At 72.4% G+C, this 55,597-nt stretch carries 56 protein-coding genes and 1 pseudogene (2 of these 57 cut by a window edge); 26 read left to right on the top strand and 31 right to left on the bottom strand.

Going from position 1 to position 55,597, the window contains the following annotated elements; all coding sequences use genetic code 11:
* Together KME66_RS00995 and KME66_RS00990 are read right to left on the bottom strand one after the other, a co-directional pair.
* A protein-coding gene (locus KME66_RS00995) for an IS110 family transposase (RefSeq protein ID WP_216317897.1) crosses the window boundary here: on the bottom strand, positions 1–262 show its 5' portion. 941 nt of this gene lie to the left of the window's left edge; 262 of the gene's 1,203 nt are visible here — the first part of the coding sequence; it begins with the start codon at positions 260–262; its stop codon lies off the left edge, out of view.
* Positions 263–508: 246 nt separating this feature from the next.
* Positions 509–1,420: a hypothetical protein gene (locus KME66_RS00990; protein WP_253208194.1), complete on the bottom strand. Its 912-nt coding sequence runs from the start codon at positions 1,418–1,420 to the stop codon at positions 509–511.
* A gap of 286 nt (positions 1,421–1,706) precedes the next feature.
* Between KME66_RS00990 and KME66_RS00985 the strand changes: the two genes are divergently transcribed.
* Positions 1,707–2,609 (top strand): oxygenase MpaB family protein, encoded by a 903-nt coding sequence (locus KME66_RS00985; protein WP_253208193.1) that lies wholly within the window; start codon positions 1,707–1,709, stop codon positions 2,607–2,609.
* A gap of 108 nt (positions 2,610–2,717) precedes the next feature.
* Here the strand turns inward: KME66_RS00985 and KME66_RS00980 are convergent, their stop codons facing one another.
* From KME66_RS00980 to KME66_RS00955, 6 genes are all read right to left on the bottom strand, one after another.
* Positions 2,718–3,323: a class I SAM-dependent methyltransferase gene (locus KME66_RS00980; RefSeq protein ID WP_216317891.1), complete on the bottom strand. Its 606-nt coding sequence runs from the start codon at positions 3,321–3,323 to the stop codon at positions 2,718–2,720.
* A gap of 58 nt (positions 3,324–3,381) precedes the next feature.
* Positions 3,382–3,957 carry a TerD family protein gene (locus tag KME66_RS00975; RefSeq protein ID WP_073224259.1) on the bottom strand — a complete coding sequence of 192 codons (576 nt, stop codon included), beginning with the start codon at positions 3,955–3,957 and terminating at the stop codon, positions 3,382–3,384.
* 166 nt (positions 3,958–4,123) lie between these two features.
* Entirely contained in the window at positions 4,124–4,288 is a 165-nt protein-coding gene (tatA, locus tag KME66_RS00970) for a Sec-independent protein translocase subunit TatA (RefSeq protein ID WP_073224258.1), read from the bottom strand.
* 73 nt (positions 4,289–4,361) lie between these two features.
* Complete coding sequence (locus tag KME66_RS00965; protein WP_253208556.1) at positions 4,362–7,193, bottom strand: HAD-IC family P-type ATPase; 2,832 nt, start codon at positions 7,191–7,193, stop codon at positions 4,362–4,364.
* Positions 7,186–7,551: a metalloregulator ArsR/SmtB family transcription factor gene (locus KME66_RS00960; RefSeq protein ID WP_178379072.1), complete on the bottom strand. Its 366-nt coding sequence runs from the start codon at positions 7,549–7,551 to the stop codon at positions 7,186–7,188. Before KME66_RS00960 ends, KME66_RS00965 begins: the two co-directional genes overlap by 8 nt.
* Before the next feature lie 485 nt (positions 7,552–8,036).
* On the bottom strand, positions 8,037–8,636 hold the full coding sequence (locus KME66_RS00955; protein ID WP_216317887.1) for a TetR/AcrR family transcriptional regulator: 600 nt from the start codon (positions 8,634–8,636) through the stop codon (positions 8,037–8,039).
* A gap of 70 nt (positions 8,637–8,706) precedes the next feature.
* On the opposite strand from KME66_RS00955, the gene KME66_RS00950 reads away from it, so the two are divergent.
* From KME66_RS00950 to KME66_RS00935, 4 genes are all read left to right on the top strand, one after another.
* The gene (locus tag KME66_RS00950) at positions 8,707–10,143 is read left to right on the top strand and encodes an FAD-dependent monooxygenase (RefSeq protein WP_253208191.1); all 1,437 of its coding nucleotides are present in this window, start codon (positions 8,707–8,709) and stop codon (positions 10,141–10,143) included.
* Complete coding sequence (locus KME66_RS00945; protein WP_216317885.1) at positions 10,140–10,604, top strand: hypothetical protein; 465 nt, start codon at positions 10,140–10,142, stop codon at positions 10,602–10,604. Before KME66_RS00950 ends, KME66_RS00945 begins: the two co-directional genes overlap by 4 nt.
* Positions 10,605–10,772: 168 nt before the next feature.
* Positions 10,773–11,738: a MerR family transcriptional regulator gene (locus KME66_RS00940; RefSeq protein WP_216317883.1), complete on the top strand. Its 966-nt coding sequence runs from the start codon at positions 10,773–10,775 to the stop codon at positions 11,736–11,738.
* Positions 11,739–12,025: 287 nt separating this feature from the next.
* Positions 12,026–12,718, top strand: a complete 693-nt coding sequence (locus KME66_RS00935; RefSeq protein ID WP_216317881.1) for an ATP/GTP-binding protein — start codon at positions 12,026–12,028, stop codon at positions 12,716–12,718.
* An 18-nt stretch (positions 12,719–12,736) separates the two neighbouring features.
* Here the strand turns inward: KME66_RS00935 and KME66_RS00930 are convergent, their stop codons facing one another.
* On the bottom strand, positions 12,737–13,165 hold the full coding sequence (locus KME66_RS00930; RefSeq protein WP_216317879.1) for a PPOX class F420-dependent oxidoreductase: 429 nt from the start codon (positions 13,163–13,165) through the stop codon (positions 12,737–12,739).
* Between the two features lie 141 nt (positions 13,166–13,306).
* Here KME66_RS00930 and KME66_RS00925 point away from each other — a divergent pair, with 141 nt between their 5' ends.
* The 3 genes from KME66_RS00925 (at position 13,307) to KME66_RS00915 (ending at position 15,401) form a co-directional block, all read left to right on the top strand.
* Positions 13,307–13,720: a roadblock/LC7 domain-containing protein gene (locus KME66_RS00925; protein WP_216317877.1), complete on the top strand. Its 414-nt coding sequence runs from the start codon at positions 13,307–13,309 to the stop codon at positions 13,718–13,720.
* 109 nt (positions 13,721–13,829) lie between these two features.
* A complete protein-coding gene (locus KME66_RS00920; RefSeq protein WP_216317875.1) occupies positions 13,830–14,873 on the top strand; it encodes a DUF6397 family protein in 1,044 nt (347 codons plus the stop codon).
* A 39-nt stretch (positions 14,874–14,912) separates the two neighbouring features.
* On the top strand, positions 14,913–15,401 hold the full coding sequence (locus KME66_RS00915; protein WP_073224249.1) for a GNAT family N-acetyltransferase: 489 nt from the start codon (positions 14,913–14,915) through the stop codon (positions 15,399–15,401).
* 93 nt (positions 15,402–15,494) lie between these two features.
* Here KME66_RS00915 and KME66_RS00910 read toward each other — a convergent pair whose 3' ends face one another.
* The gene (locus KME66_RS00910; RefSeq protein ID WP_216329005.1) at positions 15,495–16,196 is read right to left on the bottom strand and encodes a histidine phosphatase family protein; all 702 of its coding nucleotides are present in this window, start codon (positions 16,194–16,196) and stop codon (positions 15,495–15,497) included.
* 248 nt (positions 16,197–16,444) lie between these two features.
* Here KME66_RS00910 and KME66_RS00905 point away from each other — a divergent pair, with 248 nt between their 5' ends.
* Positions 16,445–17,065 (top strand): LAETG motif-containing sortase-dependent surface protein, encoded by a 621-nt coding sequence (locus tag KME66_RS00905; RefSeq protein ID WP_216317873.1) that lies wholly within the window; start codon positions 16,445–16,447, stop codon positions 17,063–17,065.
* Positions 17,066–17,189: 124 nt separating this feature from the next.
* Here KME66_RS00905 and KME66_RS00900 read toward each other — a convergent pair whose 3' ends face one another.
* The gene (locus KME66_RS00900; RefSeq protein ID WP_216317872.1) at positions 17,190–19,319 is read right to left on the bottom strand and encodes a SpoIIE family protein phosphatase; all 2,130 of its coding nucleotides are present in this window, start codon (positions 19,317–19,319) and stop codon (positions 17,190–17,192) included.
* Positions 19,320–19,502: 183 nt separating this feature from the next.
* On the opposite strand from KME66_RS00900, the gene KME66_RS00895 reads away from it, so the two are divergent.
* The gene (locus tag KME66_RS00895) at positions 19,503–20,615 is read left to right on the top strand and encodes an enoyl-CoA hydratase/isomerase family protein (RefSeq protein ID WP_216317870.1); all 1,113 of its coding nucleotides are present in this window, start codon (positions 19,503–19,505) and stop codon (positions 20,613–20,615) included.
* Positions 20,616–20,805: 190 nt separating this feature from the next.
* On the opposite strand, the gene KME66_RS00890 is transcribed toward KME66_RS00895, so the two are convergent.
* The 4 genes from KME66_RS00890 to KME66_RS00875 form a co-directional block, all read right to left on the bottom strand.
* The gene (locus KME66_RS00890; RefSeq protein WP_073224243.1) at positions 20,806–21,033 is read right to left on the bottom strand and encodes a hypothetical protein; all 228 of its coding nucleotides are present in this window, start codon (positions 21,031–21,033) and stop codon (positions 20,806–20,808) included.
* Between the two features lie 65 nt (positions 21,034–21,098).
* Positions 21,099–21,593: a hypothetical protein gene (locus KME66_RS00885; RefSeq protein ID WP_073224242.1), complete on the bottom strand. Its 495-nt coding sequence runs from the start codon at positions 21,591–21,593 to the stop codon at positions 21,099–21,101.
* A gap of 73 nt (positions 21,594–21,666) precedes the next feature.
* Positions 21,667–22,185, bottom strand: coding sequence for an SRPBCC family protein (locus KME66_RS00880; RefSeq protein ID WP_216317868.1), 519 nt, complete (start codon positions 22,183–22,185; stop codon positions 21,667–21,669).
* A 234-nt stretch (positions 22,186–22,419) separates the two neighbouring features.
* Positions 22,420–23,076, bottom strand: a complete 657-nt coding sequence (locus KME66_RS00875; RefSeq protein ID WP_216317866.1) for an NADPH-dependent F420 reductase — start codon at positions 23,074–23,076, stop codon at positions 22,420–22,422.
* Between the two features lie 349 nt (positions 23,077–23,425).
* Here KME66_RS00875 and ctaD point away from each other — a divergent pair, with 349 nt between their 5' ends.
* Together ctaD and KME66_RS00865 are read left to right on the top strand one after the other, a co-directional pair.
* Entirely contained in the window at positions 23,426–25,102 is a 1,677-nt protein-coding gene (ctaD, locus tag KME66_RS00870; protein ID WP_073224525.1) for a cytochrome c oxidase subunit I, read from the top strand.
* A 40-nt stretch (positions 25,103–25,142) separates the two neighbouring features.
* Positions 25,143–25,484 carry a hypothetical protein gene (locus KME66_RS00865; protein WP_073224239.1) on the top strand — a complete coding sequence of 114 codons (342 nt, stop codon included), beginning with the start codon at positions 25,143–25,145 and terminating at the stop codon, positions 25,482–25,484.
* An 88-nt stretch (positions 25,485–25,572) separates the two neighbouring features.
* Here the strand turns inward: KME66_RS00865 and KME66_RS00860 are convergent, their stop codons facing one another.
* The 6 genes from KME66_RS00860 to KME66_RS00835 form a co-directional block, all read right to left on the bottom strand.
* Positions 25,573–25,950, bottom strand: coding sequence for a VOC family protein (locus KME66_RS00860; RefSeq protein ID WP_216317864.1), 378 nt, complete (start codon positions 25,948–25,950; stop codon positions 25,573–25,575).
* A gap of 39 nt (positions 25,951–25,989) precedes the next feature.
* Positions 25,990–27,594: a sigma-70 family RNA polymerase sigma factor gene (locus tag KME66_RS00855; protein ID WP_216317862.1), complete on the bottom strand. Its 1,605-nt coding sequence runs from the start codon at positions 27,592–27,594 to the stop codon at positions 25,990–25,992.
* Positions 27,595–27,869: 275 nt separating this feature from the next.
* Entirely contained in the window at positions 27,870–28,064 is a 195-nt protein-coding gene (locus tag KME66_RS00850) for an antitoxin (RefSeq protein ID WP_073224236.1), read from the bottom strand.
* Positions 28,065–28,439: 375 nt separating this feature from the next.
* Positions 28,440–29,465: an MASE1 domain-containing protein gene (locus KME66_RS00845; RefSeq protein ID WP_178379071.1), complete on the bottom strand. Its 1,026-nt coding sequence runs from the start codon at positions 29,463–29,465 to the stop codon at positions 28,440–28,442.
* A gap of 63 nt (positions 29,466–29,528) precedes the next feature.
* Positions 29,529–30,362, bottom strand: a complete 834-nt coding sequence (locus KME66_RS00840; RefSeq protein WP_216317860.1) for a PP2C family protein-serine/threonine phosphatase — start codon at positions 30,360–30,362, stop codon at positions 29,529–29,531.
* Positions 30,363–30,474: 112 nt separating this feature from the next.
* Positions 30,475–31,095 carry a DinB family protein gene (locus KME66_RS00835; RefSeq protein WP_216317858.1) on the bottom strand — a complete coding sequence of 207 codons (621 nt, stop codon included), beginning with the start codon at positions 31,093–31,095 and terminating at the stop codon, positions 30,475–30,477.
* 144 nt (positions 31,096–31,239) lie between these two features.
* Between KME66_RS00835 and KME66_RS00830 the strand changes: the two genes are divergently transcribed.
* The 4 genes from KME66_RS00830 to KME66_RS00815 all read left to right on the top strand — a co-directional run bounded on the left by KME66_RS00830 (position 31,240) and on the right by KME66_RS00815 (position 35,832).
* Positions 31,240–31,509: a hypothetical protein gene (locus tag KME66_RS00830; protein ID WP_216317856.1), complete on the top strand. Its 270-nt coding sequence runs from the start codon at positions 31,240–31,242 to the stop codon at positions 31,507–31,509.
* A gap of 294 nt (positions 31,510–31,803) precedes the next feature.
* On the top strand, positions 31,804–33,315 hold the full coding sequence (gene mptB, locus KME66_RS00825; RefSeq protein WP_216317854.1) for a polyprenol phosphomannose-dependent alpha 1,6 mannosyltransferase MptB: 1,512 nt from the start codon (positions 31,804–31,806) through the stop codon (positions 33,313–33,315).
* Positions 33,316–33,625: 310 nt separating this feature from the next.
* On the top strand, positions 33,626–35,302 hold the full coding sequence (locus KME66_RS00820) for an ABC-F family ATP-binding cassette domain-containing protein (protein WP_216317852.1): 1,677 nt from the start codon (positions 33,626–33,628) through the stop codon (positions 35,300–35,302).
* Entirely contained in the window at positions 35,299–35,832 is a 534-nt protein-coding gene (locus KME66_RS00815) for an AAA family ATPase (protein WP_216317850.1), read from the top strand. Before KME66_RS00820 ends, KME66_RS00815 begins: the two co-directional genes overlap by 4 nt.
* A 67-nt stretch (positions 35,833–35,899) precedes the next feature.
* Here the strand turns inward: KME66_RS00815 and KME66_RS00810 are convergent, their stop codons facing one another.
* From KME66_RS00810 to KME66_RS00790, 5 genes are all read right to left on the bottom strand, one after another.
* On the bottom strand, positions 35,900–36,124 hold the full coding sequence (locus KME66_RS00810; protein ID WP_065480053.1) for a hypothetical protein: 225 nt from the start codon (positions 36,122–36,124) through the stop codon (positions 35,900–35,902).
* A gap of 116 nt (positions 36,125–36,240) precedes the next feature.
* Positions 36,241–36,873, bottom strand: coding sequence for a hypothetical protein (locus KME66_RS00805; protein ID WP_216317849.1), 633 nt, complete (start codon positions 36,871–36,873; stop codon positions 36,241–36,243).
* A gap of 31 nt (positions 36,874–36,904) precedes the next feature.
* On the bottom strand, positions 36,905–37,525 hold the full coding sequence (locus tag KME66_RS00800; RefSeq protein WP_073224228.1) for an L-threonylcarbamoyladenylate synthase: 621 nt from the start codon (positions 37,523–37,525) through the stop codon (positions 36,905–36,907).
* Between the two features lie 125 nt (positions 37,526–37,650).
* The gene (locus tag KME66_RS00795) at positions 37,651–38,667 is read right to left on the bottom strand and encodes a hemolysin family protein (RefSeq protein ID WP_073224227.1); all 1,017 of its coding nucleotides are present in this window, start codon (positions 38,665–38,667) and stop codon (positions 37,651–37,653) included.
* Positions 38,664–40,001 (bottom strand): hemolysin family protein, encoded by a 1,338-nt coding sequence (locus tag KME66_RS00790; RefSeq protein WP_073224226.1) that lies wholly within the window; start codon positions 39,999–40,001, stop codon positions 38,664–38,666. The genes KME66_RS00795 and KME66_RS00790 overlap by 4 nt, the downstream gene beginning before the upstream one ends.
* Positions 40,002–40,385: 384 nt before the next feature.
* Between KME66_RS00790 and KME66_RS00785 the strand changes: the two genes are divergently transcribed.
* The 4 genes from KME66_RS00785 (at position 40,386) to KME66_RS00770 (ending at position 42,656) form a co-directional block, all read left to right on the top strand.
* Entirely contained in the window at positions 40,386–41,366 is a 981-nt protein-coding gene (locus KME66_RS00785) for a sporulation protein (protein ID WP_216317847.1), read from the top strand.
* Positions 41,367–41,558: 192 nt separating this feature from the next.
* Positions 41,559–41,993: a hypothetical protein gene (locus tag KME66_RS00780; RefSeq protein WP_073224224.1), complete on the top strand. Its 435-nt coding sequence runs from the start codon at positions 41,559–41,561 to the stop codon at positions 41,991–41,993.
* 122 nt (positions 41,994–42,115) lie between these two features.
* Complete coding sequence (locus tag KME66_RS00775) at positions 42,116–42,295, top strand: hypothetical protein (protein ID WP_029182475.1); 180 nt, start codon at positions 42,116–42,118, stop codon at positions 42,293–42,295.
* 193 nt (positions 42,296–42,488) lie between these two features.
* A complete protein-coding gene (locus KME66_RS00770; RefSeq protein ID WP_178379070.1) occupies positions 42,489–42,656 on the top strand; it encodes a DUF6381 family protein in 168 nt (55 codons plus the stop codon).
* A gap of 92 nt (positions 42,657–42,748) precedes the next feature.
* Here the strand turns inward: KME66_RS00770 and KME66_RS00765 are convergent, their stop codons facing one another.
* The 3 genes from KME66_RS00765 to KME66_RS00755 all read right to left on the bottom strand — a co-directional run bounded on the left by KME66_RS00765 (position 42,749) and on the right by KME66_RS00755 (position 46,730).
* The gene (locus KME66_RS00765) at positions 42,749–43,492 is read right to left on the bottom strand and encodes a transporter substrate-binding domain-containing protein (protein ID WP_073224223.1); all 744 of its coding nucleotides are present in this window, start codon (positions 43,490–43,492) and stop codon (positions 42,749–42,751) included.
* A 108-nt stretch (positions 43,493–43,600) separates the two neighbouring features.
* Positions 43,601–44,113, bottom strand: coding sequence for a DinB family protein (locus KME66_RS00760; RefSeq protein ID WP_073224222.1), 513 nt, complete (start codon positions 44,111–44,113; stop codon positions 43,601–43,603).
* A 202-nt stretch (positions 44,114–44,315) separates the two neighbouring features.
* A complete protein-coding gene (locus tag KME66_RS00755; protein WP_216317845.1) occupies positions 44,316–46,730 on the bottom strand; it encodes a polysaccharide lyase 8 family protein in 2,415 nt (804 codons plus the stop codon).
* A 382-nt stretch (positions 46,731–47,112) separates the two neighbouring features.
* Here KME66_RS00755 and KME66_RS00750 point away from each other — a divergent pair, with 382 nt between their 5' ends.
* From KME66_RS00750 to KME66_RS00725, 6 genes and pseudogenes are all read left to right on the top strand, one after another.
* Positions 47,113–48,234: a substrate-binding domain-containing protein gene (locus KME66_RS00750; protein ID WP_216317843.1), complete on the top strand. Its 1,122-nt coding sequence runs from the start codon at positions 47,113–47,115 to the stop codon at positions 48,232–48,234.
* Between the two features lie 226 nt (positions 48,235–48,460).
* Positions 48,461–49,765 (top strand): sugar ABC transporter substrate-binding protein, encoded by a 1,305-nt coding sequence (locus KME66_RS00745; RefSeq protein WP_073224218.1) that lies wholly within the window; start codon positions 48,461–48,463, stop codon positions 49,763–49,765.
* 77 nt (positions 49,766–49,842) lie between these two features.
* Positions 49,843–50,844, top strand: coding sequence for a carbohydrate ABC transporter permease (locus tag KME66_RS00740; RefSeq protein ID WP_216317840.1), 1,002 nt, complete (start codon positions 49,843–49,845; stop codon positions 50,842–50,844).
* Positions 50,841–51,779, top strand: coding sequence for a carbohydrate ABC transporter permease (locus KME66_RS00735; RefSeq protein WP_216317839.1), 939 nt, complete (start codon positions 50,841–50,843; stop codon positions 51,777–51,779). Before KME66_RS00740 ends, KME66_RS00735 begins: the two co-directional genes overlap by 4 nt.
* Positions 51,776–52,813 carry a hydroxyacid dehydrogenase gene (locus tag KME66_RS00730; protein ID WP_216317836.1) on the top strand — a complete coding sequence of 346 codons (1,038 nt, stop codon included), beginning with the start codon at positions 51,776–51,778 and terminating at the stop codon, positions 52,811–52,813. Before KME66_RS00735 ends, KME66_RS00730 begins: the two co-directional genes overlap by 4 nt.
* Positions 52,814–52,845: 32 nt before the next feature.
* A pseudogene (locus tag KME66_RS00725) lies at positions 52,846–53,697 on the top strand (alkaline phosphatase family protein); the annotation flags it as partial.
* A 120-nt stretch (positions 53,698–53,817) separates the two neighbouring features.
* Here KME66_RS00725 and KME66_RS00720 read toward each other — a convergent pair.
* Together KME66_RS00720 and KME66_RS00715 are read right to left on the bottom strand one after the other, a co-directional pair.
* Entirely contained in the window at positions 53,818–54,687 is an 870-nt protein-coding gene (locus KME66_RS00720; protein WP_216317834.1) for a class II fructose-bisphosphate aldolase, read from the bottom strand.
* Between the two features lie 76 nt (positions 54,688–54,763).
* Positions 54,764–55,597: the 3' portion of an SIS domain-containing protein gene (locus tag KME66_RS00715; protein WP_216317832.1), read on the bottom strand. It continues 54 nt past the right edge of the window; only the last 834 of its 888 coding nucleotides appear in the window; its start codon lies off the right edge, out of view — the gene reads right to left on this strand; it ends in the stop codon at positions 54,764–54,766.

Raw genomic sequence — 55,597 nt, 5'->3', positions numbered from 1 at the left:
CCGGCAGGTAGGCGACCGGGCAGCCCATGTCCCGGGCCACCGCCAGCGGCAGGGCGCCGATCGAGGCCGGCTGGTCGACCACCACCAGCACGGTCCCGTGCTTGGCCTGGAGTTTCGCGAACAACTCCCGGAGCGTGGGTTCGGTGTTGGGCAGTCGCTTGTCGAACGCCTTCTTCCCGGCCGGTGTGACGGCGGTGGCGTGGTGTTCACCCTTGCCGACGTCCAGGCCGAGATAGACGTCGATGTCACCGGTGTCGATCATGTGCGTCCTTTGGTCGTGCCCTGCCCGGCCTCACCCACGGCACCGATCCGCCACATCCACATTACGAAGAGCCTCCCGGCCTGCTGGACAGGCCGGTGGTCATGCCCCTGATCAGCGGTCAGTCAGTGCCTCCGGGCCCGGTGACACCACCCCCCCCGGATCATGGTTAACAAGGGGGGGAAGTCATGCCGGGCCCGGAGGCCGGGAGCCCCGTTGCGGGGCCACGAAAAAGGTAATGGGGGGACATCACATGTCGTGAAGGGCCAGCCCGTCCAGGGCCGTGAGCAGGCCGGGCAGTGAGGTTCCACGGCCTACGGGAATGACGGTGCCCGGCTCCTCGTCGAGGAGGAAGAGGGCGATGTCGTCGGTCCGGGCCACCATCGACCACCCCGGGCCGTCGACGCGCAGGGTCCGTGCGCCGGCCGAGGCGTAGGAGGAGCGGATCCGTCCGGGAGGCGGCGGATTCGTCGTATAGGCGGCCGCCTCCGACAGGGCCCTGCGGACGCCGGGGTGCCGGGGAGACCGGGAGGTACCGTTCTCGCGATTCTCCTCGGTGCTCCTCTCCGGATTCTCGCCGGTGTCCCTCGCCGCATCCGCCTGGGTGTCGCTTCCCCTCTCGGCGTCGGCGCCGTTCCGCGGCTCCCCGGCGGCGCCGGGCTGCGGGAACTGCGAGTCGTCGATCTGCTCGCGCCAGGCCGGCCACTGCGCGGCGATCTCGTCCGCGCCGAGCCGCCGCTGCGCCGGGCCCCAGGCATCCGCGTCGGGCGGGGTGAGTGGCGCCGGTCCCTCGCCGCCCGTGTCCGGATCGTGCGGATCCGGGACGCCGGGCACCGAGACGGCCAGATCCATCGGCCAGCCCGGCAGGGCGCAGACCATGGACCGCTCGTCGGGGGAGAGATCGTGCTCCATGCCGCAGTCCCAGGCGGCGATGGCGACGGCCACCCGGGAAGCGTCCTCGACGACGACCGTCCACCGCGCGCCCGCACCGTCCTGCCCGAGGACCAGGCCGTAGCCCTCCTCGTACGGTTCGAGCGCGAGCGCACCGCACGCGGCGACGTAGTCGTCCCCCAGGACACTGGGAAACCGCGAGGGCGTCAGCAGCATCGCGGTCAGCACCAGCAGCGCGTCGTCGGCGACCGCCTCATCCGCACCGGCCATGGTGCCCTCCCCATCGCTCATCGCCTGCCCGCCCATCGCCGTTTCCCGCGCTTCCCGCTCCGTCGTTCCCGGACCTGCCGAATCCGGATCGGTCCCTCTCCGGACCGTCGTTCTTCGCCCGTCGGCGCACCCTAACTACTCGGTAACCTTCTCGTCGAGGGTCTGACGGGCAAGGGTCTCAGGGGAGCAGATCCGTCCCGTCCGGCTACGGAGAGCAGAAGAGCGGGGGCGCGCGGGGGGCCTCCGCGTAAGGTTGGGCATCCGGCCGAACGGAGGGGACAGCAGGGTGACGCGCTACGACCGGCTGAAAGAGATTCAGCGACTGGACCCCCAGCGGGACTTCCTGGAGATCTACCGCCTGAGCGTCTGTTACGAGTTCCCCTGGGACGTCACCCGCGCCCTCGAACTGGCCCTGTACCGAACCTATGCCGTGCCCAGCATCGGCCGGCTCCTCGACGAGACGGCGGAGTTGACGGAGCGTTCACAGAAGCGCTACGACGACACCGCCCTGCTCCTCGACACGGTGGTGGAGCACGGCTTCGACACCGACGAAGGCCGCACGGCCGTCCGGCGGATCAACCAGATGCACCGCAGCTACGACATCAGCAACGACGACATGCGCTACGTTCTGTGCACATTCGTCGTCACTCCGAAGCGCTGGCTGGACGACTTCGGCTGGCGACGCCTCTGCTGCCATGAGCTGGCCGCCTTCGCCGCCTACTACCGCACGCTCGGCGCACGGATGGGCATCAAGGACATTCCGGAGTCCTACGAGGACTTCGAGCGGGCCCTCGACACCTATGAAGACCGGCATTTCGGCTGGGACGAAGGAGCCCGACGGGTCTCCGACGCGACCTTGGCCCTGATGGGTTCCTGGTATCCGGCGCCCCTCGCCCCGGTGGTACGCGGCGCCAGCCTCGCGCTCCTGGACGACGCGCTGCTCAAGGCGTTCCGCTACCGTCGTCCGGGGCCGGTGGCGCGCGGACTCACCCGGGGCGCACTGCGACTGCGGGCCCGCGCCGTCAGGCTCCTGCCACCGAGGCGAAAGCCCCACTATGCGCGCCAGAATCCCGAGATCAAGGGATATCCGGACGGGTACGCGATCGCGGGGCTCGGTACGTTCCCCACTCCGGGGGTCCGCGGCTGCCCGGTCCCCGGTCACCGCCCCGCCCGGACGTCCACCGACTGACGGCTACCGCACCGGCCGGACGTCCACCGACTGACACGACTGCCCCGGCCGGTACGTCATCGGTCCGGCGCCGGGCCGCCGGACCGGAAGGAAGCCGGACCCCGTACCTCAGCCCCGCTTGACGGCGAGCGCGAGGAAGCGGTCGTCCTCGTCCGTGTAGGACTCCAGCCGCCACCCCGCACCGGCCAGCAGCTCACGCAGCCCGGCCTCGGCCCGCGGATCGTCGTCGGTGATGGGTCGCCCCTGCCGTGCGGCGAGGGCGGCCCGGCCGATCGGGTGGAACAGCGCGAGGACCCCGCCCGGCCGGACCACGCGCGCCAGTTCCGCCATATCTGCCTCGGGCCGGGCCAGATGCGAGATCAGCCCGGCGCCGAACACCGCGTCGAGAACACCGTCGCGCAGGGGCAGCCGCCCGACATCGGCCCGCACGAGTGCCCCGCTGACTTCACGCCCCGCCCGCACAGCAGCCTCCAGCATGGCCGGGGTCAGGTCCGCCCCCAGCACCGTGCCCTCGGGCCCGACCGCTGCGCGCAGCGCGGGCAGCGCACGCCCCGTCCCGCAGCCCGCGTCGAGCACGGCGTCGCCGGGGCGCAGTCCGAGCATCCCGGCCGCCGCCGCATAGGCGGGTCCGTCGTCGGGAAACCGACTGTCCCAGCCGGCCGCACGCGGGGTGAAGAAGTCCAGGACATCGGTGTGGGTGTGGTCGTCGGTCATGGGCTCATGCTCGCGCAACCGGCGCGGGCGTGCGAGCGCCTCACCCCGCCCCGCCCGGTCAGACGTTGACCCCGTAGTCCGAGGCGATGCCGGCCAGGCCGGAGGCGTACCCCTGACCGACGGCTCGGAACTTCCACTCTGCACCGTGCCGGTACAGCTCGCCGAAGACCATCGCCGTCTCGGTGGAGGCGTCCTCGCTGAGGTCGTAACGGGCGAGCTCGGCACCGTTGGCCCGGTTCACCACGCGGATGAACGCGTTGCGCACCTGACCGAAGCTCTGGCCGCGGCTCTGGGCCTCATGGATCGAGACCGGGAACACGATCTTCGCGACCTCGGCGGGCACCGACGACAGATCGACCTCGACCGACTCGTCGTCGCCCTCGCCCTCACCCGTCAGGTTGTCACCGGTGTGGCGGACGGAACCGTCGGGGCTGTTGAGGTTGTTGTAGAAGACGAAGTGGCTGTCGGAGAGGACCTTGCCCGCCGCGGAACACAGCAGCGCACTGGCATCCAGGTCGTGATCGGCTCCGGTCGTCGTCCGTACGTCCCAGCCGAGTCCGACCGTCACGGCGGTGAGGCCGGGAGCTTCCTTCGACAGGGAGACATTGCCGCCCTTGGCCAGGGTCACACCCATGATTTCCTCCAGTCCTGGGTCGGTCCGCACCGGTGATCCGGAATCCGCGGCTTCACCGCCTCCGCACCCGGGTCCGGTGACCGGAACCGTTCTGCTGTCGCTTGTCACTTCTGCCGGCCGTCACCCGTAACGAACGCTCGGCGCGCCACCCGCGGTTCCCGGAGCGTCAGGACGTGCTTTCGTTCTTCATCGCCCTGGCCTCGCTCTTGAGGATCCGCAGGGACTTGCCCAGCGCGCGGGCCGTGTCCGGCAGCTTCTTCGAGCCGAAGACGGCGATCACGACGACCGCCAGGACCAGCAGGTGCCAGGGTTCCAGGCCATTGCGCAGCATTGCGGCCCCGCCTTTCTCTCCGTACAGATCTCTCCACGGGCAACGACAGTTGCCGCATTGCGCAACTGTACAACTAGTGTGCGTGGTCGGACCGTGCGGCCCTCGACGCTCCGGTGCGCTCTCCCGCGGCACCGGGCACGTCGCCCGGGTGACGGCGCTCGTAGCGGCGGCGGGCCGCCGTGAGCCCGACCGCGTACAGCCCCAGGACCGAGCCGAGCAACACGTAGTAGAGGGGCGGCAGGGCGCCCATGCCCAGCAGCGGCCCGAGCGGGGTCAGGGGAAGGGCCACCCCGACCGAGGCGAGACCTGCCGCGGCGGCCCGCAGAGGCCCGCCCGCCCTGCGTTCGGCGGTACTGCGGCCGGTCCGCAGCAGGACCATCACGAGGGCCTGGGTGAGCAGGTTCTCCGTGAACCATCCGGCGTGGAACGCCGCTTCCCCACCGTCCCCGGACGCGCTGCGAAGGGTGAGCGCGAGGACCCCGAAGGTGGCGAGGTCGGCGGCCGCGTTCAGCAGACCGAAACCCGTGATGAAGCGCAGGAAGTGACGTGGACGCAGCGCGGTGGGGCGGCGCAGGACCGACGCCGGCGGACGGTCGAACGCGAACGCCAGCTGCGCCGCGTCGAAGCAGAGGTTCTGCACCAGGACCTGCGCCGGGAGCATCGGGAGGAAGGGCAGCATCAGACCGGCCGTCAGCATCGCGATGACGTTGCCGAGGTTCGACGAGAGAGTGATCCGCAGGTGGGCGGCGATGTTCCCGCTGCTGCGTCGCCCCGCCAGCACCGCGCGGTCGATCGCGGTGAGCTCCTTCTCCGCCAGGACGACATCGGCCGCCTCCCGGGCCACCTCGACGGCGTTGCCGGGGCAGATGCCGACATCGGCGGCGTGCAGGGCGGGCAGGTCGTTGACGCCGTCGCCGAGGAAGCCGACCGTGCGACCGCCCGCGCGCAGGGCGGAGACGATCCGTGCCTTGTGCTCGGGGGTGCAGCGAGCGAAGACCACGGCCCGGTCCGCCACGTCGACCAGTTCCGCGTCGGACAGCGTATCGACCCGTTCGGCGGTCACCACGTCGCCGGGACCCGACCGGCTCTCCGGGCGCAGGCCGAGGTCCGCGCACACCCGGGCCGCCGTGCCCGGATGGTCGCCGGTGAGCACCTTGACGCGCACACCCCGCCGTGCCAGCACTCCGAGCGCGTCGGCGGCGCTCGGAGCCGGAACGTCCCGCAGAGCCACCAGGCCCAGGAAGGTCAGTCCCCGCTCGTCCGCAGCGGTGTACGCGCCCGCCCGGGACGCCCGGTCGGCCCGCGCCACGCCCAGCAGACGCAGCCCGGACGCGGCCTTCCGGTCCGCCAGGGCGAGCAGCCGGTCACGTTCCTGCCCCTCCATGGCACACCGTTCGAGCACGGCCTCGACGGCACCCTTGGTGACCAGGGTGTGCACGCCGAGGCGGCCGGGCTGCCTGACCACGGCGGTCGCGACACGGCGCACCGGATCGAAGGGCAGCACGGCGACGCCCTCGCACGCGTCCGGATCCGCGGCCCCGGCGGCGGACGGACCGCCCCTGCCGACGGCGCCCGGAGCGGCCGCGCCGGACCCGTCGGCCCTCCCCGGCACGCTCTTGTCGACCGCGTCGGCTGCCCCCGGTTCCGGCCCGTCGAGCGCGTCGGCGGCGTCCAGCACCGCTTCGTCGAGGGCATCGGCGGCAGGCAGCTCCGCCAGTTGGAGGGTCCACAGCGCGTTGACCGCAGCCCACCGCAGTACGTCGGGATCGGGCCGGTCCCTGGCGTCGGTCGCCGCCGCGACGACCGGCCGGTCCTCGGTCAGCGTGCCCGTCTTGTCCAGGCACAGCACATCGACCGCTCCCAGATCGTGCAGCGCCTCAAGCCGTTTGACGATCACTCCACCGCTCCGCGCCAGCCGCGCCGCGCCGCGTGCGAGGGCGGTCGTGACGATGACCGGCAGCATCTCCGGGGTGAGTCCCACCGCGACCGCCACGGCGAAGGGCAACGTCTCCAGACCCCGTCCGCGCAGCGCCGCATTGGCCATCAGCACCAGCGGCGGGGTCAGGAGCATGAAACGGATGAGGGTCCAGGAGATCCCGCGGACCGAACGGTCGAAGGCGCTCGCACCCCGCCGTCCGGCCCGCCCGTGATGGGCGGCGGCGAACCGGGTCTCCCCACCGGTGGCCACGATCACCGCCGTAGCGCTGCCCGAGGTGACACTGCTGCCCTGGAAGCACCACTGCGGCTGGGCGAACGGTCCTGCCCCGGACAGCGCCGGGTCGGCGAGGTCGTGCGCGCGCTTGGCCACCGGAGCCGACTCCCCGGTCAGGGCCGACTGATGCACGGTGAGGCCGTCGGCGCGCAGCAACCGCACATCGGCGGGCACGAGATCGCCCGGCCGCAGCCGGATCACGTCCCCCGGCACCAGATCGGCGACCGGCACCTCCCGTGCCCGGGGCGGGGAGTCGGCCGAGGTGCGGCGCACCACGGTCGCCGTGGTCGCCACCAGTTCGCGCAGCGCCGCGGTCGACCGGTCGGCGCGGTGCTCCTCGGCGGTACGCAGCAGACAGCTGACGGCAACGAGGGCCAGGATGACGCAGGCGGTGCCCCAAGCGGTGACCAGGGCCGACACCAGACCGAGGCAGAGGAGTACGGAGGTGAAGGGGTCCCGGAGGCTGCGCAGGAAGCGGCGGGACCGGGACACGGGCCGCCGGGCGGGCAGCACGTTCCCGCCCGTCCGGGCGAGCCGGTCCTCCGCCTCCGCCTCCGGCAGCCCGCGCGGTCCGCTGCCGAGGGCACGCAGCGTCTGGAGAGAGGTGGGCAGGGCGTGGAGGGACGGTCCGGCGGCTGTCGGAGCGCCGGTGGTGACGCGCCCGGGGTGCGCGGCTGGACCGCTGTCAGGCACCGAGTTCACGCAGGCGGACCGGGGTGTGGGAGCGGTGCCCGGCGCGTGCGGACAACTGGCCGACCATCAGCCGGACGACCGTCACCACGTCGGCATCGTCGACCAGGTAGACCTGCCGCCGGCCTTCACGGCGCGACCGGACGAGACCGGCCAGCTTCAGCTTCGTCAGATGCTGGCTGACCGAGGGCAGCGTCCCGCCCACCCGTTCGGCGAGCCCCGTCACATCGCTCTCGCCCTGGGCCAGAGCCCACACGATGTGGAGCCGCGCGGGTGTCGCCAGGAGCCCGAACGCCGCAGCCGCCTCCGCCAGCACCTCCGCGGGCGGATCCTGGAAACCGCCGTCGGACCCCATCGACACGCTCGCATCCCCTCGTCCCCGGGCCGCCGTCGGCATGGATCCGACACCGCTGCCCGTCCAGGACGGCCGAAAGGACCAGTGTAGGCCCGCGAGTGCCCCAGGAAGGGATCCGTCTGATCGGTCGCAGGCGGTCCGCACGTTACCCGGGCAGGGCGGTCCAGGCTCCGTCAGGGCGGCCCGGGCTTCGGCGCGACCTCGGTCGGCGGTCCAGTCCAGGAGATGCCCTGTCCGGTGAAGAGCTCCGAGACCGAACCGGGCGCCCTGCACGCCGGTGACACGGCTGTGACCCGGGCCCTGTTTTGCACCGCAGGCGGCGTCCGCCACGGCTGTCCGGTGCCGCGTGGTCCGCTGCCGGATCGCCGGGCTGCGGATTCTCCGCACGCATCCCATGGCGGCGCAGGTCCCACACCTCGCCCGGGACGAAACCGGCTTCGGCCCGAACGCGCGGAGCGGCAAGGCCCCTGCCGGGCCCCGCTGTCCCGCTCTCAGGCGACGAGCAGAGCGGTCAGTATCCGCCGGACGACCCTGGCCAGTTCGGCCGGGTCAGGTGCCGGACGGAGTGTCGCCGGGGCGCCTGCGAGGCGGTCGTACAGCAGGCCGTCGGTCCAGGCGACGAGCAGGTCGGCCGCCTGCGCCGGGTCAGGGGCGCCGAGCGACTCCAGGAGCGCGGCGGCCCTGGCGCGCGCGGCGCGGCCGGCGGCCTCGAGGTCGGCGCGGAGTTCAGGACGGCGGGTCGCCTCCAGGCTCAGTTCGAAGCGGGCCAGTTGGCGGTCGCGTCCCGTGGTCAGCCAGTGGTGCAGCAGTGCGGCGAGGGCCTCGGCGGCCGAGTCCGGGTCCGGGGGGCCGTGCTCCTTCTCCCAGCGGTCCACATCGGTGACCGTCAGTGCGGCCAGGCGGTGGTAGCAGGCGCTGATCAGGGCGGATCGCGTGCGGAAGTAGTACGACGTGCTGCCGGCGGGCAGCCCCGCCGCCGTGTCGACCGCTCGATGGGTCAGGCCCCGCAGGCCCGAGGCGGCCACGGTGGCGATGGCGGTGTCGGCGATCAGGTCCCGGCGGTCGGGGAGGGGAGCAGGCATGATCCGCACTCTATAGGTGTAGAGTGCGGACCCGTGATCCTCTACAGATGTAGAGGGCGTGCGAGGGGAGGCGTTCCTCATGGGTGTGCGTCATGCTGTCGTGGCCGGAGGCGGCATCGGGGGTCTGACGGCTGCGGTGGCGCTGAGCCGCCGCGGGTGGCGGGTGACCGTGTGCGAGAGGGCTCCCGCCCTCATGGGGATCGGTGCGGGCATCGTGCTCGCCCCCAACGCCCTGCGCGCCCTGGACTCGATCGGCCTGGGCCCCGCGGTGCCGGACGGTGATCCCCTGAGCCGTGCGCTGGGGCTCCGCACCCCCGACGGCGCGTGGCTGACCCGGACCGGCCCCCCGGCCTCCCGCTACGGGCTCCTGGCCCGCGCCGTTCACCGCGGCCTTCTGATCGACAGCCTCGCCGCCGCCCTGCCGCCCGGCGCCCTGCGCCTCGGCGTCCCGGTGAGCGGGGTGGACGACGCCGGCGACGCGGTGGTGGTGCGTACGCCGGCGGGGGAGCTGCGTGCGGATGCCGTCGTGGCGGCCGACGGACTGCGCAGCGTGCTCCGGGGACAGCTCTTCCCCGGGCACCCCGGTCCGCGCTACTCCGGTGAGACCGGCTGGCGGGCGGTGCTGTCCGGCGCCGGCCTCCCCACGCTGCCGGCGGCCGAGACGTGGGGGAGTGGCCAACGGTTCGGGATCGTCCCCCTCGTCGACGGCCGGGTCTATGTGTACGCGACCGCCGTCACCGGACCCGGTACGCGCCCGGCCGACCACCTCACGGAGCTGATCCGGCGTTTCGGCGCCTGGCACGATCCGATCCCGGCGCTGCTGGACCGGCTGGACGGACCCGACTCCGCGGGCATCCTCCACCACGACTTCCACGAGCTCGCCGCGCCCCTGCCCCGGTTCCACGCCGGCCGGGTGGCCCTGCTCGGTGACGCCGCCCATGCGATGACCCCCAACCTGGGCCAGGGCGGCTGCCAGGCCATCGAGGACGCGGTCGTCCTGGCGCACCTCCTCGCGGGCGACACCGACGTACCGGCCGCGCTCGCCGCGTACACGGCGGCCCGGCTCGGGCGCACCACCCGCATCAGCCGCCGCTCCCGGCGGATCGGGGACCTGGCCCGGCTCTCCCATCCCCTGGCCGTCGCCGTCCGGAACCTCGCCGTACGGGCCACCCCGTCGGCGGTCACCACGCGAGGGCTCGACCCGCTCCTGGACTGGCGGCCCCCGCCCGGCCCGGCCGCGGCCTCGGAACCGGCTCGGGAAACGGCCCACGAACGCGCCCCAGCCCCGGCCCCGGAACCGGCCCCGGTCCACGAACGCGCTCCGGCCCCGGAGTCCGGTCAGCCCGCGCCGGCCCCGTCCCCGGAGTCCGGTCCGGCCACGCCCGCGCCGGCCCCGTCCCCGGCACCTGTTACGACGGCGAGCCCGGCCTCGGAATCCGGCCCGGGTCCCGGGCCGGTCCCGGCCACGTCCCCGACACCTCAGCCGTCCGCCGACATCGAGGAGCACCGGTCATGACCACTGCGACATCCACCGCCCGTACCTCCCCCGGAGCCGACCCCGTACGGCCCTTCAAGGCCGGCGCCTACGGATTCGTCGTCCTCGGAGCAGGCCACCTCGCCCTTTCCACCGCCGCGGCCTCGGGCACGCCGACCCCCGAGCAGCGTGCGGCCGACACGGCGATGCGGGAGTCGGCCTTCACCCTGCTCGGCCTGGAACGCACCACCTTCGACGTCACCCACGGCATGAGTATCGCCATGGCCCTCTTCGCCATCGTCTGCGGTCTGCTCCTGCTCACCGCCGTCCGGCACGCCCCTGACCTCGTCCGGCGGCGCACCGCTTTCGGGCGGGTGCCCCTGGTGGCCTCCCTGGCCGCCCTCGGGACGGCGCTCCTGCTGCTGCCCGTCCCGCCGATCGTGGTCCTCACCGTCACCAGCTGCGCCTTCGCCCTGTCACTGCGGAGAGGAACCGCGGTCTGACGTACGGGCGGCCCCGGCTCCCCCGGCACCGGCCCGGTGGACTGCGCGGCGAGTCGGACACCCGCGCCTCGTGCGCGAGGCGCGACGGGCGCCAGGCGCTCAGCCGACCACCGGCTTGACCCGTCCCCCAAGGTCCGGGTTTAGCGTTCTGGACGACGAGGAGGCCACATGCGTGCAGGTGAGGCGGCCGCGGCTGCCGGCGTGACGATCAAGGCGCTGCGCTACTACGAGGACTGCGGGCTGCTCAGCCCCGGCCGGACGGCCAACGGCTACCGCGACTACACCGCGGAGGACGTCCGGCTGGCAGAGGAGATCCGCAGCCTGGGCGCCTTCGGGCTCACGCCCAAGGAGACCGGGCCCTTTCTTGCCTGCCTGCGCGCCGGACACGATTCGGGCGACCACTGCGCGGAGTCCCTGGCGGCCTACCAGCGGAAGATCCAGGCGATCGACCTGCTCGTCGCCCGGCTGACACACAGCCGGGACCAGCTCGTGCGCCGCCGGGACGCGGCGGCCCGGCGAGGTTTCCCCTCCGCCACCGAACCATCGAAGGAGCCTGACGACATGCTGCCCAAGGCCGACCCCCTGCCCACCGACCTGCCCGCCCCCGTCGACGACGGTGGCGCCGACCACCTGCCGGGCCGGACACTCCCTGCCCTGTCGTTCACCGGCACGGACGGCAGCGACATTCGTCTGGAGGCTGTCACCGAGGGCCGCTGGGTGCTCTTCCTCTACCCGCTCACCGGGGACCCGTCCGCCGACATCCCGGACGGCTGGAACGACATCCCCGGAGCTCGCGGCTGCAGCCAGGAAGCCTGCGGCTTCCGCGACAACCTCGACGCACTGCGGGCGGAAGGAGTCGACCGGGTGCTCGCTCTGTCCTCCGACCGAGCCGACTACCAACAGGCGCTCGTGGAGCGCCTGCATCTGCCCTATCCGATGCTCTCCGACCCCCGGCTCACGCTCGCGGACGAGCTGCGGCTCCCCACGTTCGAGGCCGACGGCCAGACGCTCTACCGGCGCCTCACGCTCGTGCTGCGCGGTGCCACGATCGAGCACGTCTTCTACCCCGCCTTCCCACCGGACACCCATGCCGACGAGGTGGTGCGGTGGTTCCGCGACCATCGTGACGCGTAGCTGAACCGAGGGGGGCGGTCGCCACCCGTGGCCCGCGCGAGGAGGGGCGGCTCTACGACGGGCTCCACCGGCGTGGAGGGCACCGCCGGGGAGGCGACGCGTTGCGAAAACGCGGAGCAATGAGGTCGGGATACGCCAAGGAACGACGGATGCGAGACCTCATCGGGCAAGAGCGGTCAACCCGCTCGAACGGAGCCGAACGGTTGCCATGCTGTCCGCCCTACTCGGTTCCCGAGGCCCGGAAGAGCCCCGCGGAGCCAGCCCCGAGCTGTGAAGAGAGGGGACGCATGCCCTCCGACCCCGTCAACAGCGACGAGAACGCCCGTACCGCCCACCGCACCGCCGCGAACGTCGGCAGGACCATGATCGGAGAGGACATCGAGCTCACGCTGAAGATCGTCGTGGCGGGCGGCTTCGGTGCCGGGAAATCGACCCTGATCGGCTCCGTCAGTGAGATCCGCCCGCTGTATTCGGAGGAGACGCTGACCGGGACCGGGAGCGGGAGCGGGAGCGACGGGGCGTTCGGGAAACGGCCGGGCCGGGGAGCCGCCGACGGAGTGGAGCGGAAGACCAGTACGACCGTGGCGATGGATTTCGGCCGTATCACCCTCCACTCCGGTCTGTCGCTCCATCTGTTCGGCATGCCCGGTCAGGACCGCTTCCGGTTTCTCTGGGAGGAGCTGTGCGAAGGCGCTCTCGCCGCCGTCGTGCTCGCCGACACCCGGTGTCTGGAGGACTGCTTCGCCGCCGTCGACCACTTCGAGCGCGGGCGGATCCCGTTCGTCGTAGCCGTCAACCGCTTCCCCGGCGCTCCCGCCCACACGGAGCACGATGTCGCGCAGGCGCTCGACCTCGACGGCGGCACGCCGGTCGTGCCGTGCGACGCCCGCGACCGGGCCTCGGGAAAGGAAGTCCTGATCCGTACGGTGGAGTACGCCGGGCGGATGCACACCGCCCGGCTCCTCGCCGCCGTCGGCTGACGGCCCGCGCCCGCTCCGTCAGTCGGCCATGTCAGCCATCGCCACCACTGTGTCGATCCGCACCCGCACGACGAGTTCGCCGGGTACCCCGTTGCGCCGGCCGAACTCCTCGGCGGCCTCGGGCCCCACGTAGCGGCCCGCGATCCGCGTCGCCCACCGCAGAAGGTCCTCCGGATCCTCGCTCAGCTCGGCACGTCCCTGCACCACCGCGAACGCGTACGGAGGCCGCTCGTCGTCGACGCACAGGGCGACCCGCCCCTCACGTGCGAGGTTGCGTCCCTTCACACTCTCCTTGCCGGTGTTGAAGACCACCGAGTCACCGTCGAGAAGGAACCAGACGGGGGCGATGTGCGGACTGCCGTCGGCCCGCACCGTCGAAACCTTCGCCGTGCGGGTTCCCTCCGACAGGAAGGCCCGCCATTCTTCATCGGTCATGTGGTGTGCCATGAACCCATCCTGAGGCCGAACACGGCGTGGCGCGAAGCGGCACCCCGGGCGGTGAGGGGCGCTTGCCCCCACGGGACCGTTGCGCGAGGCTTACGCGCGTAGCGGGGGAACGGGGAACGAAGGTACGGGGAGGACGAGCACATGCCGCTTGACCGGGGACTTGACTGGCTCCTTGACGATCTCACCAGCAGGGTGCAGTACATACGGCACGCGTTGGTCCTGTCGAACGACGGGCTGGTCACCGGGGCCAGCACCGGCCTCGCACGCGAGGACGCGGAGCACCTGGCGGCCGTCTCGTCGGGCCTGCAGAGCCTGGCACGCGGATCGGGACGCCACTTCCGGGCCGGCCGGGCCCGCCAGACCATGGTCGAGTTCGACGAGGCGCTGCTCTTCGTCACGGCCGCGGGCGACGGCAGTTGCCTGTGTGTGCTGACCGCGGCCGAGGCCGACGTCGGCCAGGTCGCCTACGAGATGACCCTGCTCGTCAACCGAGTCGGTGAACACCTCGGAGTCTCGGTCCGGCAGGGCGGCCCCGACCCCACCGAACCTTTCTGACCTGCGCCTTTCGTCAGGGCTGAAGAGTTATCCACAGGGCTGACGGGTGAGGGCTCCCTCGCGTTACCGTGATCACGGAGAGTATTCGAGACGACGGGGGAGAAGAGCCATGACGATCAGGGAAGTGCTCCGGGCGCACACCGCGGCCCACAGGAGCGCGAGCGCGAGCACCACGCCACAGAGCGAGGGCGGGCAGCCTTCGTCCGCCGCCCCTGCGGCGACGGTCGCGGCCGGGCGAGCGTCCCGGAAACTGGGTATCCGTCGTGCGGAGTTCGAGCTGGCTGTGCACCTGGGGCTGATCGCCGTCGTCGGGGCACCGGGCGGCGGGCGACCACGGGTGCGTGCGGAGGAGATCGCGCGCCTGCGCGAGCAGCCGGATTTCCCCGATGCGCTGACGGAGCGAATCCGCACGGTCGGTACGGCGCGAGGAGCGGCCCTGCTGGACATCGCACCGGCGCGTTTCACCCGGCTGGCACGGGCGGGCTGCGTCTCCCCGGCCACGTTCTGTCTGAACCGGTATCGCGCGGTGGTCTGGCTCTATCTCGCGGACGAGCTTGTCGCGTTCGCGGCGCGGCAGCCCGAACTGCTCACCGGACGGACGCCCGCGGCGATGCGAACGATGCTGGAGTCGGGCGCCGACTGGCGGGCGCGCAACTGGCGTGCACAGCGCATCGACCGGTTGCTGGACCGCACGAGTGACCCCTGGGCGCGAGCGGCTGTCCAGGCATCGGCCCTGGACCCGGTGCAGTTGGCGGAAGTGGTGGACGATCCCTACGAACGCGCCTATCTCGTACGGGTCAGGCCGGAGCCGGTCTTCGGACGCCCGGCGTCCATGGCGGCGAGGGAAGCGATGGCGGAGTTGACGTCGGCCGATGACCCCGACGAAATCCTCTGGCGGCGGGTCAACCTGACGCTGGCGCTGGACAGTGCCCGCGAGGACCGGCCCGCCCCGCGCCCCGGGGACGGCGGAGCAGCCCGGGCGACACCGCCCGCCCGGACCGGAGACCGGCCTCGGGCCCTTTGCCCGGCGCCTGCCGCCGAGCCGGCGGCCCCGCCCGTCTGCACCGGGGCGCAACGTCCCGCCGTGGTGTCCCGAACGGCGAGGAAGGGGCTGTTCGCCATACTGGGGCGCTGTGGCCGCGGTGCCCGATAAGGTTTCGCGTCGAGTGCGCGGATACGCCATCCTGTCCGCATGTTGATCAGGGAAGCAACCTCCGAGGACTGGGCCGCCATCTGGCCGTTCTTCCACGAAATCGTCTCCGCGGGCGAGACGCTCACCTATCCGCTCGACCTCGGCAAGGAGGACGCCGAGGGGTGGTGGTTCGTCCCGGCGCCGAGTCGGGTGGTCGTCGCTGTCGACGAGGCCGGTACGGTGCTGGGCACCGCGAAGATGAACCGCAACCACATGGGAAACGGGTCCCATATCGCCAGCGCCACCTACCTGGTCGACCCCGCTCATTCCGGCCGGGGCGTAGGGCGAGCACTGTGCCGGTACTCGGTCGACTGGGCCCGCGCGGAAGGGTATCGAGCCATGCAGTTCAACGCTGTGGTCGAGACCAACACGCATGCGGTCAAGCTCTATCAGTCGATCGGCTTCGATGTGATCGGCACCCTTCCCGAGGGCTTCCACCACCCGACCGAGGGCTATGTGGGGATGCACATCATGCACAAGGCCCTGTGACGACCGACCCTTGGCACAGGTCCTGGCACAGCCCGCAGGTCCATCCCCTCGGCAGGAACAGGAGCTGTAGCTCCGGAGCGGCGGAAGCGGCGATCAGACGGTGGGGTGGTCCGTCGTCGGCCCCGGCTGAGGGGCCGGCACGGTGCGGCCCGCGGGGCCGCCGTCCGCCACGCCGCTCGCGGTGACGGCCGGGACGACCGTCCCGGCCCAGGAGAGGGCCGTCCACCCCGAACCCGGCGAGCCCTCGACCACCACCACACCCGTGTTGTCCAGGCCGTGCCGGGTGGCGAATTCGACGGTGACGTTCCGCGCGCGGGAGGCCGTCCATACGCGGATGGCGGCGCCGTGGCTGACGAGCGCCACCGTCCCGTGCTCCTCGGCCTCCGCTGCTTCGGCCACCACGGCGTCGAAGCGGGCCAGCGCCTCGGTCCCGTCCTCGCCGCCCGGCAGTCGGCGGGCGACGTCCCCGGCAGGCCAGGCGAACACGGTTGTCAGGTACTGTCGGACCGCCTCCTCGTCGGCCCGCATCTCCAGGTCACCCGCGGACAGTTCACGGATCCCGTCACGGACCCGGACCTCGATGCCCCGCTCCGCAGCCAGGGGCGCGGCCGTGAGCTGCGTACGCGTCAGCGTGGAGGCGTACAACGCGGCGATGTCCTCCCCGGCGAGCGCGCGGGGCAGGGCCGCCGCCTGCCGCAGACCGAGGTCGGTGAGCCCCGGTCCGGGCCGCGCGGTGTCGAGGAAATGGCCGAGGTTGGACGGCGTCTGGCCGTGACGGATCAGCAGCAATCGCATGGAACGGGTCACGCTCCCAGGGTCGGACGTCAAGGTGGCGGCACATAGATGCACATCCCACCTTCTCATTCGGCCACGCCCTGAGGACAGCCTGTCGAGGGCCTGCCCGCATTGCCGGAAGTGGCCCGGATATGACCGGAGTTGATGTTGCGGGTTACGCCCGGGGCGACTGCGTCGCACGGTGCCGATGGCAGTACTGTGCGCCCCACCGCCATTCAGGCGGTGGGGAGCATCTGGAGGAAGAATTCATGACCATACCCAGGAGATCGTGGCGTGGCGCGGGAGCCCTCGTGGTCGCTGCGGTCGCCGGTCTGACCGGAGGAGCCGTCTTTGCCGGTCCGGCCGTTGGTCACACCCCCACCTGGGCCGTGACCTGCTCCGAGGTGACCGTCGACCTCACCGACTACACGAGCGACGTCCCCAACACGGTGACTGTGTCGGTGGACGGCAAGGACCTGCTCCCCACCGAGACGTTCGGCCGTGAGTTCCACAAGAAGCTGGCGCTTCTGGACCACGACGAGCCGGTGACCGTCCGACTGGTCGTCAAGGACGCCGACGGCGAGGGCAAGCACTCCATCGACCGGACGAAGACGGCCGAGGTGTGCGAGGAGGAGCCCAGCCAGACGGCGACCGAGCCGGCCCCGTCCCGGACGCCGCCCTCCGGTACGCCCGAGCCGAGCGCCACGCCGGGCGACGAGCCCTCGGAGTCCGCGTCCGCCGTGCCCGCCTCGAGCCCGAGCGCGCCGGACCTGGCCGAGACCGGTTCGTCGCCGTCGACGCCGGTCCTCGTCGCTGCCGCTGTCGCCGTGCTGCTGGCAGGGGGCGGCATCCTCTGGGCCGTCCGCAAGAGACGCACCGTCCAGGACTGACATCCCGCGCGAGCCGCGGCGCGGACCGTAAGAGCCCTGGCCGGTGGCGTCTCGCATCATCACGGTGTGCGGGACACCCCCCTTCGCGCATCACGCTCCCTCGGCCCGTCTCTCCTGTCGCCCGTCACTCCGCCGGGAAAGACGGCGAGGCGGTGGCCGCCGGGGGAGCGGGTCCGATCTCGCACCAGACGGCCTTGCCCTCGCCGCGCGGCTCGATGCCCCACCGTGTGGAGACCGCGTCGAGCAGGAGCAGACCCCGGCCGGAGGTGGACGTCTCGCCCGGTGTACGCCGACGGGGCCAGGCGCTGGACCGGTCCTGGACGGACAACCGGATCCGCCGCACCGGTTCCGGCAGCACTTCCAGGGTCAGGACCGCCCCGCCCTCCGTGTGCAGGAGCACGTTCACCAGCAGCTCGCCCGTGACGAGCTCCGCATCGTCGGCGAACTCGGCCATGTCCCAGTCGGCGAGGGCCTGGCGGACGATCGCGCGGGCGTCCGAGAGCCCTTCCGGGTCCGCCTGATGGATGTACTGGTGGAGCCGTGGCGCATGCGACGACCCCACATCGGGGCTGCGACGCAGCACCAGGAGGGCCACATCGTCCCCCGAGCCCCACCGTTCCCACAGTCGCTCCGACAGATGATCGGCCAGCGCCTCGGCCCCCGCGGGCCCGGCGCTCACCTCGCTGCGCAGCGCGTCGATGCCGGAGTCGAGGTCGGCCCCGGGCTCCTCCACGAGCCCGTCCGTGTACAGCACAAACGTCTCACCGGGGACCAGATCGAGCCGGGTCTCCGGATACTCCTCGTCCAGGAGGTCCGTGGAGGTGCCCAGCGGCAGCCCGCCGCGTACCTGCGGGCTGCCGACCCGCCCGTCGGCGTGTCGGATCAGGGGACCGAGATGCCCGGCCCGCACGACCTTCACCGTGCCGGACGCCAGGTCGACCTGCGCGTACGTGCAGGTGGCGAAGCGGTCCGTGTCCAGTTCCGCGAGGAAGCGCGAGGCCCGTGCCAGCACGGTGGCCGGGGGGTGCCCCTCGGAGGCGTAGGCGCGCAGGGCGATGCGCAGCTGGCCCATGATCGCGGCCGCGTGCGTGTCGTGCCCCTGGACGTCCCCCACGACCAGCCCGTACCGGTTCTTCGGCAGAGTGATCACGTCGTACCAGTCGCCGCCCACCTGCCGCCCGCTCCACGCGGCGTGGTAGCGGACCGCGATCTCACCGCCCTCGACGTCCTGTATCCGGGGCGGCAGCATCGCGGACTGCAACTGGGTGGCGAACTCCCGCTCCTCGTCGAAGAGCATCGCCCGCTGCAGGGACTGGGCCACGATTGCGGCGAGCCCCAGGCACAGAATGCGCTCGTCCGCGTTGAAGACCGTGCGCTCGCGGTAGAACAGCGCCAGACCCCCGAGCGACCGCGCCTGGGCCACCAGCGGGAGATACGCCGCCGCCCGGAACCCGAGCCGGCCGAGGTGCGGCTCCAGCTCCGGGTAGCGACGGGCCAGGGCCGCCAGCGAGGTGATGAACCTGGGGCGCCCGCTGCGGATGGTGTCCGCGAGGGGAAGGTTCCGGTCGAGGTCACCGGAGCCGAGCCCGTCGAGCACTTCCAGCGACTCCCCGCTCAGCGCGACGATGTTCAGCGCGGAGTTCTCCACGAGGCCCAGGGCGAGGCCGTCCGCGCCCAGGCGGGCGAGCCCGCCGGGTCCGGTGAGAGCGGCCGTCACATCGTCCACGGTCACGGCACGGGACATGGCACTGGTTGTTCGCTCAACGATATTGGTCTGGCGCTGGCGGCGTTTTTCCAGATCGAGCACGAAGGCCGAATGGGTGACCTCCGCCGTCGCGTCCCGGACGATCCCCACGATCCGGTGGGCCATTCCGTCCTTCGAGCGAAGAATCCGGGCCTGGGCATGGGTCCACTGGGTCGTCCCGTCGTCCAGAGGCACGCGGAAGTGGACGCTGAAGGAACTTCCTCCCCCGGTGATGGCCTCGTCGATCGACACGTCGAGCCGGGCCCGCTCCGCCGGCTCCAGGTGTTCCGACAGGGTGCCCGGGCGTCCGTCGAACCTCGCCGGGTCCACCCCGAACACCGTCAGCCCGGCCTCGTCGATGTCCAAGGTCCGGGTATCCAGGTCCCAGTCGAAGCTGCCGGTCCGGTTCATGGCGAGGCGCTCCGTCGGCCGGATCTCACCGTTGTTCTTCCGGTCGATCCGGCGGAGCGGAGGGGCTTCGGCGTCCTGCCGCCGTTCGTCGTCGGTCATTCCTGCTCCGGAGGTCGTCCGGCGGGGCCGGGCGTCGGCGCGTCCCGCAGGCCTCAATTGTCGAGCCGCATCCATCGGAGTGCCACAGCGGCCGGTCGGGGGGCCGGGGAATGGCGGTCGAGGGCCGTCCGCGACCATGGAGGCGTCCGACGTGTCCATGAGCCCAGCGAGCGGAGCGCACGCATGAACGACGACCGGCCCGTCCTGGTGGAGACGAGGGGCACCTGCATGCACCTCACACTGAACCGCCCCAGGGCCCTGAACGCGCTCAGCCACACCATGGTGCGGCTGCTCGACGAGGCCCTGGCCCGAGCCGAGCGGGACGAAGCGATCCACTCGGTGCTGCTGTCCGGGGCGGGCGACCGGGGCCTGTGCGCCGGGGGCGACATCCGCGCCCTGCACGACGACGCCCGGGCCTCGGGAGGCGCGTCGCTGGACTTCTGGCGTGACGAGTACCGCCTCAACGCCCGCATCGCCCGGTTCCCCAAGCCGTACGTTGCCCTGATGGACGGCATCGTGATGGGCGGCGGGGTCGGGGTGTCGGCCCACGCCGGCATCCGTGTCGTCACCGAACGCTCGCGCGTCGCCATGCCCGAGACCGCCATCGGCTTCGTGCCGGATGTCGGGGGCACCCGCCTGCTGGCCGCCGCCCCCGGTGAGCTGGGCACCCATCTGGCGCTCACCGGCCGCTCCGCCGGAGCCGCCGACGCCGTCCTCTGCGGCCTCGCCGACCACCACGTACCGGCCCGCCTCCTGCCGGCCCTGACCGAGGCACTCGGTGAGCCACCCCGTCCGGGCAGGTCCGTCGCGGACGTCGTCCAGGAGTTCGCCACCCGGCCGCCGGCCGGCGACCTCGCCGCGCAACGCGGCTGGATCGATGCCTGCTACGCGGCCAACAGCGTCGAGGAGATTGTCCGGAAGCTGCGCGAGAGCAGTGTTCCCGCCGCGCGGGCGGCGGCGGACGAACTGCTGACCAAGTCGCCCCTCGCCCTCAAGGTCACACTGGCCGCAGTCCGCGGCGCCGCCCGGCTCGACAGCCTGGAAGCCGTACTCGACCAGGAGTTCCGGGTGTCCAGCCGGGCGTTCGAGCACCCGGATTTCGTCGAAGGCATTCGCGCCCGGATCATCGACAAGGACAACGCGCCCCAGTGGAAGCCGGGCACCCTCGCCGAGGTCGACGACCAGGAGGTGGCCCGGTTCTTCGCACCCCTCAGCCCCGGCCAACAGGAACTCGGCCTCGCTCCGGGGCCCGCGGCCACCTCCGCGCGCGGAGGCCAGGAAGGGGCGGGCAGCTAGGGCCTGTCGTCACACTGCCGCCTGCCGCGCGGCGTCCGGCACGCACGCTCGCGGCGTTGCCGAAAGGGCCAAGTAGCTCCGCTACGAGACCATTCCCGCGCCTTGCGATCGCACGCACCAGACGCCGCGTGGCCGCCCTCCGGGCGACGGCGGCAGTGTGACGACCGACCCCAGGGAGTGCCCGCCCGCGCTATCTGTCGCTGCCCGACAGGCTCGGCTGCAGGGCCCGGACGAGAGCGAACAGCCGGTCCTCGTTGCCCGTCAGCCCCGCGCTGTGCAGGGCCTGATCGGCCTCGCGCATCGGGGAGGTCAGCAACGGCAGGTAGACCGGCGCGTCGTCGGGGTCCGCGAGCGCCGCCCGGGTGGCCTCCAGCAGGCGGACGTACGCCTGCGCCGCGGCGAGTTCGTCGCTGTCCATCTCAGCATCTCCTCCTCAGGGCTGTCGGACCGTCAAGCATCTCTCACGGGTCTGACAACGCGGCCTCAGGACCGGGCGTGCCCGCCTGACAACCCGCTCGGCGGCTCCACCTCCAGGTAGCGCCGTCTGCGTGGCCCCCGATACAGCAGCACCGTCCAGCCCACGTCCCGCAGGGCCGAAGCGCAGCCGGCCAGGGCCTCCTCCTCGTCGTGGGCGGCGCCGCTGCCGGGTGGCCCGGTCCACTCGACCCTGACCGACCCCGCCGACTCCCCGTCGCTCACCCGGTATCCGGCCGAAACGCGGCGCCCCGACGGGTCGACGGCGGACGGCGTGGCCCCCGACCGCTCCAGCGCCAACGCGACCGCCCTCACCGGTCGGTTCCGTTCCCACGGCGCCGGCGCGGACTCGGGGTCCGGCTGCCCTGTCCCGGTGAGGCGGCGGATCTGCAGCAGTCCCTCGAACGCGGTCCGCACCGAAGCGGCCCGCGCCGCCGGGGGTTCGGACAGCGGCGGTCCGTCACCGGTCGCCGGCTCGAATCCGGTGCTCTCCTCGGTGCCCATGCGTCCGCCTCCCCTTGCTCCGCAGCCTCCTGGTGCCATGCTCGCACCAGCAGGAACCTGAGGGCGGCGTCCGTCAGGCCGCGCTTTCCTGTGCGTCCGCCTCCAGCGCCGCCTTGAGGCGCTTCAACGTCGTACGGATGTTGCCGGCCTGGAACTGCGCGAAGGTCTTGCCGCCCGTCGCCACACGGTCGAAGGCGTTGGCGAGGAAATCCGGCCAGCGACGGCGGTCGTCGGTCCAGGTCTCCGTGACCCGGGTCGCTCCGCCCGCCGCCTCGAAACGGTACTCCCAGGTGGCGATCGGGCCCGGGAGCAAGGGGCGCCGCAGACCGATCGCGTGCACCCGGAAGGCGAAGCGCTCGCCGGGATCGGCCGCCGTCACCGTGCACCGGGTCGTCCAGCGTGCCGCGCCGCGCTTGTTGCGGCCCTCGAAGACCATGCCGACGTACGCGTCGCGCCGCTCGCCCCGCACGGTCGCGCCCCGGTTCTCGGGGCTCCAACGCCCCATCGCCGTGGGGTCGCTGAGCCGTGCGTAGACGACCGCCGGTGAGGCGTCGATGACGATGCTGTCGGACACGGACATGGTGCGGGACATGAGGCGACTCCTTGCCCACGGCCGTCGAGGGACCACGCCCGGGGCCGGACGGACCGTGGAGCCGGTATCCCGGAGCCGACACCTTACCCATGGGTAGGTTCTCGCCGTCAGGGTGCCGTCCGGGGGTAACCGGAGATCCGGCCGGGCGGACACCCCCGTTTCCCGCCCGGCCGGAGTCTTCACCCGGCTCCCGCACGCCTGGCGCGTGCTGTCAGGTGTGGGGGCGCGCCGGTGTCAGGCGCGGAACTCCGCCGTGCGCTCCGGCGACGCCTCCGAGAGGGCCTTCGTGACGGCGTCGGCGTCGCCCCGGTTCCCGTACACCGGGGTGCCGGGCTGCTGACGCCACGAATCGTCCAGCCCGCCCCCGTCGACCGTGTCGAAGCCCAACGCGTCGATGAGGTCACGCACCACCTGCTTGGCCGCCGGGTCGTCGCCCGCCACCGGCAGCACCAGACGGTCCGCTGCTCCCTGCGGGCGGGCCCGGTCCAGGATGTCCTGGGCATAGGTGCCGTTGAACGCCTTGATCACGGGGTGACCGATCTGCTCCTCCGTCCACCGGCTCTCGGTCAGCCCGTCCTCGATGGCGGCGATGCGGCCGTCGCGCTGCGGGTAGTAGTTGCCCGTGTCGACGACCGCGGCATTCTCCGCCGCCCCGTCGAGGAAGCCGGCAGGCAGGTGGGGCACGGCCTTCAGCGGTACGGCGACCACCACCACCCGGGCGCCCTGCGCCGCCTCCGGCGCGGTCACCGGCTTCGCCCCCGTCTCCTCGGCCAGGGCGGTGAGCGTCTGCGGGCCGCGGGAGTTGGCGACGGCGACCTCGTGCCCGAGGGCCGTCAGGCGCCGCGTCAGATTGCCGCCGATGTTGCCCGCGCCGATGATGCCGATTTTCATGGATCAGACCTTCCGTAGCCGTCCGAGCGGACAGGAGTGGGTTCTGCCGCTTCACCAACTCCCGCTCCGGAGGGCCTATTCCGATTCCGGCGAAGGAATATCCGATCGGCCCCCGGGTGTTGATGCGCGTTTCGCGTTGCGCCGACCGGGGGCCGAGCCCGCGCGGTAGGCCATATGAGTGTCCTTGTCGGCCGCTCGCGCCGGACGGGGAAGGATGTCCCACCGCACCGATCGCCGCGGGTCCATTCTGGTCGCCGGGTCCACACGGGCCGTCGACCGAAGGAGCGTCTGAGTGACGACGAGGGGCATCTCGCAACCGGTGGAGACCGATACCGCCGACGAGGACGAAATGCCGGTACGGAGCGGAGAGCCCGGCAACATGGTCGTCAAGTGGATGACCACGACGGATCACAAGACGATCGGTACGCTCTACCTCGTCACCTCCTTCGCGTTCTTCTGCGTGGGAGGAATCCTGGCCCTGGTGATGCGGGCCGAGCTGGCCCGTCCCGGTATCCAGTTGATTTCGAACGAGCAGTTCAATCAGGCGTTCACGATGCACGGCACGATCATGCTGCTGATGTTCGCGACGCCGCTGTTCGCCGGATTCGCCAACTGGATCATGCCGCTGCAGATCGGCGCGCCCGACGTGGCGTTCCCGCGGCTGAACATGTTCGCGTACTGGCTGTATCTCTTCGGCTCGCTCATCGTGGTGGCGGGCTTTCTCACCCCGCAGGGCGCGGCGGACTTCGGCTGGTTCGCCTACGCCCCGCTCAACGACGCGGTCCGTTCGCCGAGTATCGGCGCCGACATGTGGATCATGGGTCTGGCCTTCTCCGGCTTCGGTACGATCCTCGGCTCGGTCAACTTCATCACCACGATCATCTGTCTGCGCGCCCCCGGCATGACGATGTTCCGCATGCCGATCTTCACCTGGAACGTCCTGCTGACCGGTGTTCTGGTCCTCATGGCCTTCCCGGTCCTGGCAGCGGCCCTGCTGGCGCTGGAGGCCGACCGCAAGTTCGGCGCCCATGTCTTCGACGCGGCCAACGGCGGCGCACTGCTGTGGCAGCACCTGTTCTGGTTCTTCGGCCACCCCGAGGTCTACATCATCGCTTTGCCGTTCTTCGGCATCGTCACCGAGATCTTCCCGGTCTTCAGCCGCAAACCGGTTTTCGGCTACATCGGACTGGTCGCGGCCACCATCGCCATCGCGGGGCTGTCCGTGACGGTGTGGGCCCACCACATGTTCGTCACGGGCGCGGTGCTGTTGCCGTTCTTCTCGTTCATGACGTTCCTGATCGCCGTGCCGACCGGGGTGAAGTTCTTCAACTGGATCGGCACGATGTGGAAAGGGTCTCTGTCGATCGAGACACCGATGCTGTGGTCCGTCGGCTTCCTGGTCACGTTCCTCTTCGGCGGTCTGACCGGAATCATCCTGGCCTCCCCGCCCCTGGACTTCCACGTCTCCGACTCGTACTTCGTCGTCGCCCACTTCCACTACGTGGTGTTCGGCACCGTGGTCTTCGCGATGTTCGCCGGATTCCATTTCTGGTGGCCGAAGTTCACCGGAAAGATGCTGGACGAGCGGCTCGGGAAGGTGACGTTCTGGACGCTCTTCGTCGGTTTCCACGGCACGTTCCTCGTTCAGCACTGGCTGGGCGCGGAGGGTATGCCACGCCGTTACGCGGACTACCTCGACGCCGACGGCTTCACCGCGCTCAACACCGTCTCCACCATGTCCTCGTTCCTGCTCGGACTGTCGATCCTGCCGTTCCTCTACAACGTCTGGAAGACCGCCAGGTACGGCCAGAAGATCGAGGTCGACGACCCGTGGGGCTACGGCCGTTCGCTGGAGTGGGCGACCTCCTGCCCGCCGCCGCGGCACAACTTCGTCACGCTGCCGCGGATCCGTTCCGAGTCCCCGGCGTTCGACCTGCACCACCCTGCGGTCCGCTCCATGGATGAGGCCCTCAACCACCCCGAGGACTCCAGGATCGTCGCCCCCGGGGACCGGCACGAGCCGTGACGGCGGCCCGGAACCGACGGTGTGACGGAGAGGAGGACGCGTGACGCCCGACAAGGACAGCGCCAGGGGCCTGGCACAGCTGGAGGGGTTTCTGCTGTGGAACGCCGAGGTCGAACGGGCGCGACGGCAGGCAGGCCGGTTCGCCGACCAACTGCCCTGGCTGACCACGGCGCAGCGTGAGGACGTCGAGCGGGTGTTCGTCACCGAACGCGTCGCTGTGTCGCGCGAGTCGCTCATCCGGATCCGCGACCGCGCGGAAGAACTGCGCGAGGAGTACACCGGGCGCTACACGCGGCTCCGGGCCCGCTGCCTCGCTGTCTCGGTCGGCGCGGTGGGCGCGGTGACCTGCCTCGGTACGGCGGTCACCCTGGCCCTGCGCTGATCTCGCGGAGGCCCCTCGGTCCCGGAGTTCCCCGGTGCGGCCGGCCGCACCGGGGAACTCCGGGGCGCAGGAATGGGGACGGGCACGGTCAGTGGCGTACCAGGCAGAAGGGATGCCCGGCCGGGTCGGCGTACACACGCCAGCCCCGCTCCTCGTCGCCGGCGTCGAGGAGCGAGGCCCCGGCCGCCAGGACGTCCTCGTGCGCCCGTTCCTGGTCGCTGACGCCGAAGTCCAGGTGGAACTGCTGGGGCACTTCCTGACCGGGCCAGTGCGGCGCCCGGTAGCCCGCCACCCGCTGAAAGGCGAGGACGAGACCGCCGGGCGTGTGCAGCGTGGACCACTCGGCGTCGCACTCCCACCGCCGGTCGGGACGGTCGACCTCGCCTCCCAGCAGCGACGCGTAGAAGCCGGCCAGTTCCCTCGGGTCCGGGCAGTCCAGGACCACGCACTCCAGTTCAGCGATCATGACCGCATCGTAGGCATCCGCCGCGTGCGCCGTGCGGGCTCAGCGCGCCCCGAACACCTGCGTCCACACCGGGCCGCCGCCGGAATCCTGCTTCCCCATGCCGATCTCCTTGAACGAGCAGTTGAGGATGTTCGCACGGTGCCCCGGGCTGTCCATCCAGGACCGCATCACGTCGGCCGGTTTCCGCTGCCCCTTGGCGATGTTCTCGCCGTACGTCGACCACCGGTATCCGGCCGCGGTGATCCGGTCGCCCGGGTCCCTGCCGTCCTGCGAGGTGTGGGAGAAGTAGTCCTGGGCCGCCATGTCGGCTGAGTGCCGCTGCGCGGCCGTGTTGAGCAGGCCGTTGACGGTCACCGGACCGCAGCCTTCCTTGGAACGCTCGGCGTTGACCAGCTCGGCGACCTGCTCGGCCATGCCCGACGGGGCCGGCGGCGCGGGCGCGGGCGGCTCCGGCTTGGGAACCGGAGCGGCGGAGCTGGGCGCGGGCGGCGGCGTCGTGCTCTTCTTCGGCTTGGGCTTCGGCTTGGGCGTACGCGAGGGGCTCGGGGACTTCGAGGCGCTGGGAGACGCGGACGCCGAGGGGGAGGGGGACGACGTCGGGGCGGCCGACGTGGGCGCCTGGGTGCGAGGGGCCGGAGCGTCGGCCGTGAGGGTCGTCGCGTCCCGGTCGTCGCCGTCGGTGTAGAGGTGCACCGCCGCGCCGCCCGTGCCCAGTGCCGCGACCGCGACGACGGCGGCGATGGCCGAGTTGCGACGGCGCCGCCGGGCCTGCACCCGCCTGCGCTCGGCGCGCCCCGCCCCGGAACCGTCCGCGCCCGGGGCCGGTGCCTCAAGGTGCGCCGCCGTGGTGAGCAGGTCGGGAGCGGCCCCCGCTCCCGCCGCCGCGGCCACCGGGACGAGCGCGAGCCCCACCAGCAGCCCCTCGGCGGGCACCAGTCCCGAGCCGTGGCCCGAGCACACCGTGCACTCGCGGGCATGCCGGGCCAGGCGCTTGCGCCACAGGGCGGAGGGGACGCCGTCCCAGCCTGCGGTGATGTCCTCCAGCAGGACGCACGGCGGCTCGGCGGCCAGCGCGCCCACGACGACCCGCGCCGCCTCCAGCTGGGCCTTCATCCGCTGCACCCGTACGGCGGTGTGCTGCGGGGTGAGTTCGAGAGCGGCGGCGACCTCGGCCCGGGACAGATGCCCTGCGGTCTCCAGCCACCACAGCGACAGCAGGGCGCGGTCGTCCTCGTCCAGCCAGCGCGTCGCCTCCGCGACCTGCCGCCGCTGGCCGGTCAGGCCGAGCTCCAGGATCGTCACCTCGACGAAATCCGCGCGGGGATCCGGCAGGTCGTACGCGGCGTCCAGCCGGTCCGCCGGTATCCCGCCCGCCTGCTTCTCGCGCCAGTGCGTCCGTATCTCGTTCATGGCGATCGCCACCAGCCAGGAACGGAAGCGCTCCGGGTCGCGCAGTTCGGGCAGGCCCCGGAGCATGCGCAGCACCGTCTCCTGCACCACGTCGTCCACGTCCGCATGACCGTCCAGCGCACGTCCGACGACGTTGTACAGCAGCGGCAGGTACGCCGAGACGAGCCGGTCCTTGGCCTGCTGGTCGCCGCTCTGCGCGGCCGCGATCAAGACCGTCGGGTGATCCTTGCCCATGCTGTGCTCACTTTTCCGGGGTCCGGTGCTGTCACTTCCCACACTCGGGAGATGGGGTGAGGGCGGGACGATAACAAGAATCCGGCGGGCAACCCGGAATCCTCCGCCGTGAACTTCGCCTCCCGGCCCCGCGGGGCCGGGAGGCGTCATCCTGCGCAGCGGCCCCGGCACGCTGCGCGCACCGGTCCGTGGCACGTCGAGTGATGTGCCGCACGGACCGGTGCGCGGACAACCGGGCGGCCGGGCTTCCGCCGCCCGGCCGCCGACGGACCGGCTCAGGCGCGGGGCGGCCCGTCCTGGTCGCGGTCGGTGCCCAGCTGCTGCTTGAGCTTGTCCTGGGCGGTGTCGACGTGGTCCTTGTACTTGCCCTGCGTACGGTCGTCGACCATGTCACCTGCCCTGTCGACGCCCTTGCCGGCCTGGTCCTCGTGGCCCTTGAACATCTTCTTGATCTTGTCCATCGCGGACATACGTCCTCCTCGTCGACTGTGCGCCCCCACGGGTCCAGGGTCACCGCACCGGGCCCGGCCCGCATCCGCGCCGGAACACGGCGAGGACCCGGGCCGCCGTACCCGGCGGGCGCGGGACGTGTGAAGCCGCGCCGACTGGGCAGATACCGGGTGACCAGGAGGAGGTGGTGGCGTTGGGCCGCATCCGCGTCGTCGTCCGTCGTCCCCCGCCCCCATCGGGGCCGCCGCCGCTGGACCTGCGCACCCCGTCCGGCCGCCCCCTGCCGTACTGACCCGGCCCCGGACCTCTGCGGGCGGGCCGTGCGCCCGTGCGGGTGACAGGGAGTCCGACGCCGTCAGGGACCGGCCGTGCGCGTCACGGGTCGAGGGTCCGCCTCAGCGGTCGTCCGGGTGTGGGCCGCCGTCGAGGGGTCCGTGCCGTCGCGGCCTGTCCTCGTAGCGTCCCGGCTCCGGCCCCGACAGCGGTGCGAGCTGCTCCACCAGAGCCTCCAGCTCCTCGACGGCGTACTCCGTCTCCCGGCGGATGTTCCTGTGCTCCGCGACGATGGCCCCGAGCAGCAGCGCGGTGAGCGCGACGCAGCCGTTCAGCAGCGACAGATTGGCCATGATCTGCATCAGGCTGTGTCCGGCGAACGGCCCGAGTCCGTCCGTACCGGCGAGAATGGCGAGCACCGAGACGACCAGCGCGCACGGCGCGCTGCCGGGCAGCTGGAAGCGCAGGGCCGACCAGATGATCACCGGGAACACCACGTAGATCATCGACATCGAGCTGCGTGTGGCGATCGACGCCACCACGATCACGACCACCGCGAGAACCGACGCCTCCAGCCAGCGGTCGCCCCGGCGGGGCCACCGTGCCCTGCGCAGGACCAGAAGGACGGGGGTGACCACGAGGACGCCCATCGCGTCCCCCGCCCACCAGGACGACCAGACCAGCCAGAACCGTCCCGGCGGCACCTTGTCGTCGAGCAGCAGCGTGAAACTCCCGACGGTGGCGCTGATCAGCATCCCCGCGAACGCGCCGAGGAAGACCAGGCAGACCCCGTCCCGCAGCCGCGCCAGCTCGGTGCGGAAGCCCACCCTCCGTAGCAGGGCGTACGCGGTCAGGGGGGCCACCGTGTTGCCGAGCATGATGGCCAGACGGCTCACCGTGAACGCGTCGCCGATCTCGGAGACCGTCACCAGCGTCCCCAGCGCGATGCCCGGCCAGACGCGGGCGCCCAGGCACAGCAGCGCGGCCAGGGCGATGCCGGTGGGCGGCCACAGGGGAGTGACGACCGCACCGTCGATCACGACCTGGCGCATCAGCCCGAGGCGCCCCGCCAGGTAGTAGGCGCCGGCCACGCCGAGGACCTGCGCCACGTAAACGGCCCGACGTCTGGCTTCCTCGCTGCGGATCACACCTCTCATCAGACACCGAGCGCGGTGGCGGCGAGCCGGTGACACGCGCGGTACGGCCCGGTGTCACCGGGCTCCGCGTCGGGCGGCGGCGTGCCGCAGGACCAGGACGGCGGCGTCGTCCTCGTGGCCCGTCATCTCGGTCGCGCCCAGGACCTCGTCGGCCAGCTGCGCCGCTCTCGCCCCGGCGTGCGCGGCCACCAGCTGCCGGACCCGCTCCAGACCCTCCTCGATGAGCAGGGAGGGTCCCTCGACGACCCCGTCGGTGAGCAGCACGATTGCCCCGTCGCAGTCGAGGGTGTGCCGGGTGACCGGATACCGCTCGCCGGGTTCGATGCCCAGCGGCAGACCGCCCGGGTCCTCCGTGACGCCGGACCGGCCCCCCGTGGTGGCCCAGACGGACGCCACGTGCCCGGCTCGGGCGCTGTGCAGCTCCCAGGTCGCCGGGTCCAGCCGTAGGAACGTACAGGTCGCGAAGAGCCCCGTGTCCACGGAGACCAGCAGATCGTTCGTCCGGCCGAGAATCTCGCCGGGGTCGGACGCCGTGCCCGCGATGGCCCGCATCGCGATCCGGACCTGGCCCATGAAGGCGGCCGCCTCGACGTCATGACCCTGTACGTCGCCGATGGCGAAGCCGAGCGCCCCGTCCGCGAGCGGGAAGCCGTCGTACCAGTCGCCGCCGATGTCCAGGCCGTGGCGGGCCGGTGCGTAGCGGGCGGCGGACTGCAGACCGGGAAGCGCGGGAAGGGCGGCCGGCAGCATGTCGCGCTGGAGGGCCTGGGCGAGTTCCACCCTGGCCTGGTGGAACTCCACCTCGCGCCGGGCGCGCGCGGTGAGGTCCTGCAAGGTGTTGAGCAGATCCTCGGCGCTGCCTGAGCGGGGAGTCCGACGCCGGTTCATGTGCCGCTCCGCGGTGCGTTAAGTCCCTGCATCATATGGCGGGCCCCCTCGGGCGGCGACTGCGGCGACCGCCGCCTCCGACCGCGTACCGGCGGTCGGGGCGGCGCGCCGTTCAGGACGGACGCGCGCGGTGCAGATCGCGGAGCAGGGCGATCTCCGCACCGTGGTGCAGCACCTCCTGGTTGACCCACCAGACCACGTCGACGAAGAGATCCTCGGCGTCGCTGCCGTTCGGATACGTGCTGTGGCCGACGGTGTCCAGGGCCGTGTCGTCCGCGGTGAGCAGCGCCTCACGCCAGGCGGCGGACGCGGTCTCGAAGGCGGCCACCGCCCCGGCGGCGTCCCCCGGAGTGCGGTGGTCCTCGCGGGTGAGCGTCCTGCCGCCACGGGTGTGGTCGGCGCGGAGGGCGAGCATCTCGCAGAGGTGGCTCAGGCGCCACGCGATGGTGGTGAACGGCGGGGGAAACGGATGCGGGAAGTCCGCGGTGTCCCGTCCCCACTCACCGGCCCCGGCCAGAGCGGTCGCCCGCGCCCCGGGCCCGTCACGGCGACGGCGCACGGACCAGCAGTCGGGCACGGGCTCCCAGAGGTACTCCTCGTCGCCGAGCGGGGTGACGCCGATGTCGACGCCGTTGCCGCTGTCCATGACGGGACCGGCCAGGCGGGCGAGGAGTCGCTCGCAGGCGAAGTCGAACTGCTCCAGCAGGGGGCTCAGGCGCGGTGGGATGGTCACCGGGGGAGCGTGCCACAGCCGAGTGGCGGGCGCGCGCCGATTTCCCCGGCCGCCCACGGGACCGGCGGGCGGCCGGTGGACGGACGATGGCCCAATGGACGCTCGTACCGAGCCGTTGTCAGTGCCCGGTGGGATGCTGCCCGCATGGACGAGCTGATGAGGCAGCGACGGGTGTACGGCACCGACCACGACGACCCCCGCCCGGGACCGGGGCCGGGGCACGACTACCGCGAGCTGGTCGGCGGCCCGCTCGACGGGCTGCTGCTCGACGTCACCGGCTGGGACGAGGCGGACCTGCGCGACGGGGTCGGACTGGTGACCGAGATCGGCGCCTACGGGCCCGGCGGGCGTGCGGAGTACGGACCGCGGTCGCCGGACAGCCACCAGTGGGACTGGCGTGGTGACGTGCGGTGACGAGAACCGGGTGGTGATGGCCGGGGCGGCGGGAAGCGGACCCGCGAGCCACGGTTGGGGAGACGGCCACCCCCGCCGCTGAGCCATGCCCACGGGGCCGGGCGGCAGCCGGCACGCCCCGGGCTCGCGCCGACGGGTACGCGGGTGCCGCCTCCCGCACGCGGTCCGGAAGGCACCACGGGGCGCGGACCGGCGCGGTGTCGGGGCGCCCACAGACGTAAGGACCTCTCCGGGCCCCGGCAGACCGGGGGAGGCCTCGAGGCCGGTCCGGGCGGTCCGATAGGTTGGCCGGTCATGTGGGCTTTGAGCGCGGCCGGTTACCGGCGGCTGGGTGCGGTGGGATGCCTGGCGATCGTCGGCGGCGGCTGGTTCGCCGGAAAGCTCCCGGTTCATGACCCCTGGGGCGTGTGGACCGACCACGGCTCCGCCACGAAGGCCGTGGCCGCCGCCGTCGCCTACGTCGGACTGACCGTTCTCGTCGTGGCCTGGTGGCAGTACGGCAAGACCGCCTCCACCGTCCGGGACACCCTGGTCACCCTCGCCTGGTGGACGGCTCCCTTCCTGCTCGCGCCCCCGCTCTACAGCGCCGACGTCTACAGCTACATCGCCCAGGGCGCGATGGTCGTCGAAGGGAACGACGTCTACTCCGCCGGTCCCTCCGCCCTGGATCCCGGCGGAATCGGCGGCGACGCGGCCGCGAGTGTCGGCAACCACTGGCTTGACACCCCCGCCCCCTACGGTCCGCTCTTCCTGCTGATCTCCGCCGCCGTCGCCTGGACCACCGGCGGCACGATCGTCCCCGCCGTCCTGGCGATGCGGCTCGTCGCACTCGCTTCGCTCGCCCTGATCGTCTGGTCCCTGCGCCGCCTGGCGCGCGAACACGGCCGCGGCGAGAGCCGCGCCCTGTGGCTCGGGGCCCTCAACCCGCTGCTGCTGATCCATGTGGTGGGCGGCGTGCACAACGACGGGGTGATGATCGGCCTGATGCTCGCCGGGTTCGTCCTCGCCCTGCGCGGACGGTGGATCGCCGGCAGCGCACTGGTCGGACTCGCCATGATGGTGAAGTCACCGGCGGCCGTGTCGCTGCTCTTCATCGGGGTCCTCGTACACGCCGCCGCCACGGGCCCCCAGTGGCGCCGCTGGGCCAAGGGGCTCCTCGCCCCCGGCCTGATCGCCTGCGCAGTCGCCGGAGGGGCTACGTTGATCAGCGGTACGGGCTTCGGCTGGCTCACCACGCAGGGCGTCGCCGCGAACATCCACACCGCGCTCTCCGTCACCAGCGACCTCGGCCTCGGCCTGGGGGAGCTGGCACACCTGCTGCTGGACGTCGACGCGGAGCCGGTCAAGTCCGCCGTCCAGACGCTGGGCCTGGTGATCGCGCTCGGCCTGATCCTCGTCCTGGGCCGCCGCGCGATGCGCGGCACCGTGACCCCCGGTCACGCGCTCGGCCTCTCGCTGCTCGCGCTGGTCGCCCTCTCACCCATGGTCCAGCCCTGGTACCTCCTCTGGGGCATGGCCGTCGTCGCCGCGACCGCACCGTACGGTCGCCTCTCCGCCGTCCTGATCGTGCTCTCGGCGGCCCTGGTGTACGAGACGCACCCCATGGGGGCCACCCCGCCCTACGGGTTCGCCCTCGCCGGTCTCACCGTCGTCCTCGGAGCCCTCGCGATCCGCCGGACCCCCGTCGTCCCGCCCGGCGTCCGGCTGCCCCGCCGGCGCAGCCCCGAGGACGCGACGCAGAGCCCGGACACCCCCGCGTCCGCCGATTCCCCGGCTTCCTCCCCGGCGCCTCAGAACGCGCCGTAGACAAAACCCCTCGACGCTCCACAAGATCCTCCGTTACGCTGGCCGGGTCCTGTTGTCTCCGATAGAGGTGGACGTTGCGCATCTGAGGTCCGCGATCATCGCGCGGTACGGTCATCACCCGTACACGGTCACGACGTTGTCGGCACTTCTGCCGCCCGTGACGTCCGCGTGGATGCGACCTCGGTGCTGAGCCGTCCCTCACCTTCGCAGGACTGTTCTCCCCACCCCTCTCCGGCCCCCGGCCGGGTCGCCGCGTGCTGTTCGCATACGAAGCCCCCTTGTTCCTCCGCTTCCGACTGCGAGAACTGGCATGAGCCATCCCACCGCGCCCGGCGCCTCCGTCGCCGCCTCCCACCTCACCTTCCAGTGGCCCGACGGCACCAACCTCTTCGACGGGCTCTCCCTCACCGTCCCCCCGGGCCGCACCGGTCTGGCCGGGGCCAACGGCGCCGGGAAGTCGACCCTCCTGCGCCTGTTCGCGGGACTTCTGCGTCCCGCGTCGGGGTCCGTCGCCGTCGGCGGAAACCTCGCCCACCTGCCCCAGAACATCACCCTGGACACCGGCCTCCGCGTCGACGCCGCCCTCGGCATCGCCGAGCGGCGGGCCGCCCTGCGCGCCATCGAGTCCGGCGACGTACGGGAGGAGCACTTCGAAACCGTCGGCGACGACTGGGACGTCGAGGAACGTGCCCTGGCCACCCTTGGCTCCCTCGGACTCGGCGCCGTCGAACTGGACCGCACCGTCGGGCAGTTGTCCGGTGGGGAGACCGTCCTGCTGCGCCTGGCCGCGCTGCTCCTGGAACGCCCGGACGTCCTCCTCCTCGACGAACCGACCAACAACCTGGACCTGTTCGCCCGCCGCAGGCTCTACGACGCCGTCGACTCCTGGCGCACCGGCATCCTGATCGTCGTCAGCCACGACCGGGACCTGCTGGAGCGCGTCGACCGCATCGCCGAACTCCGCTCGGGCTCGGTGAGCTGGTACGGCGGCGGCTGGTCCGCCTACCAGGAGGCCCTCGCCACCCAGCAGGAGGCCGCCGGGCGGATGCTGCGCGCCGCCGACGCCGACGTACGCCGTCAGCAGCGCGAGCTGGAGGAGACCCGGATCAAGGTGGCCCGCCGTCAGCGCCACGACAAGAAGCTGGACGGCCGGCGGAAGGCCCCGCGCATCGTCGCGGGGGAGCGGAAACGCTCCGCCCAGGAGTCGGGGGACCGGCTGCGCGGACTGCACGAGGACCGCCTCGACGAGGCCCGCGAGCGCAGGCAGGAAGCCGCCGAGGCCATCCGCCGCGACGCCGAGATCAAGGTGAGCCTGCCCCATACCGCGGTGCCCGCGGGCCGCACCGTCCTGACCGTACGGGACCTGAGCCTCCCCTACGGTCGGCTGCGCGAAGGCAGCCTCCATGTGCGGGGACCCGAGCGCATCGCCCTGATCGGCCGCAACGGGGCCGGTAAGACCACCTTGCTGCGCACCCTCGCCGGGGAGCTGGCGCCGCGAACCGGAGAGGCCGCGGCGGCGGTGCCGCTGAGGTTCCTCCCGCAGCGGCTCGACGTCCTCGACGACGGGCTGAGCGTCGCCGACAACGTCGCCCGCTCCGCCCCCGGCACCACCGACAACCAGATCCGCTCCCAGCTCGCCCGGTTCCTCTTCAAGGGCGCCCGCGCGGAGCAGCCGGCCGGCACGCTCTCGGGCGGCGAACGCTTCCGGGCGGCGCTCGCGGCGACGATGCTCGCCGCCCCGGCCCCGCAGCTGCTCCTGCTGGACGAGCCGACGAACAACCTCGACCTGGCCGGCGTGCGCCAGCTGACGAGCGCCCTGGAGTCCTACGAGGGCGCGCTCCTCGTCGCCGGCCACGACCTGCCGTTCCTGGAATCCGTGGGCATCACCCGGTGGATCCTCCTGGACGACGAGCTGCGGGAGACCGACGCCGACGAGATCCGTGAACTGTTCGGGAGCGCGGAATCCACGCGGGCGGGCACGGCATGACGGGCGTCGGCCTGGGCCCCTGTGTCGTCCAGATCACCGGGGTGATGGCCGCGGGCACGTCCACCGTGGCCCAGCTCCTGGCGGAGAGCCTGCCGCCAGCGGTCCCTGTGTGCGGCGACGTCTTCCGCCGCATGATCGTCTCCGGCCGCGCGGAGCCGGCACCCGATGAGGCCGAGGAGGCGCGGCGCCGGCTCGACCTGCGTCAGCCGATCTCCGCGCAGGTGGCCGACGCCTACGCGGACGACGGATGGACGGCCGTCGTCCAGGACATCGTGCTCGGCGAGGATCTGCCGGGTTACGTCGACCGGGTCCGTACCCGTCCGGTGCACGTCGTCGTGCTCGCCCCCTCACCGGAATCCGTGCGCGAGCGGGAGGAGGGACGGGGCAAGACCGGGTCCGGGGCGTGGACGGTCGAGGCGTTCGACGCGTATCTGCGCAGCGGGACGCCCCGGATCGGGCGGTGGCTGGACACCTCCGGCCAGACGCCCGAGGAGACGGTTTCGGCCATCCTCGACGGATTGCGCGGGTGAGCCGCCGGACGCGGGCCGCGGCGGGGTGACACGGAGGGGCGGGGGCGGTGCGGGTGGCGGCCGGCTCTCAGGCCGCCTCGTAGCTGTGGGCCCGCCCGCCCCGCCACTCCACCCAGACCGGGTTGTCGAGGATCCGGTCCGCTTCTTCGAGGCCGGCCTCGCTCAGGAACACGATCACGTCGTGGTCGCTGTGGGCCAGCCCGAGTATCTCGTCCCGGCCTTCGTAGTGAACGGTCACCCGGCGGCCGCCCGAGGGGGTCGGCCGGTGGATGACGATCGGAGGATTCGCCATGGGTCCACCCTGCGACGCGCCCCGCACCCTCGCATCCCCGGCCGGACCTCGACGCGCGCCGTGCGAAGACCGCTCGGCAAAGGCCCCCGCACCGCACCCGGGGGCCGACGGAGTCCTCACCGCCCGGCGGACGCGAATTCCACCGTTGTGGTGACGCGGACGAGCGAGGGGCTGCGCGGGGCGGAGCCGAACCCGAAGGCGACCGGCGGATCGAGCGGGGCGAGCGCGCCCAGGCTCACCCCGTCCAGCACGGCGTCGGCCGCCACGACCTGCCGCAGCCCCCGCGCCCCGTACCACTCCCGCCGCCCCGGGCCCGCGCGGCCCAGAGTACGTACGCCGGGCATCAGCAACCGGGCCGGTACGTCGCACAGCGTGGCCCAGACCGGGCTGCGGGCGAACGGGGCCGGCACGGCGGACAGCAGCAGACCGAGGGCCGTCCGGCGCCCGGTACGCAGCCGCAGGCGCAGCGGCCCCGCCTCCACCAGCCAGGCGGATCCCCCGTCCGGGGCGACGGCGGTGACGGACACTGGCACCACCTCGACCCGGTCGAAGCGGTACGTGGCGGCGACGAAGTCCGCGATCCGCCGCGAGGGGGCCAGCAGGATCCGTTCGCCGTCCGGATGCTCGACCATCACGTCGCTGAAGGGCCCGAAGGGCGAACCCGGCCAGTGCCCGACCACCAGCCGGGTCCCCGAGGCGGTCCCCACACCGGCGATCCACCCGTCGAACCGCAGTCGTTCATCCGTCACGACGGCCAGTCTGCCCCGACACCGGCCCGGATCACTCGAAGCGGGACGTGTCCCCGGCTCCGCGGCGTACGATCTCGGGCTCGTCGCCGGAGAAGTCGATGACCGTGGTCGGCTCGGTGCCGCAGTCGCCCGAGTCGAGGACGGCGTCCACCTCGTGGTCGAGCCGCTCCTTGATCTCCCAGCCCTGCGTCAGCGGTTCCTCCTCGTCCGGCAGCAGCAGGGTGCTGGAGAGCAGGGGCTCGCCGAGCTCGGAGACCAGCGCCTGGGTGACGACGTGGTCGGGGATGCGGACGCCGACCGTCTTCTTCTTCGGGTGCAGCAGCTGGCGGGGAACCTCCTTCGTCGCGGGAAGGATGAAGGTGTAGCTGCCGGGTGTCGCCGCCTTGACCGCGCGGAACACGTCGTTGTCCACGCGGACGAACTGTGCCAGCTGCGCGAAGTCGTGGCACACCAGCGTGAAGTGGTGCCGGTCGTCGAGGTTCCGGATCGTCCTGATCCGGTCGATGGCGTCGCGGTTGCCCAACTGGCAGCCCAGGGCGTAGCACGAGTCGGTGGGGTACGCGACGAGCGCACCGGACCGGATGCTGTCGACCACCGTGCCGATGGTGCGGGGCTGGGGGTTTGCGGGGTGCACGTCGAAGTACTTGGCCATCCGCCGAGCTTACGCGCTCGGGCGGGGCCGGGAGAGCCCTGTGCACGGAAGCGTGAGAGGCGGCCCGTCGCACGACGGACCGCCTCTCCTTCCGCTTCGTACGCCGGTGGGCGCCGGCGGGCCGGTCAGACCGCGGCGGCCCCCACCAGCTCGTCCAGGACGTCCTCCATGGTCACGAAGCCGATGACGGTGCCCTTGCCTCCGGTGACGGCGGCGAGGTGCGTACCGGCGGCGCGCATCGCGGTGAGGGTGTCGTCGAGCGGGGTGTCGATCTCGACCCGGATGACCGGGTGGAGGGCGCTCGTCGGCAGCGCCTCGGTGCGCTCCGCGACGCCGAGGGCGTCCTTGATGTGGAAGTAGCCCAGCAGCCCGTCGTCGGGGCCGGTGACCGGCAGCCGCGAGAAGCCCGACGCGACCGCCGCCCGCTCCAGACCCTGCGGGGTGATGCCGAGGTCGACGGTGACGGTCCGGTTCAGCGGCACCATCACCTCACCGACCGGCCGGGTCCCGAGCTCCAGGGCGTCCCGCAGGCGCTCCCCGTCGGCCGGGGCCAGCAGCCCGGCCTCGCTGGAGTCCTTCACCAGCCGCACGAGCTCGTCGTCGGTGAACACCGAGGCGACCTCGTCCTTGGGCTCCACCTTGAGCAGCCGCAGCAGCATGTTGGCGAAGGCGTTGATGCCGAAGATGACCGGCCGCAGCGCCCGGGTCAGGGCCACCAGGGACGGTCCGAGCGCCAGGGCGGTGGCGACGGGGGCGGCCAGCGCGATGTTCTTCGGGATCATCTCGCCGATGAGCATGTGCAGATACGTCGCCAGCGTCAGCGCGATCACGAAGGCGATCGGGTGGACCAGCGCGTCGGGCACACCGGCCGCGTCGAACGGCGGCTCCAGCAGATGGGCGATGGCGGGTTCCGCGACGGCGCCCAGCACCAGCGAGGAGATGGTGATGCCGAGCTGCGCGGTGGCCATCGCGGCCGACAGGTGTTCCAGACCCCACAGCGTGCTCCGGGCACGGCGGCTGCCCCGGACGGCCTGGGGCTCGATCTGGCTGCGGCGGACCGAGATGAGCGCGAACTCCGCGCCCACGAAGAACGCGTTGGTCAGGAGGGTGAGCGCGCCGATGGCGAGCTGGATCGTGGTCATCGGGCGTCCTCCTCCACGAGGGCGAGCGCCGGCACAGGCGCGGTGATCCGGACCCGGTCGGCCCGGTGGTGCTCGATGTCGAGCACGTCGAACTGCCAGCCGCCGATCTCCACCCGGTCCGCGCGGACGGGGATGCGGGCCAGCTGGTTGGCGAGCAGACCGGCGAGCGTCTCGTAGGGCCCTTCCGGCGCGGTGAACCCGATCCGGTCGAGCTGGTCGAGCCGGATGCTGCCCTCGGCCGCCCACACCTGGCGGCCGTCGCCGAGCGGCTCGGCCGGTGCGAGGTCGGGGCGCTCATGGGGGTCGTGCTCGTCGCGGACCTCGCCCACGACCTCCTCCACGATGTCCTCGACGGTGGCGACCCCCGCCGTACCGCCGTACTCGTCGATCACCACGGCCATCGTCCGGTGCTTGCGCAACTGCGCCAGCAGCCGGTCGACGGGGAGCGAGTCGGGGACGAGGAGCGGCTCGGTGGCGAGCGCCGTCACGGGCGTCCGGGGCCGCTCCGCCTCGTCCAGCGCGAGGACGTCGCGGATGTGGACCGTGCCGATGACCTCGTCCAGGCTGTCCCGGTAGACCGGGAAGCGGGAGAGGCCGGTGGCCAGCGTGAGGTTGGCGGCGTCGGCCGCGGTGGCGTGCGCCTCCAGCGCCCGGACGTCGACGCGCGGCGTCATGACGTTCTCGGCGGACAGCTCGGCCAGGTGCAGGGTACGGACGAAGAGCTCGGCCGAGTCCTGCTCGATGGCGCCCTCCCGGGCGGAGTGCTCGGCGAGCGCCACCAGCTCCTGCGGCGTACGGGCGGAGGCCAGCTCCTCGGCCGGCTCCAGGCCCAGTCGCCGTACGAACCGGTTCGCGGTGTTGTTGAGATGCCGGATCAGCGGCCCGAAAGCAGCCGTGAACGCCCGCTGCGGGGTCGAGACGACCTTGGCGACCGTGAGCGGGCTGGAGATCGCCCAGTTCTTCGGGACCAGCTCGCCGACGACCATGAGGACCACGGTGGAGACGGCCACGCCGAGGAGCGTGGCGACCGAGGACACGGCGCCGGACGGCAGACCGACGGCCTCCAGCGGGCCGCGCAGCAGCACCGCGAGGGACGGCTCGGCCAGCATGCCGATGACCAGGGAGGTCACGGTGATGCCGAGCTGCGCGCCGGAGAGCTGGAAGGTGAGACGCTTGGCCGCCTTGAGGGCGCTCTCGGCGCCGCGCTCGCCGGCCTTCGCGGCGCGTTCGAGCTCGCTCCGCTCGATGGTCGTGAGCGAGAACTCCGCCGCGACGAACACCGCACAGGCCAGTGTCAGCGCGAGGGCGAGGAGAAGAAGGACCACTTCGCTCACCGTGTCACCTCCGTCCCCTGGTGCGTGGGGTCGGGGATGACACGGTTCGTACTGGGAGGCTCACCCATTGCGGTGCCGCAGCTCCTTCTCTGTTCGGGTCGTCGGGATCGACGATGGGGGCCGGGTGTGAAACCCGTCTGATAGATAGTAAAGGGAGCGCAAAGCAATGGGGAGTGGCGGGTGTCACACAGGGTGCCGTTCGGGGAAGGGTGCTCGCGGTGGGTGACGGGGTGCGGGCGCGGGGCGGTCGCCCGCGATCTTGATGGCCGGAACTGTGCGTAGCGTTCGCGAGCTTGGGAAATCCTTTACCTCCCGGGAGCTTCTGCCCGGCGAGGCGGCTCACGCCCCTCGATCGCCCATCCACAGAAGGAGCGGACGCCGCACATGGTGTTCAAGAAGTTGCTCGGAGCCCTCGGGGTCGGTGGACCCTCCGTCGATACCGTTCTGCACCCCGGCCCGGCCCTGCCCGGTGGCCCCCTCTCCGGGGAGGTCCGCCTCCGGGGCGGCGGGTCGGACGCGACGGTCGACCGGATCTCCCTTCTCCTCGTCGCCCGGGTCGAGAGGGAGGGCCAGGAGGAAGAGGACGAGGCGACGGTCGTCCTCGAACGGTTCACCGTCGGCGGCGGCTTCCGGCTGGCGGAGGAGGCCGACCACACGGTGCCCTTCACCGTCACCCTGCCGTGGGAGACGCCGGTCACTCATCTCCACGGCCAGCACCTCGGCCCCGTGCTCGGCATCCGGACGGAGCTGGAGATCGCGGGGGCCCGCGACAAGGGCGACCTCGACGCGCTCGCGGTCGGGCCGCTGCCCGCCCAGGAAGCGATCCTGGAGGCCTTCGGCCAGCTCGGTTACGTGTTCAGGTCCGCGGACCTGGAGCTCGGCCACATCCGCGGCACCGGTCAGCAGCTGCCCTGCTACCAGGAGATCGAGATCCTCCCGCCGGCCGGGCACGCGCACGCCGTGAACGAGATCGAGGTGACCTTTATCGCCGCACCGGGCGGTCTGGAGGTCGTCATCGAGGCGGACAAGCGCGCCGGGCTGTTCACCGAGGGCCACGACACGGTGCACCGCTTCACCGCGTCCCACCACGCGGCCTCCCAGACCGACTGGAACGCCCAGGTCGACGCCTGGCTGAAGGAGGTCATCGCCGGCCACGAGGCCCATGCCGCGCCGCCCCCGTACGGCGACGGCCACGGCGACCGGCACCGGTCGGGACCCGGCACGGGCGCGGTTGTGGCCGGGGTCGCGGCGGGTGTGGCCGTCGGCGTGGTCGGCGGCATGGTGGCGGCCGAGGTCGTCGACGAGATCGGTGACGCCTTCGAGGACGAGGAGGGCGACGAGGAGGAGGGCGAGGACGAGGGCTGACCCGAGGGAGCCCCGGGGCGGAGGAGGCCGGTCCCTCTCCGCCCCGGCCGGCCCGGGCCCTGTTTCCCGCCCCGGCCGAGCGTCCGCCCCTGGCCGGACGCTCGGCCGTCTCGCCGGTCGGGTCCGGCGGGAGCGGCGGATTCCGGGTAGGAAGGAGGGAGCGAACCCCCGCCGCCGCGCACAAGGAGCCGCATGACCTCCGCACCTCCACCTCCCGACCGGCGGCACCGGCGGCCCGAAGGCGTCACCGACACGACCGTCGAGGCGCTGGGGGCGCTGTCGAAGGCGCTGGAGACCGCTGAGCGGGCCCGCGGCGCCCTCTACGACTTCCACCAGCTCACCGGGAGCGCCGACCTGGCCCTCGACGACGCCGTACGGTTGCTCCGGGCCGCGGGGCACGGGCACCGGGCCGACCAGGTCGAACGGGAGATCCTCGGCCGCAACGTCATCCCCGGGCACTGGACGTTCCAGATCGTCGAGGAGTACAACTCCACCTACTACGAGGTGTTCCGCACGGTCGAACGGGAGATCAGACAGGACCTCGCCGAGGGCCGCGACCATCTCTACGAGGCCGAGATGAAGGCGGCGCGGCGGACCGAGGGACATCCGGACCACACCGCCGACTGACCGTCCCCGGCCGGCCGGTCTCCGCTCGGTCCGGCGTCCGGCCGACCGCCGAGGCAGACGCACCCCGGCGTACGCCCCGCGATCCCGGGCACACGGAGGGCACCGCTCGGAAGGAGCTCCCCATGCTCGGTATAGCTGCCGCAGTCCTGTTCTTCATCGCGTTCCTGATCAACGCGGCCGACATCTCCACCAACGACGTGTTCGCCTCGACCAACGTGATGCTGCTCGGCCTCATGCTCCTCGCCCTGCATGTCGCGGGCGTGGGCGCGGGCACCCGGATCGGCGGCTCGCGCCGACGCTGAACCGCTCCCGCGCGGCCCCACCACCGGTGCGACCGGTGGTGGGGCCGCGCCGTCGCCGGATCGGGATCACCCGGCGTCGTCACCGAACGTAGCCGCAGGAGATGCGGACCGCACCGACTCCGGTGACGCTGGGGCTCCGGACGCGCACGCACCGCCGGTCGCCGACGGAGGACCCACGACGGAGGACACCCCCATGAACCTGTACGACAGCCCGGAGGAGCGAGCCCGCCGCACCCGGGAACGCGCCGAGGAACTGGGCCGCGCCGCCGACCGGGCGACCGATCCCGAGCACCGCCGACGGCTGCGGGCGAAGGCCCTGCGCCTGCTCCGCGAGGAGCCCGCACCCGACCCCGGCCGATAGGGCCGCCCGCGCCTGCGGCAAGGTCTGTCGTGCGGAGGAGTACCGACTGCCCGGCCACCCGCTGCCCCTCCGCCGTTCGTCCGGAGGGGAGTTCAGGCCGCGGGGGCCACCGACGCGCCGTCGACGCCATGGCGCTCGAGGGCGTCGGCGACGAAGCCGTCCGCCTTCATCTCCTCCACGAACGACGCCAGCAGCTCTTGCGCCGCCGCCCCTCGTCCGGCCGGCACCCCCATGGCCTGCTGGATCACCATGAACCGTCCCGGCAGCACCCGCACGCCCGCCTCCCGCGCGGCTTCGGCCTCCAGCAACTGCCGGATTCCGGCCGCCACCTCGACCTCACCCGCGCGCAGGGCCGCGAGCGCGCGCGGGGCGCCCTCCAGCCGGACGATCTCGGCGCGGCGGATTTCGCGGGTGAGGAAGAGGTCGTACGCCGAACCGGACCCGACCGAGATCCGCGTACTCTCGCGGTCCACCTGGTCGTTCCCGGTCAGGGAAGCGTGCTCCGGCACCAGGTAGCCGCCCTCGATGAGGACGTACGGTGCGGTGAACCGCAGCCCCTCGCCCCGGGCCGGGTCGAGGGCGAAGAACCCGATGTCCGCCCGCCCGGCCCGCACCGCTTCGACCGACAGCGCGGCCCGCTCGAAGGAAGTCAGCTCCACGGGGACCCCGAGCCGCCGTCCGAATTCCCGGGCCAGGTCCACCGAGACCCCGGCCGGCTTGCCGCTCGCCGGATCCCGGTGGGCCAGGATCGGGTTGCCGAGGTTGATCGAGGCGCGCAGGGTGCCGTCGGGCGCGAACGCGGAGATCAGGGCTGAGGATGTCGGCTGCTGCGTCATGGTGCCGAGTCTATGAGGGTGCCCACGGCGGGCGACGTGCGCACGGGACCGGCCCGGGGCCTGCGACGCCTCGGGCCCCGCCGCAGGGGCACGCCCTTTCCGGCGTACTCAGGCCCCCACCGTCCCGTCCACCCCCTCCCGCAGCAGGTCCGCGTGACCGTTGTGGCGGCCGTACTCGAGCAGGACGTGCACCATGACCATCCGCAGCGAGACGTCCTTCTCCCAGCGCGGCTGACGCCCCACCAGGTCCAGGGAAGCCGCCTCCCGTTCGATCCGGCGCGAGGTCTCCACCTCCGCCTCCCAGGCCGCGAACGCCTCAGCCCCGGTCGAGGCGTCCGCGTCGTACGCCGCCTGGAAGTCGAAGGGCTTCCGCGACCACACCATCGGAGCTGCCTCGTCCTCGAACACCCGGCGGAACCAGGCGCGTTCCACCTCCGCCAGGTGCCGTACCAGAGCCAGCAGGGACAGGGTGGACGGCTCCATCGACCGCTCGCGCAACTGCTCGTCGCTCAGCCCGGCGCACTTCCTGGCCAGGGTCTCGCGGTGGTGGTCCAGAAAGGCCCGCAGCGTCTCGCGCTCACCGCCCAGGAGTGGAGGCTCGACCCGGTCGTCACTCGTCATGTTCGTCTTCCCCGGTTCCGTGGTGCCGGCCGCCAGTATGTCCGCCCCGCGTTCTGCGGGCAGCCGGGTTTCCGTGCCCCCGGCGGACGGGCGCCGCTGCCCGGGGCACCCCGGAGCTGGCTGTTCGAGGCCGTCCGGGCCGTGGACTTCGGTGTCCGCCGGACCGAGGGGCGGCCGAACACCCCTGCGTGACGGCGTTCGCTCAGGTCAGTCGCACCCTGACCGTCTGTGTCGCCCCGCGTGTCCCGGACAGATCGCCGAAGACGAGGCGCAGCGACGCTCCCGTGGCCGCCGATGTCACCGTCGCCGGTTTCGACACGACCGAGGTGACAGCCCGGTTCCAGGTGAGGGCGAGGCCGGTGCGCATCCGCATGGGGTCGCTCACGCACACCGTCGCCGTGCCGTCGGCGTGCTCGGTCACCATCACCGAGCACGGGGCGTCCGCCACCAGCGGCCCGACGCTCCCGCCGAACCAGAAGTTGACCGCCGTCAGCCCGAGCGAAGGCACCGCCACCCCCTGCTGGTCGTCCGTGTTGGCGAGCACGCGCAGCCAGCCGCCGTCCGCCGCCCGCGCCGCCGTGCGCTGTTCGGACGCGCCGGGCAGGAGCTGGTACGCGTAACCGGCGTCCGACGGATCCGTGCCGTGGTCGAACCAGAGAGTGAGGTACTTCCGGGTGAGCGGATCGGTGGAGCCCGCCCGGTTGATGTCGCGCCAGCGCCCCGTCCGGTTCTCCCGCAGCGCCTTCACGGTGGACCCGCCAGGGAACACGTAACCCCCGTGCCCGGCCAGGTGCGCCCAGGACACGCCGGACAGCGTCGCGGACCAGGGGGCGGCGACCGGTTTCGCCGAGCCGTCGACGGTGAACGGGGCGTTGCCCGTCGGCCCCAGATTGCGGTTGTCGACCGTGGTCTCCACGGGCGCGCCGTCGCGGCCGTGGATGCCCGCGCCCAGACACACCACCGTGTCGTCGAGGAAGAACCACGACTTCTTCGCCATCAGCGTGCTGGACAGACCCTTGAGGTACTGCCCCACGGCGGCGCGCTTGCTGTCGGTGACCCCGCCGACCCAGTTCACATCGGGGAGCGCGACGCCCCAGTCACCGCCCGCCCCGTCGGCGAGCACCGTGCGCGAGACCGTGGTGCCGGGCAGCCGGTACGGATCGACGGTGGGCCAGAACGCGTCGCTGTACTGGCCGTTGGCGAAGGTGTCGCCCCACCAGTAGAGCATCCCGCTTCCGGTGTGCCAGCCGCGCAGGTTCTCGCCGTTGCCGGTCTCGTAGTAGGTGATCCGCCGGTCGGCCATGCTCAGCGACGCCGCCCAGCCCGGACGGCGGTGGGTGCCCCGCGCCATGTCGGGGAAGAGCCGGTGGCCCGTCGGTTCGGCGATCGGGGTGAGCGAGGTGTCGTCCAGGACGTTCTTGATCCGGGCCAGCGCGGTGAGCCCGAGCAACGGGTTGCTCAACGGGGGGCTGTAGTAGTCGCGTTGTGCCCAGCCTTTGACGAGCGCCCGCCACCGGGCGTTCTCCGCGGCCGACGCGCCCTGCCCCAGCAGCAGGATCGAGGCCATGACGGGGTGCCCGCGCCGGTGGTCGTCGAGCCCGCCCCGGCTGATCGCGCGCCCCGCCACGGAGTCCATGACCAGGCCGTTGTAGAGGAACGGGGCCCAGGCGTTCTCCACCGCGTCGAACACCACCTGCCGTTGCGGGTCGGTGACCTCCCAGGCGGTCCCCTTCAGCAGCGCGAACAGCAGCCCGAGCCCGCCGAGCATCACCGACCCGTAGCTCCCGGTGTAGGGCACGGTGGTGTGCTGGATGAACGAGCCGTCGGCGTAGAGCCCGTCGCCCTTCGTCACCAGCGGGAAGACCGGGGAGAGCGCGTCGCGGGCCAGCGCGATCTTCGCCGCGGTCCCGCCGACCACCCCGCGCAGGGCCAGTACCCGGCACAGGTCGACGCGGTTCGCCCCGGTGCTGGTCCCCGTGTACGAGGCGACGGCTGAGTCCGGTACGAAATGGTCGACGGCGGCGCAGTAGCGTGCGCGTGCCTCCGGGGTGATCGCGTCGTACATCAGGACGCACACGTCCAGCAGGGCCTGGGGCGCACCGATCTGCCAGCTGTACCAGTTGCCGTACCGGGTCTGCCCGTCGTTGTAGACCTGGGTGTTGAGGTGCTCCAGGCCGGTGAGCACCGCGTCGCGCAGGGCGCTGTCCCCGGTCAGCCCGGTTCCCGGCCGGCGGTAGGCCTGAGCCAGGGTGGCGAGGCGGATGAAGCTGGTGGCCATCCGCCCCGAGAAGACGTACGACTCGGGGTCCGTGTCCGGGTCCGGATCCGCGAAGACGGCGTCGGGCCACAGCGAGCCCTCCGCCGGGGCCATCGTCTCCAGCCACTGCGACGCCTCCTCGCCGAGAGCGGCCAGCCGGCTCCTGAAGGGCTCCGCGGTCGGGCTGAACCCCTCGCCGAGGATCAGCGTGCTCCACGTGGTGCGGAGCGCGGCGAACGGATCGTCCGCGGGTGCGGCGGAGGCGGCTTGGGGCGCGGCGAGCATCAGCGCGCCCCCGCTCGCGGCGGTGAGCGCCGCGGAGGTGGCCAGGAAGGTACGGCGGGACCAGGCAGAAGTCATGGGAGAGCTCCGGGTCGGTGACGTGTCTCCGGCGGGAACCCGGTGGGCGGTGGGCACCGGAGAGGCGGATGCCGCACAGTCCCGGGATCCGACTGTTCTGAGCGGGCGGGCACTTTCTAGCAGCCACCAGACGACACGCTCAATGACTTTGGCTGAATTGATCGTATCGATCGCTCCATGGCTTGTGCGGGACCTCTCCACGGCGGAATCGGCGCGCACTCCGTGCTTCCGTGCAAACCACCGCTCGGATCGTTTCGAGCGGATGCGATCGATATGGTTGAGCCAGGCCGGACGGCGGTCGCCCCGGGGTCCGCAATCCCCGCGCTTCCGCCACCGGTGCGCCGTTTCCAGAGCCCAGCCGTCTCCGAGTCCAGGGGGATCCATGCGACTGCACGTCGACCAGCGCCACGAGCGGGTGCTCGAACTCGTCCGCGAGCGCGGCAGCCTGCGCGTCGCCGAACTCGCCGAGGAGCTCGGTATGTCCGCCGTCACCCTGCGCCGGGACGTCGAGGCGCTGGCGGCCCAGGGGCTCGTGGAGCGGCTGCACGGTGCGGTGGTGTGGCCGGCGGGGCAGTCCCGGCCCGCCCCGGCCTCCGCGCCGTCCGCCGAGGGGCTGGTGGTGGGCATGGTGGTGCCGACCACCGAGTACTACTACGCGGACGTGGTGCGCGGCGCCCGGCAGGCCGTCGAGGCCGCTGGCGCCCGGCTGACGATCGGGCTCTCCCGCTACCTCCCCGACGAGGACGCCGCCCAGGCCCGGCGGCTGCTGTCCACCGGCGCCGACGGACTGCTGCTCACCCCGAGCTGGGAGCGCGGCTGTCCCGAGCAGGGCGAGGGGGTATGGGCGGCGGAGCAGGACATCCCGGTCGTCCTGGTGGAACGCTCGGCTCCCCTCGGCCATCCGGCGGCGCGCCTGGACCGGGTGCGCTCGGACCACGCGCACGGGGCCGCCGAAGCGGTGGCCCACCTGGCCGGGCTCGGACACCGGGCGATCGCGCTCGCTGTGCAGGACAGCCCGACCGCTCCCCGGCTCCGGGTCGGCTACCGGGCAGCCGTGGACGCGCTGGGCCTGACCCCGGTGTCGTCCTCGCCGCTGGACGAGGCCCTGCCGCAGTCCGAGGCCGATCGGTTCGAGCGGACCCTGGAGTACCTGTGCCAGGGCGTGGCGAGCGGCAACGTGACCGCCGCGATCGTGCACAGCGATGCCGACGCGATCGTCCTCATCCCCCGGCTCCAGGCCAGGGGAGTGCGGGTGCCCGAGGACCTCGCGGTGATCGCGTACGACGACGAGGTCGCCTCGCTCGCCGATCTGCCGCTCACCGCGGTGGCCCCCGACAAGCATGCCGTGGGCGCCGCCGCGGCCCGCCTCCTGCTGTCCCGCCTCGGCGCCGACCGCCGCGGCGCGGCGGACGCGACGGGCCCGTACGCCGGCGCCCGTCGGCATCTGGACATCCTGCCCACCCTGCGGGTCCGGGTCTCCTGCGGGGCCGCCGCTGCTCCCTGACGCGGAGGGCGCCGCGCCGCGCGGACCGCGCCGCGGGTCAGCAGGTCCTGGCGGCAGAGCTTTTCGCGGTGCCGGGGCCGATCGGCGCCGTGCCCGAGCTCCGGACCGATGAGTGATCGATTTGATTGAATTGCTCATTCGCTCTTGACTGCGATCGGTTCTGCGCAAAAAGATGTGTGCCGTTCACCTCATCTCCCGCAGCCCGAGGTTTCGTAGGAGCCGGCCCATGCCCTGTACCGCCCGCACGTCCCGCCTCGCCCTCGCGGCGTCCGCCGCCTCACTCGCCCTGCTGGTCACCGCCTGCGGCGGCTCGGGCTCGGACGCCTCGGGCGCCGGGGACGGCAAGCCCGTCACTCTCACCTTCTGGTCGGCCACCGCGGGCGCCAAGGAGACCGCCGACGCCTTCAACAAGACGCGTACCGACATCAAGGTGAAGTTCTCCATGGTGCCCGCCGGCCCCGAGGGCGTCACGAAACTGTCCAACGCGGTCAAGGGCGGCAACGCCCCCGACGTGGCGACGATGGACTACTCCGCCCTGCCCGAGTACGCCAGCGAGGGCAACCTGGAGAACCTCACCCCCAGCTCCGGCGACCTCGTCGAGAAGGAGTTCCCCGAGGCCGTCCAGTCCCTGGTCAACCTCGGCGGCTCCACCTGGGCCGTCCCCTTCGACGTGACACCGATCCAGCTCTTCTACCGCAAGGACCTGTTCGCGAAGCACGGCGTGGACGTGCCGACGACCTGGGCCGCGTACCGTACGGCCGCCGAGAAGATCCACGCCGGCGACCCCGACGTCACCATCACCAACTTCGGCGGTGGCGATCCCGCCCTGCTCTCCGGCCTCGCCTGGCAGGCCGGCGCCCGGTGGTACGGCACCAACGGCGACGCCTGGAAGGTCGACATCGACGACCCGGCCTCCCGCAAGGTCGCCGCCTACTGGGACGGCCTCCTCGCCGACGGTCTCGCCTCCAGGACCCCGCTCTGGGGCGAGGGCGAGAACAAGGAGCGCGCCACCGGCAAGGTCGCCACCATCATCGGCGCCGCCTGGAGCGCCGGGAACTTCCCCGTCAGCTACCCCGACTCCCGCGGCAAGTGGGGCATAGCCCCCCTGCCCACCTGGGACGGCGAGGCGAGCACCGGAATGTACGGCGGAACCTCCTACATCGTGCCCAAGGGCAGCGAACACATCGAGGCCGCAGCCGAGTTCATCAAGTGGGTCACCACCGACCCGGAGGCCATGACCGCCCGCCTCAGCTCCCTCAAGGCCCCCAGCAGCGCCCTGCCCGCCAACGAGGGCATGCGCGCCGCCGCGGCGAAGCAGTTCGACAACTCCTACTTCGGGGACCAGGACGTCTACGCCCTGGCCGGTGAGGCCGCCGCCACCATCGTGCCCGGCTGGACCTGGGGCCCGGTCCAGCAGCAGGTCACCTCGGTACAGATGGCCGCGGGCGCCGACCACACCAAGATGCTGAGCACCGGACAGGCGAAGGGCGAGAGCGCCGTCACCGACCGCGGGCTGAAGCTCGACAAGTAGCCCCACGGCGGCCCGGCGCCCGCCGCGCCGGGCCGCCCCGTCCCCGTACCGTCCCCACCCCGCCGAAGGAGCACCAGGTGGCAGCCCCACTCGCCCGGCCGGCCAAGACCCCGGCACCACCGGCCGTGCCGCCGCCCGCCGGACCTGCCGGTTCCGCCGGGCCGGGAAAGCACGGCGCGCCCGGCGGCCCCGGCGCACGACGCGGACAGCGCCGGGCCGTCGCCCTGTTCACCGTCCCGTTCTTCGCGCTCTTCGCCGCCGTCACCGTCCTGCCGATGATCTACGCGGCCTGGATGAGCCTCTACCGTGAGGAATCCTCCGGCCTGGGATTCGGGGGCACCGAGCGCGTCTTCGCCGGATTCGGCAACTTCACCGAAGCCCTCGGCGACGAGGCGTTCCTGCGCTCCTTCGGGAACATCGCCCTCTACTGCGCCCTCTACATCCCCGCGATGGTCGGCGGCGCCCTCGTCCTGGCCCTGCTCGTCGACTCGTCCCTGGCCCGGGCCAAGCGCTTCTTCCAGATCGCCTACTTCCTGCCGCACGCGGTGCCCGGCCTGATCGCCTCGCTGATCTGGCTCTACCTCTACACACCGGGCCTCAGCCCCGTCACCGACGCCCTCGACGCGCTCGGCGCGCAGTGGAACTTCTTCGGCGAGGACGAGGCGGTCCTCTCCGTCGTCAACATCTCCGCGTGGCAGTGGACCGGCTACAACATGATCATCTTCTACGCGGGCCTCCAGGCCGTCCCCCGTGAGGTCCTGGAAGCCGCGACCGTCGACGGAGCCGGCGCCCTGCGCACCGCCCTCCAGGTCAAGGTCCCGATGATCCGGCCGACCGTCGTGCTGACCCTGCTGTTCACCTGTGTCGGCGCCATCCAGCTCTTCGACGCCCCCAAGCTCGTCCAGCTCCGCGCCAACACCATGGGCGAGGACTGGTCGCCGACCATGTTCATCTACACCGTGGCCTTCAAGGGCCACGACTACGGCCTGGCCGCCGCGAGCTCCCTGCTGCTCGCCCTCGTCGCCGGCCTGCTGTCCTTCGTCGTCACCAAGCTCGGCAACCGGTGGAAGGCCTCATGAGCATCCAGACAGCCAACCGCGGGGCACCGACCGCCGCCGCCCGGGGCTACGGGACCGCGCGCCGCACCGCACCCCGGCCGCCCACGCGCCGGAGCCGTACCGGCGGCCTCACCTCCCGGGTGGCGGTGAACGCCGTGCTCGCCGTCGTGGCCGTCTACACGCTGATGCCGCTGACCTGGCTCCTCATCGCCTCCACCAAGAGCTACCGGGACCTGTTCGCCACCAACCCGTTCAGCGTCGGCGACTTCCACCTCCTGGCCAACCTGAACGCCCTGATCGACCACAACGACGGCATCTTCGTCCGCTGGATGCTCAACAGCCTCCTCTACACCGTCGTCGCCTCCCTCCTCTCCACCCTGATCTCCGTCGCCTGCGGATACGCCTTCGACAAGTACGCCTTCCGCGGCCGGGAGAAGTGGTTCGGGGTCGTCCTCGTCGGCGTCCTCATCCCCTCGACCGTCGTCCAGCTCCCGCTCTACCTGATGGCCTCCGAACTGGGCCTCGTCAACACCTACTGGGCCGTCCTCATCCCCGGCCTCGTCAACCCCTTCGGCGTCTACCTGGCCCGCGTCTTCTCCGAGGGGTACGTGCCGGGCGAGGTCCTCGAAGCCGCCCGGGTCGACGGAGCCGGGGAGATACAGACCTTCGCCAAGGTCGCCCTGCCGATGCTCGCGCCCGGCTTCGTGACCATCTTCCTGTTCTCCTTCACCGCGAGCTGGAACAACTTCTACGGCGCGCTCATGATGCTCAACGACGACCGGCTCTACCCGGTCAACCTGGGCCTGTTCATGTGGAACCAGAACGTCTACCAGCAGCCGGAGCTCTACCCCCTGGTCATCATCGGCTCCCTCGTCGCCGTCGTCCCCCTGATCGTCGCCTTCCTCTGCCTCCAGCGCTTCTGGCGCTCGGGCCTCACCGCAGGAGCCGTCAAGTGACCCCCTCCGCCACGCCCCGGGTGACCCGCCCCCGCACCGTCCTCGCGATGAGCGGCGAGACCCGGGCCGCGGTCCTCGCCCCCGCGGCCCTGGACCGGCTCGTGCGCGTCGCCGACCTCGATCCCGCACTCCTCGTCACCGATTTCGGCGCCGACGACCCCGCCCAGCGCACCACACTCCACGAGGCCGAGGTCCTGTTCACCGGCTGGGGCTGCCCCCGGCTCGACCCGGCCGCCCTGCGCGCCATGCCCCGGCTGCGCGCGGTCGTCCATGCCGCCGGCTCCGTCAAGCACCACATCACCCAGGACGTATGGGACCGGGGCATCACCGTGAGCACCGCCGCGGCGGCCAACGCCTTCCCGGTCGCCGAGTACACGGTCGCCGCGATCCTCTTCGCCAACAAGAACATCCTGGAGAGCGCCCGCGTCTACCGCGAAGCACGCTCCCGGGTGAACGTCCTCAGGCGGTTCCCCGGCGCCGGCAACTACCGCCGCACTGTCGGCATCGTCGGCGCCTCCCGCATCGGCCGCCGCGTCATCGAACTGCTGCGCCCCTACGACCTGCGCGTCCTGGTGCACGACCCGTACCTCGACGATGCCGACGCCCGCGCCCTTGGCGTGGAGCGCGCCGGACTCGACGCGCTGGCGGCCGGGAGCGACGTCGTCACCATCCACGCGCCCGAACTCCCTGCCACCCGACACCTGTTCGACGCCTCGCGCCTCGCGCTGATGCGGGACGGGGCGACTCTCGTCAACACCGCCCGCGGCTCCCTGGTGGACACCGATGCGCTGGTGAAGGAAGTGGTCACCGGACGCCTGCACGCCGTACTCGACCATACGGAACCAGAGGTCCTGCCCGCCGACTCGCCCCTGTACGACCTGCCGAACGTCCTGCTCACGCCGCACATCGCCGGCTCGCAGGGCGGCGAGCTCCACCGGCTGGCCGACGCCGCCGTCGACGAACTCGAACGGTACGCGCACGGCCTGCCCTTCGCCCATGCGGTGGACCCCCGCACCCTGCACCAGCAGGCCTGACCCCGTCCCCGTACCTCTCCGGAAGGCCTGCCATGTCCCGAGCCCGCCGTGTGCTCCTCGTCGGCATCGACGGAGTGCGCCTCGACACCCTGCGCCGGGCGTCCACCCCGCACCTCGACGCGGTGGCCGACGCCGGGTTCCTGGCCCCGGTGACCGTGGGGGAGGACACCCCCACCATGTCGGGCCCGTGCTGGGCCACCGTCGTCACCGGCGTCCGCGTCACCAAGCACGCGGTGTGGGGCAACGACTTCCGCGGCCACCGCCTCGGCGTCTTCCCGGACTTCGCCACTCGCCTGGCCCGCCAGGACGGCCGTCGCACCTATGTCGCCGCCGCCTGGCAACCGCTGGTCACCGTCGCCGACGGCGGCCCGATGTTCCGCCGCCCCACCCGGCTCACCCACCACGCACCGGCCGCCGACACACCTGCCGCCTGGGAGGAGGCCGACGCCGCGACCGTGCGGGACGCCGTGGCCGTCCTCACCCACGAGGACCCCGAGGCGTCCTTCATCTACCTCGGCGCCCCCGACGAGACCGCCCACCACCTGGGCTGCGGCGACGCGTACGAGGCATCGGTCGAGGCGGCCGACCGGCGCCTGGGCGGCCTTCTCGCGGCCCTGCGCGCCCGGCCCCGCCATGAGGACGAGGCCTGGACCGTCCTCGTCGTCACCGACCACGGGCACCGGGACGAGGGAGGCCACGGCGGCGGCAGCCCGGCCGAACGCACCGCCTGGCTCGCCTGCGCGGGCCCGGACACCACCGCCGGCGCGCGCCCCGCCCGCCCCGTCCGGCACGAGGACGTCGCCGCCCAGGTGTACGCGGCCCTGGACCGTACGCCCGACGCGCACTGGACGCTCGACGGCCGCCGGATACCGACGGTGCCGCGCGGCGCGCTCCCTCACGGCCCTGCTACGGGAAGGGGGGCCGGAGCGGCCGGGGTGACGTGACGACATCAGGACGCCGGGGCCGCTGGGCGGCGCGCCCGCCCGGCCCCGGCGTCCTCGTGGTCACGCGGCGTGCGCCCGCCCCGTGGCCAGCACCGCCATCAGCCGGGCCACCGTGCGGGCCATCGCGTCCCGGCCGTCCGCCAGATACCGGCGCGGGTCCACGCCCCGGTCGTCCTGGGCCAGCCGCTCCCGTATCGCTCCGGTCATCGCGATGTTCAGCGCTGTCCCGATGTTCACCTTGCGGATCCCGCCCGCCACGGCGCGCGCCAGCTCCTCGTCGGAGGCCCCGGACGAACCGTGCAGCACCAGCGGAACCGGCACCGCCGCACGCAGGCCGCCCAGCAGGCCGTGGTCGATGACGGCGTCCCGCGACGTCATGGCGTGCGAGGTGCCGACCGCCACCGCCAGCGCGTCGACCCCGGTGGCCTCGACGAACGACCGCGCCTCGTCGGGATCCGTACGGGCCCCGGGCGCATGGGCGTTCAGGGGCGGCTCCCCGTTCTTCCCGCCGACCTGACCGAGCTCGGCCTCCAGCCACAGGCCCCGCTCGTGCGCCCAGACGACGGCGGCGCGGGTGGCCGCCAGATTCTCCGTGTACGGCAGCCGCGCCGCGTCGAACATCGCCGAACTGAACCCGCAGTCCGCCGCCCGGTGCAGCAGCTCCGGCGACTGCACATGGTCGAGGTGCAGGGAGACGGGGACGGCTGCCTGGTCCGCGATCTCCGCCGCGGCGCGCGCGATCGGCCGCGGCCGGCCCCGGTGATAGGCGACGGCGTTCTCGCTGATCTGCAGGATCACCGGCGATCCCGCCGTCTCCGCCCCCTCGGCGATGGCCTCCGCGTGCTCCAGGGTGATGACGTTGAACGCGGCGACCGCACGGTGCTGTGCGGCGGCCTCGGCGATCAGATCGCCGGTGGCTGCGAGGGACATGTCGACTCCGTGATGGGGACTGAGGACCGGTGGGCGGGGGAGGGGGCGGCCCGGTGCGTCGGGCCGTGCTGCCGGCTCAGGCCGTGCTGCTGAGGATGACCGAGCGGGTGAGGTGGCGCGGCCGGTCCGGGTCGAGGCCGCGCGCGTTCGCGACGGCTAGTGCCAGCCGCTGCACCCGGACCAGCTCCGCCAGCGGGTCGAGGCCCCCGGCCACCCAGCGGGCGCCGGTCGCGTGCACCTCGTCCATCAGCCCGGAGGGGGCCTGACCGAGCATCCAGGTCGCGGTGGAGCGGGTGGAGATGCTGATCGGACCGTGCCGGTACTCCATCGCCGGGTACGCCTCGGTCCAGGCGAGCGCGGCCTCGCGCATCTTCAGCGCCGCCTCGTTGGCGAGCCCCACGCTCCACCCCTGCCCGAGGAAGGTGAACTGGCTGCACTCCACCAGACCGGCGGGCAGCGGCTCGGCGAGCGCGACCTGGGCGTCCTCGACGACCGCGTCGCTGTGCAGACCCAGATGGGCCCGGAGGAGGGTCAGCGCGGATGTCGCGAAGCGGGTCTGCACGACGGACTTCTCGTCGGCGAACTCGAGCACGATCGTGTCGTCGGCCAGCGCGGCCATCGGGGTGTCGGGGTCGCCGATGACCACCGTGCGACGGGTCGTGTCACCGATCCGGCCCAGGAGTCCGATCACCTCCGTCGTGGTGCCGGAGCGGCTCAGGGCCACCACCCGGTCGTAGGGCCGTCCGGCCGGGAACTCCGAGGCGGCGAAGGCGTCGGTCTCGCCCTGGCCGCTGCCCTCCCGAAGGGCGGCGTAGGCCTGGGCCATGAAGAACGAGGTCCCGCAGCCGACCACGGCGATGCGCTCGCCCGCGGCCGGAAGCCGGTGGGCCAGTCCGTCCGCCATACCGGC

Origin of the sequence: Streptomyces sp. YPW6, from assembly GCF_018866325.1 — a bacterium.
In the GTDB taxonomy this organism is placed as follows: Bacteria; Actinomycetota; Actinomycetes; order Streptomycetales; family Streptomycetaceae; genus Streptomyces.
This window is presented reverse-complemented; position numbering and strand designations above follow the sequence as displayed.

Coding starts and splice junctions, on each gene's coding strand:
- KME66_RS00990 (WP_253208194.1), bottom strand. CDS start 1,420: ATGGCCGGTGCGGATGAGGCGGTCGCCGACGACGCGCTGCTGGTGCTG.
- KME66_RS00980 (WP_216317891.1), bottom strand. CDS start 3,323: ATGACCGACGACCACACCCACACCGATGTCCTGGACTTCTTCACCCCG.
- KME66_RS00975 (WP_073224259.1), bottom strand. CDS start 3,957: ATGGGTGTGACCCTGGCCAAGGGCGGCAATGTCTCCCTGTCGAAGGAA.
- tatA (WP_073224258.1), bottom strand. CDS start 4,288: ATGCTGCGCAATGGCCTGGAACCCTGGCACCTGCTGGTCCTGGCGGTC.
- KME66_RS00950 (WP_253208191.1), top strand. CDS start 8,707: ATGGGTGTGCGTCATGCTGTCGTGGCCGGAGGCGGCATCGGGGGTCTG.
- KME66_RS00945 (WP_216317885.1), top strand. CDS start 10,140: ATGACCACTGCGACATCCACCGCCCGTACCTCCCCCGGAGCCGACCCC.
- KME66_RS00940 (WP_216317883.1), top strand. CDS start 10,773: ATGCGTGCAGGTGAGGCGGCCGCGGCTGCCGGCGTGACGATCAAGGCG.
- KME66_RS00935 (WP_216317881.1), top strand. CDS start 12,026: ATGCCCTCCGACCCCGTCAACAGCGACGAGAACGCCCGTACCGCCCAC.
- KME66_RS00930 (WP_216317879.1), bottom strand. CDS start 13,165: ATGGCACACCACATGACCGATGAAGAATGGCGGGCCTTCCTGTCGGAG.
- KME66_RS00925 (WP_216317877.1), top strand. CDS start 13,307: ATGCCGCTTGACCGGGGACTTGACTGGCTCCTTGACGATCTCACCAGC.
- KME66_RS00920 (WP_216317875.1), top strand. CDS start 13,830: ATGACGATCAGGGAAGTGCTCCGGGCGCACACCGCGGCCCACAGGAGC.
- KME66_RS00915 (WP_073224249.1), top strand. CDS start 14,913: ATGTTGATCAGGGAAGCAACCTCCGAGGACTGGGCCGCCATCTGGCCG.
- KME66_RS00910 (WP_216329005.1), bottom strand. CDS start 16,196: ATGCGATTGCTGCTGATCCGTCACGGCCAGACGCCGTCCAACCTCGGC.
- KME66_RS00905 (WP_216317873.1), top strand. CDS start 16,445: ATGACCATACCCAGGAGATCGTGGCGTGGCGCGGGAGCCCTCGTGGTC.
- KME66_RS00900 (WP_216317872.1), bottom strand. CDS start 19,319: ATGACCGACGACGAACGGCGGCAGGACGCCGAAGCCCCTCCGCTCCGC.
- KME66_RS00895 (WP_216317870.1), top strand. CDS start 19,503: ATGAACGACGACCGGCCCGTCCTGGTGGAGACGAGGGGCACCTGCATG.
- KME66_RS00890 (WP_073224243.1), bottom strand. CDS start 21,033: ATGGACAGCGACGAACTCGCCGCGGCGCAGGCGTACGTCCGCCTGCTG.
- KME66_RS00885 (WP_073224242.1), bottom strand. CDS start 21,593: ATGGGCACCGAGGAGAGCACCGGATTCGAGCCGGCGACCGGTGACGGA.
- KME66_RS00880 (WP_216317868.1), bottom strand. CDS start 22,185: ATGTCCCGCACCATGTCCGTGTCCGACAGCATCGTCATCGACGCCTCA.
- KME66_RS00875 (WP_216317866.1), bottom strand. CDS start 23,076: ATGAAAATCGGCATCATCGGCGCGGGCAACATCGGCGGCAATCTGACG.
- ctaD (WP_073224525.1), top strand. CDS start 23,426: ATGCCGGTACGGAGCGGAGAGCCCGGCAACATGGTCGTCAAGTGGATG.
- KME66_RS00860 (WP_216317864.1), bottom strand. CDS start 25,950: ATGATCGCTGAACTGGAGTGCGTGGTCCTGGACTGCCCGGACCCGAGG.
- KME66_RS00855 (WP_216317862.1), bottom strand. CDS start 27,594: ATGGGCAAGGATCACCCGACGGTCTTGATCGCGGCCGCGCAGAGCGGC.
- KME66_RS00850 (WP_073224236.1), bottom strand. CDS start 28,064: ATGTCCGCGATGGACAAGATCAAGAAGATGTTCAAGGGCCACGAGGAC.
- KME66_RS00840 (WP_216317860.1), bottom strand. CDS start 30,362: ATGAACCGGCGTCGGACTCCCCGCTCAGGCAGCGCCGAGGATCTGCTC.
- KME66_RS00830 (WP_216317856.1), top strand. CDS start 31,240: ATGGACGAGCTGATGAGGCAGCGACGGGTGTACGGCACCGACCACGAC.
- mptB (WP_216317854.1), top strand. CDS start 31,804: ATGTGGGCTTTGAGCGCGGCCGGTTACCGGCGGCTGGGTGCGGTGGGA.
- KME66_RS00820 (WP_216317852.1), top strand. CDS start 33,626: ATGAGCCATCCCACCGCGCCCGGCGCCTCCGTCGCCGCCTCCCACCTC.
- KME66_RS00815 (WP_216317850.1), top strand. CDS start 35,299: ATGACGGGCGTCGGCCTGGGCCCCTGTGTCGTCCAGATCACCGGGGTG.
- KME66_RS00810 (WP_065480053.1), bottom strand. CDS start 36,124: ATGGCGAATCCTCCGATCGTCATCCACCGGCCGACCCCCTCGGGCGGC.
- KME66_RS00800 (WP_073224228.1), bottom strand. CDS start 37,525: ATGGCCAAGTACTTCGACGTGCACCCCGCAAACCCCCAGCCCCGCACC.
- KME66_RS00795 (WP_073224227.1), bottom strand. CDS start 38,667: ATGACCACGATCCAGCTCGCCATCGGCGCGCTCACCCTCCTGACCAAC.
- KME66_RS00785 (WP_216317847.1), top strand. CDS start 40,386: ATGGTGTTCAAGAAGTTGCTCGGAGCCCTCGGGGTCGGTGGACCCTCC.
- KME66_RS00780 (WP_073224224.1), top strand. CDS start 41,559: ATGACCTCCGCACCTCCACCTCCCGACCGGCGGCACCGGCGGCCCGAA.
- KME66_RS00775 (WP_029182475.1), top strand. CDS start 42,116: ATGCTCGGTATAGCTGCCGCAGTCCTGTTCTTCATCGCGTTCCTGATC.
- KME66_RS00770 (WP_178379070.1), top strand. CDS start 42,489: ATGAACCTGTACGACAGCCCGGAGGAGCGAGCCCGCCGCACCCGGGAA.
- KME66_RS00765 (WP_073224223.1), bottom strand. CDS start 43,492: ATGACGCAGCAGCCGACATCCTCAGCCCTGATCTCCGCGTTCGCGCCC.
- KME66_RS00760 (WP_073224222.1), bottom strand. CDS start 44,113: ATGACGAGTGACGACCGGGTCGAGCCTCCACTCCTGGGCGGTGAGCGC.
- KME66_RS00755 (WP_216317845.1), bottom strand. CDS start 46,730: ATGACTTCTGCCTGGTCCCGCCGTACCTTCCTGGCCACCTCCGCGGCG.
- KME66_RS00750 (WP_216317843.1), top strand. CDS start 47,113: ATGCGACTGCACGTCGACCAGCGCCACGAGCGGGTGCTCGAACTCGTC.
- KME66_RS00745 (WP_073224218.1), top strand. CDS start 48,461: ATGCCCTGTACCGCCCGCACGTCCCGCCTCGCCCTCGCGGCGTCCGCC.
- KME66_RS00735 (WP_216317839.1), top strand. CDS start 50,841: ATGAGCATCCAGACAGCCAACCGCGGGGCACCGACCGCCGCCGCCCGG.
- KME66_RS00720 (WP_216317834.1), bottom strand. CDS start 54,687: ATGTCCCTCGCAGCCACCGGCGATCTGATCGCCGAGGCCGCCGCACAG.